Raw genomic sequence first — 56148 nt, forward strand, 5'->3', positions numbered from 1 at the left:
ATCGGCATAGGCGGTGCTGTCACCATTCACGAAGATCGTGGCATTCTGACCCGCAGTCAAACGCGCGCGCAAGGGTGAGAGCGCGTTCAGGGAAGGGACCATGGTGGGGATGTTTCTGGAGGTGATGCCGAGCGATACGCCGATCACGCCGGCACCTCTTCCGTTCCGGTCATATATATGCATATGTTGCGTTTGAGCGGTGTCATAGTTCGTTCTCCTGGTCTGGCCCTAGGATAACTCTGCCGAAAGGCAGGGGGACAAAACGCAGGAAACGGGACGGCGAAAAGCAGTAAAATTATACGTCACGAATTTTTCTTCGATTTCTTTTAAAATATATAGATAGAATATTTTTCTTTTGATTTACGTATATCGGATTTTTATCCGCATAAAGGTTTGAATGTTATTTTTTCTAACCACAATTAAGCATTGTTGTTCTTATACTGAAATTGCCGGTCAAGCTATCCCTGCCGTTAGCAAGTGCACTTGTCATTTTCACGGGCTGTCCGTCCATGCCCGCAATTTAGGGCAATGGCAACTTGGGTGCTCTGGTCCTTCACAGGTGATGTCATGACATCCGCTCTGTTTGTCAGTCACACAGGAGAGAAGGGTGGCGCCGAGCTGTTTCTGACGGACCTCGTCAAGGCCGGACCGCATTCCTGGCGAGCGTGTTTTCTCAGTGGCGGTGGTGCTGCTGATGATCTGGCAGCGGCCGGGCGGCCTCCGGTCATGTTATCAGCTGGCGAAAAAATGCTGTCGATCCGCCGTGATTCATCGTTTGGCGCAATGCTGCGTGGCGCGGCCGATGTCGTCGCCGTTGCCTGGCAATTGAGCCAGCAGGCGAGACATTACGACGTGATCTGCGCCAATTCGCAGAAGGCGCTGTTCGTCTGCGCGCTTGCCGCGAAACTCAGCCGTCGTCCGCTTGTCTGGGTTTTGCACGATATAGTCACCGATCCCGCCTTCAGCTCCGCCAATCGCCATGCATCGCTGGCATTCGCACGCCTTTTCGCAAGGCTGGTGGCCGTTAATTCGCAGGAAACCGGCCGGGCTTTCGTTGAAGCCGGCGGGCAGGGAGACAAGGTCCGCATCGTTTATAACGGCTTCGACCCCGCAAAGGCTGTGGCCCACGATCCCGACAGAGCTGCGCGGTTGCGTGCGGAATTGGGCCTTGGTCCTGAACCGCTTGTCGGATTGTTCGGCCGGCTGAGCGAATGGAAGGGGCAGCACGTCTTTCTGGACGCGATCGCGGCGATGGATGGCGTTCAGGCCGTCATCGTTGGCGGAGCGCTATTCGGGCAGGACGCCTATGAGACGCGTATCCGCGAGCAGGCATCCCGTCTCGGTCTGGATGGTCGTGTCCGCTTCCTCGGTTTCCGGTCGGATGTGCCGGAGCTGATGGCATCGATGGATGCCGTTGCCCACACCTCTGTTGTCGCCGAACCGTTCGGGCGGGTGGTGGTCGAGGCCATGATGTGCGGGCGGCCGGTTGTCGCCACACGCGGTGGTGGGGTTACCGAAATCATTCGGGACGGCGAAACGGGTCTTCTGGTGCCGCCGGGCGACGCATCGGCGCTTGCGGCAGCACTCGGCTGCATTCTGTCGCAGCCGGCTCTGGCGGAAAGGCTGGCACAGCAGGGCCGCGAGGATGTGAGCCGGCGTTTTTCGCTGGAAGAGACCTGCCGGTCCGTTTCCGCTTTGCTGTCGGAAGCAGTGTGAGGGGCCCCTTGGTGATCAATTCGGGCAGAAAGTGCAGGCAAGCGGAAGGGTCAGGATGCGTATTCTCGTAAACATGCCGAGCCAGTATGGCGGCAAACCTTCCGGCGTCGCCCGCGTGACCTTCAGCCTGCTGGAGCGGCTGCTGGATCAGACGCGGGACGACTACATCCTGCGTTCTCCCTGGACGCGGGCACAGCTGCCCGAAAACCTGCGCGAAAGCCGCCTTCAGCTGATTGAGACGCCGCGGCCGCGTATTATGGTGTTTGATGTGCTGCGTCAGGCCATGACGTTGCCGGCACTTTGCCGCAAGCTCGGCATCGATGTGCTGTTCAATGCAGATCCCTTCGGAAGTCCCAGCGGCGGCAAACGGCGCGTCACACTGGTTCACGATCTTTATTTCAAGACCATCCCCGAACAGATCGGCTGGCGGGCGACGTTGACGACGGATTTGATCTTTCGACTGATGATGGCTGGCTCGAACCGGATCACCTGCGTATCGGAAGCGACGCGAAAGGATCTGGCGCAGTTTTATCCGTCGGCTGCCGGAAAAAGTCTGACTATCCATTCTGACAGCACCTTGAATGTCGATCCAGCGAGTTTGAACGGCCCGCCGCCGGTTGCTGCGCCCTACATACTGGCGGTCGGAAACGCGACGTCGAATAAAAACTTTGCGCTTCTGGGCAAGGCTTTTGCCGTGATTGGCAAGGTTAGGCCGGATTTGCACGTCGTGCATGTTGGCCGCGACGATGCCGAGGAAATCGGCAGCGTGCTAGATGATCCGGAGCTGAAGGCGCGGTTGATCCGGCTTTCCGGCATAGACGACCATCAACTGGCAGACCTTTACCGCCACGCCACCTGCCTTTGCGTGCCTTCCACATATGAAGGGTTCTGCCTGCCGGTGCTGGAGGCGCAGCAACTGGGGTGTCCGGTCGTCTGCTCCAACCGTTCCGCAACGCCGGAGATCGCCGGGAAGGGCGCACTCACCTTCGATCCCGCGGACTCTGACAGCCTTGTCGCGGCACTTGAGCGGATTTTTCAGGAGCCGGATCTGGCAGGCGATCTTCGCCAGGCGGGTTATGAAAACCGCAAGCTGTATTCATGGCAGAAGGCGGCGGAAAGCTATGTGCAGGTTTTCCATGAACAGACCTGACGTCTAGAAGTCAGGTCCCCACGGCGAAATCTTGCGGCTCATGCCCTTGTGCCGCTGCGCAGCTCCGAATAGAGAGCTTCGTATGCCCCGATTACCCGTTCGGGCGCGACGCCCTGCGAAATGCGCGCTTTGGTTTCCGGTGTTTCCGCGAGAATGGCGGGGTTGCGCATCGCGTCAGTCATGCGGGCGGCAAGCTCAGTGGCGTTGCCCGGCGTGAAGAGGCGTTCCGGCCGGTCCCGACCGATCTGTTCGGCGACACCGGCGAGGTTGGCGCCGAGAACCGGCACACCGCGTAAAATAGCTTCAGCGACCGTGCGCCCGAAAGCCTCTGGCCAGAGGGGCGGAACGATCAGACAATCTATACCGGCGAAGAAACTATCGGCGTCCACATAGCCGGGAAATTCGACCGGGAGGTTGGCGGTTTTTTGCTCGTAGGCTTCGATGCCGCCCGGTGCGCGGCCCGCCATGACCAGTCGCCAGCCCTGCGGCGGCAGGAGCGGCAGCGACTCGATCAGGAGATCTGCGCCCTTGGGCGCCTCGATGCGGCCCAGATAGCCGAAAACAAGCGGGTCCCCAGGCGCGCGTGGAATGCGCTGTGTCTGTGAAGCTGGCGGCGCGATGGCGTTCCAGATGACCGTGCGGCGGTTTTCCGGTACATGGGTGAAAAAGCCGGCCTGCACATGGCGCTCGACAATATCGTGGCCGACACCGGCGACAGCATCGACGGCGCATTGGCAACGCCGGTGCAGGTAGGAGAAGGCGCGGCATTTTTTGCTGGTGCCGTCGCAGATGTGCCCGTCGTGAAACAGGGAGCCGTTGGTGCACATGCTGGTAAAATCGTGCAGGGAATGGACGAGCGGAATGCCGCGCTTGCGGATCATCGGCCAGATCAGTGGTGTCAGCTCCGACAGCGAATGGGTGTTGACGACATCAGGCCGGAAATCATCGATGACGCGGGCAAGCCGGCGCACGAGACCCGGATCCAGCTGCACGGCGATCTTGTAGTATTTTCGCTTCCATCCGGATTGCTGTTCCCAGTCCCCGATAAAAAACGGCGTGGTATGTCCGAGGCGGTAAACGGCGAAATCGTCGCGCAGCTCCACGGCCTGTTGTTTGCGGGAAATGGCCGCCACCGCCACCGTGTGTCCCTTCTCCGCCAGCCCGCGCGCCAGGTCTTCCACGAATATCTCCGCGCCGCCGACCCGGTCCGGAGAAAACAGCGACGTTATTTGCAGTATCCGCATGCCCAAATTCTCGCGTCTTTGTGTGGTTTTGTAATCGTTACAACTATTGCGCATCAGCGAAATGAAGGCTGCTGCCCATCCGGACTGATTCTAGGCAGGCATTGCGGGATCGGTTAGAGATAGTCCGCGCCGCCGCGAACGGTCCCGTCCAACCCCTGGTGGGTTCAGGCAAAGCGTGACGACGGGCGCAAGGAATACGGCGTAAGCCATTGCGAAGCCGGGGATCTGCAGCGAAAAATCGAGCGTCGAATGCAATGCGACGAGCAGCAGCCCGGCAAGGCCGAGATGGGAGGCGTAACGGTAGTTTTTGCGTTTGCGCGCCCCGCGAATAAAGATGGCGAGTTGGACGAGCACGAAAAAAGCCGCATAGAATGGAAATGCGAGGCCGAGCGTCAGCAGGCCCTCGGCATAGACATTGTGGGCGTGGGTGACGATGGCGTCCACCCCGCATTGCGCCGCATGATAGGGCGCATAGGTTTCCGTAAAGCTTGCAAGGCCGGTTCCCCAAGGCCAGCTGTCAGAAATGGCACGCGCGATGCCCGGCATGTAGCAGAAGCGCATGTCGTCTTCCAACCGTGTTTCCATGCGAAGCGCCACGCGATTGGCGAAGAGCAGGAACAGGCCAAGCGTAACGGCGAGCACGATCGCCGCGCGGCGCTTCGTGCCGCGCCGCTTGCGACGCAGGGCAGCCGCGTTGCGGCCTGTTTTGATGGGTGAGTTGAAGACGGTCAGAAGAATGAGGAAACTCAGTGCCGCAAAGCTCGATGCTATGCCCGCGCGCGATCCGGTCAGCATCAAGGCGATGAAGCAAAAGGCAGTGAGCACGCCGATGAAGGCGGCCTTGCGGATAAGGCGTTTCTGGCCGACCGGCACCGTCAGTCGATTTGCCACAAGTGCCCTGACCATTCCCCAATCTGGAGCCGTCAGCCGTTTGTGCAGCATTACGACGAGGGTCAGGAGGATGAGACCGAAAAAGGTGGCGGCGGTATTGCGGTTGACGAAAAGGCCGGTCAGGCTGCCGAGATAGAAGCGCTTCTGAATGAAGCCGAGTGTTTCTGGAAAAAGCAGAAACTGCACGATTGACAACAGTGCCAGCCATCCGCCGGCAATTGCGAACCATCGCAGCGCTTTTGCCGCGCGCTCGTCCGTATCGAAAATGACGAGGCCGGCCATGAAGGCGCCGAAGGGCAGGGCGGCGCTTAACAGGCCGAGCCGATCATCCGCCGGGGTGAGCGAAACCGTGGCGTAGGGCGCGAGCTGCATAAACATGGCGGCGGTCGACCAGGCGGGATTGGGTGGAGCAATACCCGGCACAGATGATTGCAACCACATCTGGATGATGAGTGCCCCCAGCAAAAGGCAGGTCGCCACAAGCGCCACGCTTGCACCAGCCCGGGGCGACCCGAACAGCAGGATGGCGGGCACGAGCAACAAATAAATTGCAACGGTGACGACGATACGGCTCTCGATTTCAGTTGCGCCGCGATTGAGAAGCGCAAGCAGGAAGATAGCCCAGAAGATGACTATTGCGGCCGTCCGGAAATAGTCAGGAAACGCAACCGGTCGCGGTGGCGATGAGGATAGCGGTTCTGATTGGGCTTCGATGGACGACATTGGCTTTCGGCTTTGCAATAACTGTTGCTGCGACGATGTCTAAGGTAGAAAGACGATGCGGGCCGCTATGTCACGGAAGCGGCACGGTGCGTTTCATGTCGGCCTGCGGCTGCTGCGGACAGATCTTCCGCAGGGTCCAGCGCAGAATTTCCCCCTCCTTGCCGCAGACGATTGCCGTGTCCGCATTGCGGGCCGCATCGGCCTGAGGCAGCGTGTCTTTTGGAAATTGCTGCCACATCACGAAGCGCCCGCGTATCAGGTTGGCGTCTGCAGGCCCGTAAAGTTGGGAAAAATTCATCAGAACGGCTATTTCCATTGGCGAGGCGTTACGCAGTGAACGAACCATGGCAAGACGCAGCCACACATCGCCATTTGCAGGCAAACAGGAGAGCGCGTGACGAATATAGGTCTCGGCAAAGCCGAGACGCGCCGCACCGGCCTCCGACGTAGCATCTTGGCCATTTGCATCGAGATCTGCGAGAACGAGCCGTAACCCGGCCTTGACGATATCAGAGCGGCAGATTTTCTCCGCAACGACGGGGTGCAGCCCATCGACCGTCTTCGCCAGAAGATCGTGCGCCAGGCCGCTTTTGTCGTCGGCAATTCTTGCCAAGGCAACGACATCGGAAAACCGCCGGGTTTCGGAAAACGCCTGTGCGGCGACAGATAAAACAAACACGGAAAGGATGAGAACGGGCACGACCGCGAAGAATTTACGCAGGCCCGCCATTCCGTCCCGCCTAGTCATGGTAATATCGCGTGTAGCGCGCATGATAATATTCGCTTGAACCGTAAGCCCGGTACAGCTTCAGCTTTTCCGTGTCCACCTTGTTGAGGATGACACCGAGACACTTCTTGCGGATCTGGACTTCGTTTTCAATCGTATTGCGTACCGCCCTGCGGGCGGTTTTGCCCCATTCGGTGACGAAGACGAAACCGTCGATCCGGCCAGCCATCGCGCGGGCATCCACCACCGGCCCGAGAGGCGGCAGGTCGACGATGATGTAGTCGAAGAGGCTACCCGCTTCGGCCAGCAATTTGTACATTTGCGCCGATGTCAGCAGCTCGGAGGAGTGCGGTACGCGCTGCTTGACGACCGTTGGCAGGAAAGCGAGCCGCGTCTTTTCGTCGTGCAGCAGCACATCGCGCATATTGCGGCCTTCCAGCAGCACTTCGAGCAGGCCTTCTGCAGCATGACGCCCCAAAGCGCGCGTGGCGCCCGGGTTGCGAATATCCGCATCCAGCAGGAGAACCCTTGCTCCCTGTCCGGCCAGAAGCTGAGCCAGATTGATGGAGATCGTCGATTTGCCCTCGCTCGGCAACGCCGATACGACACCCACCACCCGCGCGCCGGTTTTCGGGGGAATGCCGAGATCTATCGCAAGCCGTGTGCTGCGCAGCGTTTCGGCGAAGGACGATAGCGGGTGATCGACAGTGTAGCGGGCAACACTGGACGGGCGTGTGGCGGTAGGCGGCCCCTCCTGTCCCTTTGGCAACACATCCGTGCCCGGCTTGTTCTGGACGAGCGGGGTGTTGCCCAGAAATTCCAGCCCGAGAACGTCGCGAACCTGTTCTCCGGTGCGGAAGAAACGGTCGCGGAACTCGCGAAACATGGCGATGCCGCCGCCGGCCGCGGCGCCCATGATCATGAACAGCGCCAAAAGCAGCGGTTTATTCGGTTTGCTCGGAATGTTGGGCGGAACTGCCCTCGAAATCACGCGTGCTTCCGTTACGGGGAAGGATTGCTGCTGCATCGCTTCCTGATAACGCTGCAGGAAGGTCTGATACATGTTCTTGTAAGTTTCCGCCTCCCGCTGCAATTCGCGAAGCTGAACCTGGGTCTGGCTGGCCGAGTTGCTGACGCTGGTGGCCTTGGCAACGCTCTCCGCAAGTGATTTCTCTCTTGCTTCCGAAACCTCCAGATCGCTCTTGTAACTTTGCGCAATACGGCTGATTTCCTGGAACATCAGCCGGCGGTATTCCTGCATTTCGTTGCGCAGACGCACCGCCTGAACATGGTTGCTGCCAAGCCTGCGGGTGATTTCCGTTTCGATCTTCGAGGATTCGAGATATTTCTTGCGCAGATCGTTTGCAACCGAGCTCTCGAGAATGTCGGTGACGACGGCGTCGACATCGTCTGTGGCAAGGATATGTTCGATGCGTTGTACCCGCGCTCGCGACCTGGCCGTTTCCGACTGCGCCAGAATAAGCGCGCTGTTGGATTCGGCCAGTTGCTGATCGGAAAGCAGGCCGTTATTGCCAGTCTCGATCAAACCGTGTTCGGCGCGAAATTTCTGTACGGCAAGGTCGGTGTCGAGTGCCCTCTGGCGCAACTCGGCAATGCGGTCGGACAGCCAGTCGCTGGCCCGCTTCGTCGCCTCGTATTTGGAGTTCAGCTTGTCCACGAGATAGGCCGACGCCACGGCGTTGACGATCTTCGCGGCGAGAACCGGTGATGTCGAGTTGTAGGTCAGTTCCAGCGCGTAGGTACGGCCGATACGCTTGACGCTGAGACCGTCCAGCAGCCGGTCCGACAGCGCCCGCTTCAGCGTGCCGTCGTCGATGACGGCCTCTTTTGCCGGCGAGAACCATTGCGAAACGTTGACGAGCGAACGGATGGTGCCGAATATCGAACTCAGAAGCGAGGCGCGGTTTGCCCTGAATTCCTGATTTTCCGTCAGGTTCAAACTTTCGACGACAGCAATCCCGATGGTTTCCGATTGCAGGACCTCGACCTGGCTGAGAATGGAAGCCTCGTCCTCCACGACGCCGCCGATCGTCGAAAGCTGCTCGACGACCTGGCTGTTGTTGCGGTCGATCAAAAGGGTAGCCGAAGCTGAATAGATCGGAACGGCTGTCGCGGCATAAGCGAGACCGATTGTCCCGGCAATGGCTACTGCGGCGAGGACGACGCGCCACTGTCGGCGGACCGTGGCAAGAACGGCGTCTATATCGATAAAGTCGGCTGTAAATCCGCTTTTGTCGATATCGGCCATAGTCAGGGGATCGTGCCTTTGCAACAACTGTCAGCCTCGCTCTTTTTGGCGGGCGTGGCACCCGCCAAGTCTCGGTTGCATGATAGGACAGGCGGCCGCCATTCCCGCAGGCAGGGCGGCAAAACCGGGTTCAAACGGGACTTGTGCTGACTGGCGTGCTGGTGCTGCCGGTTGAAAGGGGCGCGGCAAAGAAGTTGTTGGTTGTGGTGGTTCCGCCGCTGCCGGTGGTGCCACCGCTGCCGCCACCGCCAACCGGTGCGGCTCCGCCGCCGGCCTGTGCCGTGCCGGCTGGTGAGCCCGCTGTTCCCGAGCCGCCGATGCTGTTGCCGCTTGCAGGTGAAGCGCCGGCGCCACCGATCGGTGAGGCGGCAGCTGCAGCTGCCGCAGGCGCTGCCGGACCGGCCGCCGTTCCCTGAATATTTTCGCTAAAGGCGATCAGAAGATCGGAGGGCACGCCGGCACCCTTGGTCTGCAACTGGATTGCGGCGGCAAGTATCGTGTTGCCCCTCTGCATCGCCGTGGAATAGGCAAGCGCCAGACCTTCGCCGACAACTTCGGAGAAGTCCTTGTTGCCGACCTTCTGGGCCAGTGCGACGATGGTGGGCAACTGGCTGGAGTCGCTCAGGATCAGGCCAGAAACCTGTTCGGAGAACTGCGCCGCGCTGGTGGAAACGGCGATGATCGGAAAGCCGTTCGTCACCTTTCCCGTCATGTCGGCGTTTGCCGCATCGGTGCTGGAAGCGATGCCGGCCAGATCCTTGACCGTTGCCTGCGTCGGAGATTGCTTGAACAGTTCCGCGGCAGCAAGGGCAACCGTGTCCGGATTGGCGCTGTTAACGCGGGCCAGAAATGCGGCATTGGTTTCGTCAGCGGCCTTCACGGGTGCGGTTGTCGCAGTCTGTACCGGCGGCGTCTGCTGCCCGGCAGCTGGCGGTACTGGTTCCACGTTTTGGGCGTTGGCGACTGCGGAAAAAAGACCGAGGCTGGTGATCAATACCGCACCAGTGAGCGTCGAGCCATTACGAAGGCGGGACATCACAACTCTCCAAATTTTTAAAAAATACGATTTTAAGTAAGCTGAAATGCTGGATATGGTTATCCAACATCTAAAATTTTCTTTTTAAATCGCACAGCCCTAGCTAACGATCAAGTGCTAAAATAAACTTGTGAACGGAACTTCGGGGTATACTTAACAGCAGACACGAGGACTTTTCCCTTGTCGTCAGGACACGGCGACTTTTCGCCGGGGTGTTATCAGCCGGTCACGAAGCCAGATATTTGCGGGCGTTTCGACAAGGACGTGAAATGCGTGGGCGATGGCGATGGTGCTGGCGACGACGACGAGATAGACGACATTTTTCCACTCCTGCGGCCAGGTGATGCCGCCGGAAGCAACCAGGAATGCCCGAAAGATGAACGGGTGGAGCAGGTAAAGCGCGTAGGAGGAATCGCCCAGTTTCGCCAGCGGCTGCGCAAAACGGGGCAGGGAGATGCCCCTGGTCAGGGTTGCCGCGGCCATCAGGAAAATCGCGCCACCGCCAAAAACGAGCAGCCGGGTATAGGAATAACAGCCCGGATTGCACTGGAATTCGAACCTTTTCAGATCGATAAGCGTCCAGATCGCCACGCCGCAAAGGGCCACCGCAATCCCCAGCAAGGGCGGCAGGCGCACGCCGCGCAGGAAAAGCACGGCAAGCAACATTCCCGCCACGAACTCCAGAATGATGGGCTGAAACCAGAAACTGAACGGCAAGGCGAGATTGAAGTTGGAGCCGATGAGCACTGCGGCGAGCAGCACAGCCGCTGTTGTCAGCACGGCGCGTTCCAGCGGCAGGAAGATGAAAACCGCGAATACGACATAAAAAAACATCTCGTAATTCAGCGTCCAGCCCAGATCGATGATTGGAAACGGATAGGCGTCACCATAACCCATGCTGTCATAGGGAATGAAGAGGTAGGAGGTGAGGACGGCCTGCAAGGACGGGAAGGCCTTGGCGCTGAGAAGAACGGCGACCGCGGCCATGGCGAGCCGCATGGTCAATACGAACCAGTAAAGAGGAAGGATGCGGAGAAGACGGCGCACAAGAAAGGCCGAGCGCCCTCCCTCTGCTGCGAAATACGGCCGGGAGGCATAAACGATGACAAAGCCGGAAATGACGAAAAACAGATCGACGCCCGCACCCAGCCTCAGGAGATGGAGGTTGACGAGCGAAAACTCCCAGTTCACCTGCGCATGCAGCGCGACAATCATGATTGCCGCCAGGGCACGCATCATTTGAAGAATATCGAGACGCTGCGCCACGGAAACAGGCGCTTTTTCAATTTTTTGCATCGTCATCATCTATAAAAAGAAAAAATTTATACAGTAATATTTTGCGCTCGCAGCAGCGAGCAAAAGTGGTCTATTTCAGAAGGCTATCACGCAATAGGCTGACACGATATACAAAATTTGTCGGCCGGAAATTTTCGCCCGCACCCCGTTCAGAAAACCTCCAGCACCGTAAGCTGGTCGCTGATGGAAAGCCGGTATTGCCCACCTTCTCTTGCGATCACCCGCTGGCTTACGGAACCGTCATCGCCGAACCGGTGCGCGATGACTTGGCTATGCGGGCCGGTTACCGAAAAGGCCGTTGCACGTTCGGCTGGCGGATTTTCGATCCGCGCCGGCCATTGCCAGCCGCGTATGCCAAGCCACACCGGGGCGAGCAGCGCGCCGTCTGGTCTTGTCAGGCGCAGGGAAAGCCTTTCGGAATCATCGTTGAGGAAAGCGAGGCTGCGTTCCGCTTTCTCTGTTTGCCGACTTGCCTTGCAAAGCGCAAGAAGGGCACGAACGGCCCCGTAAGCAGGGGTCCGGCTCAGATCGTGGCGCAGCAGGCCAAAGGACGATTCCGGATTTGTCTCGTCTTCGGCAAAGCTGGAGACCATTTCATAGATGTAAGCCCGGCGGATGCCGCTGATGAAGGACCACAGGAGCGTGCGCGGCATATAGCGCGCCTTGATGCCTTCGGTGACGGGAAAATGGAAGGTTTTCGGTTGCAGTGAGGTGTGGTACCCGATCTCGGTGGCGAGCACCGGCCGGCCGGCTGCTATATGCGCCGAGGCGGCGACGGATTTGGAGAGCGCCCCCGGCCCGGTCGTTTCGGGATGTTCCATTCCGGCGTAGGGGTGAATATTGCCGAAGTCGCATACGTTCTGCAGGTTTAGCGCCAGCTCCGTATTCGCCTGGATATAGCTTGGCGCGACAAGCGGCACGTTGCTCACGGCAGGAGTTGAGCGGATCGTTGCAAAAAGTGCAGCCTGATGCTCTGCCGAAATGCGCGGCGCATTGGCCGGGTCTTTCGTCAGCGTCGGTTCATTGCTGCCTTCGAAAACTTCGATGCCGCCGTCGCACCAGTCGTAGAAATCGGCAATCCTGTTCAGTGGCGTTGAGACGTAGGGGTTGAGATTGTCGTAACAGATGATCGTGAGGCGAACGTTGGCCGCCACAATCCTGCGCAGGCGCTGGAAAGCCGGGCTGTTGCGGCTGTCCCTTGCGGTAATCAGTCCCTCGTCACGCAGGTGGCCCACACCAAGGGCTTCCAGTTCAGGCAGGATGCGCTCGAAGCTTTCCGGATAAATGCCGTTCGTGCGGGCGAAATGGCCACACACGCCCACGCTGTCCACAAAGGCTTCTGTTCCGGCGGAAAAAACGGATTGAGTCTGCGCGAAAGCGGGGCGCAGGCCCGTGGCGGCAGCCAGTGCGAAAGGTGCAGCTGAAAGCAAGCCGCGCCGTGTCAGGTGGCCCATGGTGATCGGCTGTTTTCCGTTCATCTGCGTCTCCTGGTCATTCCGGCGAGATATAAAAGCAGCCGCGATCATATCGGCGGCGCCTCTCACTATGTCAGATTGTCCTGGAAGTTTTTGGCATCTTCATTCGCCATCAAATCCATGTTTCTGAAATGAAATAAATATATAAATTAATGATATTATATGCGGACGAAACAGAATTCACCGCTTCCGCCCGTACGTTTTTTCATATGAGAATGAGCCTAACACGGGACAGGTTCTTTTCGCAACACGGCATGACTTTCGTCGCGCCGCGAAAAAAAGCACTTGAAATGCCGTCAGTTCCCGTGCTTTTTGAAAGTGGATTTTTGGTTATTCATATTTTCAAGCGTTAAATCTGCTCTGCCTTCTGTGCTTTTTGCGCATGTCTCATTGGTCCCGGAGTATCCGGGAACATGGGCGAGGCCAAGCGGAAGTCATAAATTTTCGATAAGGAAATAGAGCGTATCCGTATGCGAATTCTCCATCTCAGCAGCCTTTATCCGCCGCATATCGTTGGCGGGTGCGAACGCTCGGTCGAACATCTTGCCGAGGAACTCGTCTCCATGGGACATGAGGTCGGTGCCGCCTGCATAGAGCGGCAGGCCGAACCCAAAACGGTGCGCAATGGCGTCAGCGTCTACCGCATGTTCCACAATAACGATTTCTGGCTCGAGGACTGGCCGCAATATACGCCGCAGCAAAGGCGTATGCAGAAGATCAAGCAGCAATGGAATTTCAACGTCGAGAAGCAGTTCGAAGCCGTTCTTGACGATTTCAAGCCGGATGTTCTCAATACGCACTCGCTGCTGGATGTGACGACGCTGGTGTGGCGGGCGGCGCACAAGCGCAACATTCCAATCGTCCACACGATCTGCGAATATGATCTTCTGTGCGGTAACGCCGCCATGTTCAAGGGCGGCAAGCCCTGCGAACACATCCATCTCGGCTGTCAGGTGGTGAATATCACCAAGAAATTCACGCAGCGCTACATCGGCGCGGTGGCAAGCGTTGGCACGGAGATCCTTAAAACCCATGTCGATCACGGGCTTTTCCATCACCTGCCGGAAAGCATGCGCCGTGTGATCTTTTATTCCTGCACGGTTCCGGACGGCGACCCGGTCGCACGCAGGCAGATCGACCGAACCGGCAAGCCGATGACCTTCGGCTATATCGGCCGCATCAACACGGAAAAGGGTGTCGGCAACATGGTCGATGCCTTCAGGGAAATCGGCCACGGTAACTGGCGCTGTCTGGTTGCCGGCCACGCGATGGACGATTCCATCGAACGCTTCAAGGCCCAGGCCGGCGACCTGCCGATCGAGTTCGTCGGCTGGGCAAAGCCGAAGGAATTCTTCGAAGAGATCGATGTGCTCATCGTTCCCTCCTTCTGGGCAGAACCTTCGCCGCGCACCATCTACGAGGCCTACGCGATGGGGGTGCCGGTCATCGGCGCGGCCTCGGGCGGCATTCCGGAACTGATCGGCGAGACCAACCACGACTGGCTGTTCGAACCAGGCAACGCCACGGACCTTGCCGCACGCATTCGCCGGGTGTTGACGCTTTCGCGCGAGCAATTGCCGACGGAGGCCGATTTCGGAAATATCGTCGAGGAATCCACCTCGCGCCGGGTGGGTGAGAACTATGTGAAGCTCTACGAAGACGTGCTGGCGAAAAGCAGGGAAAGCCGAACCTTACGCGCATCTTAGACCGGCAACGGACCAGGTCCGTTGCAAGCGTTTCTTCCAAGGAAAGAGCACATGGTAGAAAGCAATATCGGCAAAGTCCGTTTCCCCAAGCTGGACTTCGATCGTTTTCTGGCCGCTGCGGTGGTCGGGCTGTCACGACCGGCTTTGCAGGCGGCAGGTTGATGGCGGAGCCAAGTTCGATAGGCAGCGCCGCGATAACAGGCGTTTTCTGGTCCATCGTCCAGAACTGGGGTGGAAAGCTTTTTACCTCCATTCTTTTCATCGTTCTTGCTCGGTTCCTCAGCCCCACCGACTACGGCATGGTCGCCACGGCGGGCCTGGTTCTGATGCTCATCCAGATGCTGTCCGAGTTCGGTTTCGCAGATGCGATCGTGCAGAAGCGCAATCTGGAGCCAAGCGACGTCAATCTGCCATTTTATGTGTCGGTTGCGCTGGCAACGGTGTTTGTCATCGTTGTTTGTCTGCTGTCGCCCAGACTGGAAAGCTGGTTCGAGGTGGAAGGGCTGGCACCGATCATCGTGGCAATCTGCATATTGCTGCCGCTGAACACCGCCTCGCTTTTTCAGGAAGTCAATTATCGGCGTGCGCTCGCGTTCAAGCCGCTGGCAATAAGAACCTTCATTTCGAATATTATCGGCGGTGGCGTTGCAATTGCTTTCGCCATCATGGGCCTCGGCGTCTGGAGCCTCGTCGTTCAGACTTATGTTGCAACGATTGTGACGCTGATCTGGCTCTGGCGCAAACCGCACTGGCTTCCGGGCACCACGCTCAAGCCCGACACTTTTTTCGAATTGCTTCGCTTCGGCTCGTCGGCTCTCGGTCTGCGCATCGTGGATTTCGGAGCCACGCGGCTGATCGACGTCATGATCCTGGGGCGTTACGGGGTTGCCCTCTTTGGGCTCTACACAGTCGGCAGCAGGCTATATCAGCTTCTCATGCAACTGCTTCAGGCGGCGCTATATGATGTTTCGTTGACGGTGCTGTCCCGCATATCGCACGAGCGGGAGCGCATGGCGGAACTCTACAAACAATCCATCACCATATCGTCGATCTTTTCGACACCGATCTTCGTGCTCTCGGCTGCGTTGGCGCCAGAGATCTGCAACGTCCTGTTCGGCGCGCAATGGCAGGGTGCCGACGCGGTTGCGCGGCCGCTGCTGCTACTGGGTGCATTGCAATGCGTCCAGTTTCAAAACGGCCCGTTTCTGTCCGCACGCGGCAGGCCGGACAAGGTGCTGATTGCCGGGACGGTCAAGGCAATCTCTACCATCCTGTTGATATTGCTTGTCCCGACGGAAAACATCCGGGAAATTGTCATCGTGTTTGTCTTCGGGCAGCTCACTTCGACGCCTTTCACATTTTATTTTGTCGCCCGGGAACTCGGCATCAAGCTGTGGAGAATTTTCCTTCTGCTTTTGCCAAGCTTCGGTTCCAGCGGTCTCTGCTTCCTGCTCGTTCAGTGGATGCGACCTGAAGTTCAAATGCTGGGTGCGGGCGACCTCGTATCCGGCATCCTGCTTGGTGGTATGTTCGGCGTCGCATATCTGTTGCTTTTGGCTCTGACCGCGAGAAGCGAGGCCCGGTCCGCCATCGCCCTCATCATGAGCAAAATCGGTTCTCGAAAGGAAAGAAAATGCGCAAGCTCGTGAAAAAAATACTCCCTGCACCACTGCGTCGGAAGCTGGTGCAATATAACGAGCGGCGCAATCTGGATAATGCGGTCCAGCAACTCTTCAACGATCTGCAAGAGCTGAAGCGCAGCATCAAGCCTATCAATGTCGGAGATCGGCTGAACCGGCTTTTGATCGTGGCTGGTGATCCCATCACCCTGTTCGGTTCCGCCGGCGATGATGCGATGATCACGGCGACCGTGCAGAATGCCCGTGCGAGCAATCCCGATGTCGAGATAGACATCCTCGTTGACGGAACGAATTTTGGCGACTCTGCTTTGCAGAGAGGCTTTGTTACCGTCGATATCTTTGGAAAGCCTGACTTCATCCAGGCCCTTGCCCAGCAATTTTCGGTGCGGAAGTACGATTGCATCGTCGTTGTCGGCGCCGACGTGATGGATGGCTATTATCATCCGCTGGTCAGCGCAAAACTTCTGGCAAGCGCTGATCTGGCCGCCGCCGCCGGGATCAAAAACGTTATCCTCGGTTTCAGTTTTAATGAAACGCCGCACCCCGCTTTGGCGAAGTTCTACAGCTCCCTTCATCCGGGGGTGTCGCTCAATGTGCGTGACGTTGTTTCCCTCGAGCGTCTGAACGCCTTTGCCACGGCGAAGGCGGCACTGGTTTCCGATTCTGCATTTAGTCTTGTCCCATCGGAACCCGATGAAGATACGATCTCGTGGATCGCGCGAAAGCGCGCCGAGGGATACAGGGTCATGGGCTTCAACCTACATCCCATGCTGTTCAAGAATGCGGATAGCGCGCAGATCGCGGCGATCATCAGGCGCGGGGCCGAAGCACTGGAGTTCGTTGCCGATGCAAGACCGGTCTGCTGGCTGGTCATTCCGCATGACTACCGGAAAGACGTGGGCGATCAGGCCTGCCTCAAGGCCATTACCGAGCTTGCCCCATCTTCACAGACGGACAGGGTTCGATATCTGGATGGCAGATGGCCAGCCCCGGTTCTAAAGGGCGTTGCCGGTAAACTCGATGGCCTCGTCAGCGGACGCATGCATCTTGCGATCGCTGCGCTGGGCAAGGGCGTTCCTGTCATATGCATTGCGTATCAGGGCAAGTTCGAAGGGCTGTACCAGCATTTTGGTCTCTCCGCGGCCGAACTGCTTTCGCCCGCCAAGTTCCATACGGACGATGGCATCAAGAATGCCTTGATCAATTTCGTGGATCAGGCCGATGAGATTCGCGAAAAAGTCGGGAAAAAGCTGCCTGAAATTCTGGACCTTTCCAAAAGGAATTTTCAGGTGTTCGAGACCTTCGCCAAGCAGCCTTGAGTCATTTTCATGAGAGTCGCTTTTGTTTCCGTATTCCCTGCCGTTCCCGCCAACGAGGGTGCGCGGAACAGGATTCTCCAGCTGACACGCGCCGTGCGTAGCCTCGGACATGAAGTGCATTTCGTCTATGTCGATACTCCGATGATAGCTGATTTCGATCCTGCGGCCCATGAGGTCGAGTTTGGGGCCGGACATATGCACGTCGTGTCCAGGGAAACATGCGGGTTTGCAGCACGGCTCATCGACGACTTCAGGTTCGAGATTGGGTTGACCGCATTTCGAACCCGTCGGAAAATTCAACGGCTCCTTGGCCGCGACAGCGGTTTCTACAATTACCTCGACGAGTTCTATTATCCGGAAATAGGCCGGCAGGTCCTGGATCTTCAGCGTCGACTCGGGATTAACGCCGTTATCGTCGAATATGCTTTTCATTCGAGAGCTTTTCTTGGGCTGCCGGATGATGTGCTTCGCATTCTCGACACGCACGATTCCTTCGCCGATCGTCACAAGGCGTTCGTGAACACGGCCAACAAATTTGGGTACTGGTTCTCGGTGCCGCCGGACGTGGAGTGCAAGGCATTCCGCCGCGCCGATGTCGTTGTCGCCATACAGGAGGAAGAGGAACGTTCGTTCAAGCAGCGGCTGGCAGGAGAGCCGCCGGTGGTTGAAACGGTGAGCCATATTCTGGATCTCGGCCAGAGAGTGGAAGACTTCACTTCCGCTGATTTTCTGTTTCTCGGTTCAGGCAACGACGCAAACGTCATTTCTCTCAATAGTTTCCTTCACAGTGTCCTGCCTTTGGTCAGGGCGGCCCGTCCGGACATCCGCCTGGTGCTGGCAGGCAGCATATGTGGCAAGGTCGAAGACATGGAGGGGGTTCTCAAGCTTGGCCGGGTGGAGAACTTGAAGGATGCGTTCACGCGCGCGCCACTTTCCATCAATCCCATCACGCTTGGCACGGGCATCAATATCAAACTGCTTGATGCTCTGGCTGCGGGTGTCCCGACGATCAGCACCCAGACGGGTGTGAGGGGGCTTTCAGAACGATATCGTGGTGGCGTGGTTGTCGTTGAAGATGGAGATCATCAGGCCTTTGCCAATGCCATTGTGCGGCTCTCTTCCAGCCGGGACCAGCGGCAGGAATTGGGAAACAATGCGTTTCTTGACGCTGTCGAATGGAACCGCCGGCAAATGACGGTGCTCGGCAATATTCTGAAGGGCAAATAATTGCGATTGCGATGCTTCTGGCTGGCACAACCTGATCCAACCATGGCCCGCCATCAGGCAATAAGTCGCGGCCCCGCATCCGTCAGCTTTAAAATGGTAAGCCTGCCCGTCGTAAAAGCGCCGGTGTCGATGCCAATCCGTTGCGGACCTGTCTGTGGTTCCGGCGCCGGCGTATGGCCGTGGATGATGAGAAGGTCCAGTCCCGCCCCTTCCGACAGGAAGGGTTCCCTGATCCACAACATGTCCTCATCGGTCTGCGCCTCAAGCGGCACTCCGGGTTTCAGGCCGGCATGAACGAAAAAATAGGGTCCCATGCGGACGCAGATCGGCAGGCTGACTAGAAGTTGCCGATGGGCCTGCGGGATCGCGCCAATCAGCGCATCCCTGAACGGCCGAAGCCGCAGACGGCCGTTGTCCATGAAGTAGCTGATATCGATCCCGTAGGACAGAAGCGTCTGGCGGCCGCCGAAATCCAGCCAATGCATGTTGTCCTGCGGGTTTTCAAGAAAATCGCTGAAGAGCTGCTCGTGATTGCCGCAAAGCGAGATGCGGCGCAGGGGCGCTGGCGGGGGTTGCAGCAGATGCTGGAGAACACCGCAGGAATCCCGGCCACGATCGACATAGTCGCCCAGAAGAATAACCAGAGCGGGGGATGGATTGCTTGCGAGATCGGCAAGGATTTTCTGTTCCGCCTGCAAAAGCAGATCGAGGCTGCCATGGACGTCGCCAATGGCATAGATCGGAAAAGACGGAGATTTGTCGCCGAGGTCTATTCTGCGCCGCCTCCGGTCGTCGCGGGGGGCTGGCTGTTTACGACCGCGAATCCAGTTGAGCACTTTAGGCATAGATGCCGATACTGTCTCTCTTGCACGAGGTCAAGAGCGTTGAAAGCCAATGCCACAAGGCCCGTAAATCCTGGGTCGATGCAACGGCTGCGGCATCCGCCAAAGCCCTGTCGGACAAAGCTATCCGGAGCAGGGAATGGCGAAAGCCGTTATCGATTTTCGCAAGGCGTTCCGCGGCAATTGAAGAGGAACGGAGCGCCCCCTTCGTGTTCGAAAATGACTATCCTGTGCGCGATAGACCTAGAGTTTCAGCCAGACACGCGGGTTGTCGTGTGACTGGATCTTGATCCATTTCAGGTCAACCGCTTTCCAAGGTTTGACGACGTTGGTGCGGTTGTCCAGCACCAGATCGCCCTGGCTGGTGCTGACGACCAGAACGGCGTGGCCTATGCCAGTGGGGGTGCGGGCGGTGGCAATGCGCAGAGCGCCCGAGGGCCAGCCGGCGCGCAGAAGGCGTTGCCGCTTGGTCACTGCGTAGTCGTCACAGTCACCGCTTGCGGGGTTCAGATTCCATTCGTCCTGTCCGTCCGCTTCGCTTGTATAGATTATCGATGTGTTGATCTCGGCGTTGATGCGCTGGAGTTCCGTGCGCTTCTGCTTGGTCAGTTCGACCTTGTCGCGATCGCCAATCCGGACACATTGGTCGGCGGCGTCGTCGCAAAATTTTGCGAAGGCGATGGGTGCAATTGTCGGGCGGCTTGTCGTCATGAACAGGCCGGGGCGCGATGCGGTCGGGTTCTGCGCCAGGCCGGCAAGCGGGGCGGCCGATGCCATTGTCGCGATGCTTGCCGCCACGCTGACGGCAACTGCCAAAGTCTTTGCCAGACGGATTTGTCTCTTCGCCATGTCTCTGCCTCTGCCCGGTTGTTGTCTCTTGTGCATGGCAACATAGCGACCCTTCGTTGCGGGCCGTTTAAGTCGATAGATTGCTTTTTAGCGAAATCGAATTTTATTAAAGCGAGATAGAACAGCGGGGAAACGGGTGCGTTTGCGCTTACTTGCAGCGGGTGCGGCCCTCGGCATCTATGATGCATGTCTGCTGTGGCACAGCGTTTCGGTACTCACGCCGCGTATCGGTTGAGTTGCTGCGACTTGCCGGCGGCCGGTCGTAATTGCGGTAGACCTCGAAATTGCGCCCGCCGATCGTTCCCTGCGCACCGCCACGGCCATCCGGCGTGACTTCGAAATTCTGATATTGCTGGGCAGAAGCGGAAGCGGGCAGGCCCATCAGCACGGCAAAGGCGCCAGCCGCCAGGCCCTTCCATAACGTTGCCGTTTGGTGCCTGCGCAAGATCATGGCCGTTTCCTTCCCTCGACAGAACGACAGATACGCATTCTGCTTTCCCAATCGTTCGTCGCGTTGACTATATCACTGATCTCGCATTGAGGGTGAAAACGAATATAGCGTTCTTCGGCAGGCGAATCGCTTCGGTGCCGCTGCGGCGCATCACTAGATAGTGGCCAGGCGACTATCTCGCCGCCCGATTGTCCGGAACGCAAAAAAGACGTTTTTAGAGCTGAAAAATTAAGCTCTTCTCCGCTGCATTTATGGGCTTCACAATCCTGTAACAACGGACCTAATATACAAGTGCAGATGCCGAATCGATCAGGAGAAGCCCTTGACGATTGCAGTTTCACCACAGGCCCTGCCGGCGCTCGTTCTGAACGCAGACTACAGGCCACTGAGTTATTATCCCTTATCGCTATGGTCCTGGCAGGACGCGATCAAGGCCGTCTTTCTAGACCGTGTGAACATCATTGCAGAATATGATCACGCGGTGTCGTCACCCAGCTTTTCCATGCGGTTGCCGAGCGTCGTCAGCCTCAAGACCTATGTGCAGCCCACCCGCAACCCCGCCTTCACACGCTTCAACGTGTTCCTTCGGGACAAGTTCGAATGCCAGTATTGCGGCACCCGGGACGACCTGACCTTCGATCACGTGATTCCCCGCGCCCATGGCGGCGAAACCACGTGGCACAATGTCGTGGCGGCGTGCTCTCCCTGCAATCTTAGAAAAGGCAGCAAGCTTCCCAAGCAGGCGGGCATGTTCCCGGCGCAGAAGCCCTTCCAGCCAACGGTTCAGGACTTGCACAATAACGGGCGGCTGTTCCCGCCCAACTACCTGCACGAAAGCTGGATGGACTATCTTTACTGGGATACCGAGCTGCAGCCCTGATGCTTTGAGGACTGCAACGCGGCTTTTCCGTTTAACGGCTTTTCCGGCTCGCGCCAAAAAAGGCAACGGCCGCAAGCGCAACGCTTGCAATGACATTCCAACCGGCGAACGAAAGGCCGAGCACCCGAAGTGCAGCGTCGTTGCAGGAGGGTGCCTTGATGGCATTCAGATTGCCAAGCAGGTCACCGGCATTGGTAGTGATGGATGGCGCACCCGTGGCGCAGGTGATAGGCCCTGCCCAGAAGCCCCATTCCACACCAGCGTGATAAACACCAAGCCCGGCGCCGATCAGCATCGCCACGCCAATGAGGGCGAGAAGCAGCCGCGTGATCTGAACCGGCAGCTTGAAGATGCTGGTCGCTATGGCCAGAATACCCAACGGAATGGCGTAATAATAGGGATCGCGCTGCAAAAGGCACAATGCGCACGGCGTATAACCGCCAATATGCTGGAAACCGAGGGCGGAGCCGACAGTAAAGATCATTCCCGCCGTTACGCCAAGAGCGGCGAGCGTGCGGCTGTTGTCGGCGGTTGTTGCAGTGGACATAATGTTTTCCCCAAACTTCACGAAGAAGCAGATATCCCGAACGGGCTTTCAAAAAGGCGGGCGTGATGGCGAAATTAAGTCGCCGGTTCAACGGTGTATTCCCGGATTCGTCTAATCCAGTCCTTTGCTTCTGGCAAATGAAAGCCCGGTAATATTCGGGGGGCGAATGAGCAAAGTTTCGTGAGTGTCTTGATGGCCGTCACGCAATCGACCGGTCTTTTTGGAAGACCGGAATAAAACGAAGAAAATCAATGCGGTTTTGGAAATGGTACCCCAAGCCGGGATCGAACCAGCACTCCTTGCGGAACCGCATTTTGAGTGCGGCGCGTCTACCAATTCCGCCATTGGGGCAACGGTGGTAATGCCACGGCGTCTATCACGGTCAATGCCATGCGTGCAACCCCAAAGCTGATTTTTCCTGTCCAATGACGTGCGTTTGCAGGCGTCATTTCAAAGCTTTGGGCGGGCCGGAAATAAAGGGGGGGAGTGATGTTTGTCCGTCCCGTATCGGTACACCGACGGTTGTGGCGTTAAAGCAATATTAGATACCACTAATAAATTAGAATATACACAATTGCTAATTGAATTATGATGTTTGCGTGGAGTTTCCACGCGGGGCGGGAGAAGCCAGAACTCATAGGAGGAAATTATGAGGGCGCTTTCTCGCAATTTGTTACTGTCTGCCTGTCTGATTTTACCGGTCAACGCCCATGCGCTGGATATCGGGATTGGTGGTGAGAACGGGGTGAATGCCAGTGTGGGCGGCAATGGCAGCGGTGGGCTCGGTGTCGATGCTTCCGTTGGTGGCAGCAATGGCGTCAATGCCAGCGCTGATGTGGGCGGCAGAAGCAGTGGCGGACTGGGCGCGGATGTCAACGCGTCGGTGGGTGGCAGCAGCGGGGTCAATGCGGACGTCAACGCATCCGTCGGCGGCTCGAGCGGTGTCAGTGCGGGCGCCAATGCTTCGGTTGGCGGCTCCAGCGGCATCAATGCCAATGTTGGTGCGAATGTGGGCGGATCGAGCGGTCTTGGCCTTGGTGTCGGGCTTGGCATCGGCGGCTCCAGCTCGCCAGGCAATCCGGGGAACCCCGGTAATCCGGGCAATCCTGGAAACCCCGGGAACACGGGGCCGGTATCGCCCGGTGGCATGCGCAATGCCATACAGGCCTATAACGACATGTCGCGAAACGAGCAGATCAAGCTTGCCCGTCGTTGTGTCGATATTCTCGGTGGCGGATATGACGCGGCACTGACGCAATTGTGCAAGATGATCCGGACGGCCTCGCGCTGACGTAGCGTCAGCCCCGTGGATAGTCCGATACCAAACCGAAGGATGCTGCGGCATCCTTCGGGATTAACTGTTCTTGCGCCCGAAGAAGAGGATTTTCTGGCGCAGGCTGCGGGCGAGGTTGCGGGTGTTGCGATACATGTCCACCTGCGTGGAAACCTGTCGCACGTCACGGTCGCTGTTCTGCGCAAGCCCGACGACAAGAGTGCCCATTTCCTGCCGTTCCTGCCAGAAGCGGCTCATGATCGGATGATCGGGTACTGCGCAGCTGTCGCTGCGCAGAATATTGGCGTCGTCCAGCTGCCAGTCGGTCAGTTTCTGCACCAAAAGTTTGCCGGGTGAAAACCGCGAATAGGATTCGTCAAAGGCGGTCTTCCACGTATAGGCCTCGCCAGCCGTCATAAAGACGATCATGGAGGCGATGGCGCTGCCATTGAGATCGATGGTGTGAATGCGCACCGCATCCGCTTCGGCCAGATTTGTGATTGCCTCGCGGGCGAAGGCGGCGCGATAGCGGTCGTTGACCAGCGCGCTGCGTTTGCGGCCTTTCCAGCCACTTGCTTCCAGCGCCAGGAATTCCTCCATGCGGTAGCGTATGTCCTTCGGTTGCCGGGTAACGGTGTAGGAAAGGGCCCCGAGTTTTTCGAGCTGTCGCCACTGCCTGCGCATTTCCCGCAAATGATGCGGCGCAAGTGAATTGCGCAGATAGGTTTCGCCGTCCAGAAGGCTCTCCAGCATCGGCCGCTGATAGTTACCAGTCGTCGTCACCGGCAGGTTGCGGCTGATTGCTATGGCCTTGAACATCCGGGCAAAAGGTCCTTCAAGCCGTACATCCGGCAGTACCAGAACATTCGGCAGGCGCATTTCCCGGTCGGAAAGCGCATCGAAAAGATTGTCGAGCGTCTCTGCGGCACCTTCGGTATCGACAAGCGGCGTGCCGAGAGGGCCGAAGGGGTTGGCCCAGCCACGGATGATGGAGGGACCGATGGAAAACCCCGGCTTTTCCACGGTGAAGGGCATCAGAAAGCGCATGCGGCTTCTAGCGCCGTTCTCGTCGCGAATAAGGGCGAAGCGCACGGACTTGTCATCGATACGCGGCATGGCGGGCGCAAGGAGCCGCCCTGTGAAGAAGACATTTGCCTCCATGACGCGGTTGGACAGGAAGTCGAGTTCTTCCTGCATGTCGTAACCGAGCCGGCCAGGATAGATGCAGAATTCGCGGCCGTCGCGTCCCACGCGCCGGCTGCTGTCGGCCACGGGGCGGTCACGCTCCGTAGACGCCATCAGCGCAGCGATGCGCGGGTCCTGAAAATCCGGATTCTTTGGGTCGCTGGACATGCTTATCGTTACACCGCCTTCCCAGTGTCTTGACCCGCCCGGGGATCGTTGAAGGCAAAAAGGACGATCCCGAGTGTGCGGCGAATGGCAATATGCAATAGCACAGCTTCTATGCACATTGCTATCGCGACAGCTGCCGCAGCGCCTGTCAGACCATAGACCGGAATCAACACCATGTTGAGCATAATGTTACAACCGAAGATAATAATATAAAGAGCTACGCACAATTTTTGTTTGCCGGCCATATTCAGCAGCGTTTCTCCCGGGCCGATCAGTGCTTTTGCGAGGAAGCCGGCAAAGAGGAAGAACATCAGCTCGTAACCCTGTACGAAGCCGGGACCGAACAGCGACAACAGGAAAGGCCCTGCCAGAAGCACGAGACAGCCAACGGCAAGCGATGGCCAGAAGGCCCAGCGCGCCGCCTGGCTGGCGAACCCGGCCAGCCCCTGCCTGTCATTGGCCGCAATGAGCGCGGCCAGACGTGGGGCCGCAGCCGCCTGCACGGAGAAAAACACGAATTGCATCAGCACGATCGTTTTTGCCGCGGCAAAATAGATGCCGACCTGATCCGGCGGCAGATATAGACCGACGATTACCACATCTGAATTGGTCATCAAAAAACCGATGCCGTCGATCAGGAACATCGGAAAGGCAAACCGTATCCACGGACGGAAATGCACCCTGCGGGCAACGCTGCGGAAATGCCGGTTGAGCCGGCGGTTCATGAACACGAAGTGGAAAAGCGTAGTGACATAGGTGGCCAAAAGGGCCACAAGCATCGCTGTCGTCGCGGTTTTTTCCGCGCCGAGACGGATCGCCACCAGCATGAACAGCAGGATCAGCACCGGGCGGATAATATAGGTGGGGCTGAGGGCTGAAACCGCCCAGCCGTTGGCACGCGCGGTTCCGTTCAGCACATCGCCAAGCGCCACCATCGGGAGGGTGAAAAGCGCCAGCGAAACCGGAATGAGGTAGTAGGCGGAGATGCGCTCGCCGAAGAAATACAGGAAGACGAAACCGAAAAACGCAAGCGCGCTTGCCGAAAGCATGGCGAAGAGGCGCGCCGTAGAGGTCAGACCCATGATCTTGTCATGGGCATCCTCCAGGCGGTAGCCGGGCAAAAAGCGGATGACGGTGGTGTGAAAGCCGAGACAGGAGAGGTTGCCGAACAGGATGACCAGAACCCAGACAAAAGCGAACAGGCCATATTCGAATTCGCCCATCAGGCGGGCAAGGATGATCTGTGAGATGAAAGCGATACCGGCGCTGATGATGCGCACTGCAAAGGCGACGAGCGCCATGCGCTGGGCCCGGGAGACATCGTCTCTACCGGAAACGACGATGGCAATTTTTGCCCCCAGCGGCGCCAGTTTAGCGCGCAGGCCTGCGGGTAAAGCTTTTTCCGCCGTGTTGAGGATAGCCATAATCCACACGCCATCATTTCCAGTTGAGTAGGCAACTGGATTATAAGCACCTTATCATTAACGAAGGGTTTGGGAGACAGGCACCTGTGTGCCGATATTGGCCACCGGCCTCGGTTTGCGGATTCCGTTGAAGAGAAAAAGGGCAAGCGGATTACGGCGTATCGCCTGATGCAGCAGATAGGCCGTTATCGTGGTGGCAACGACGATGATGGCGAATTCTACGATCGGCGGCAGCGAGATCAGGATGAAGAGGGTGCCGAAGGCATAAATCAGCGGGTGGTGAACCAGGTAGATGGTGAAGGAAGCGTCGGTCATTCTCCTGGCAAGCCGGCTTGGCCGGTCGAAAAAGCGGCGGGCGATGTCGATCAGCAGCCGACTTGCCGCCACGGCGGCGATTGTGGAGACGAGTACCAGCAGGGCCGAGTTCGAAAAAGGATATTCCAGCCGCAGCGTAACCGCTGCCGCGATCGCGGCAAACGCGATGACGCCCGTGAGGATGCCCGTCTGGCGGAAGCGGTGAAAAAGAGCTCGGTCGCGATGAAGCAAAGCCCCGATAAGGAAAAACGGTACGTAACGCGCGTAAGGGTCGGAGGCCCGTTCATAGAGAACGAGAAGGCTGTTCCCATTTTTGCCCGCAAGCAGGCCCGAACCGTAAACCGTCAGCTCCCATAAAACAGGGAAGGCGCAGAGCGTTGCGAAAAACGCGGCTGGATATTGACCCCGCATCCTGCCGAACCATTCTCTTGCATAGGTGAGGGGCGGGCGCCCCGCCAGAAACAGCAGGCCGGCAAGCAGGACCGAATAGGCGAGAAGGGCGGGTAGGAACCATAGATGCATGATCCATTGCTCACCCGGCAGCAGTAAATCCGGCAGGTTCGCGAGCAGCCGTTCGGCGGGAATATCACCTTTGACTATACCTGCCAGTTTCAGCAGGAAAAGCTGCGATGGCCCAAGCAAAAGCACGGCCACGATGAAGGGAACGCCAAGGCGAAGGAAACGCTGTTTGAGCCATGGCATCTTGCCCTTCCTACCGATGACCATGGTGGAAAAATAGCCGGCCACCAGAAAAAACGAAGGCATGCGGAAGGTGACGAGCGCTGCCCCAAGCTCGGTCAGGACTGGGCTGGTCTCGAAATCCTTGATGTCCCAGGGCAAAGCGTAGCTGTAGAGCAGGGAGGCGTGATAGGGAATGCCGAGCAGCATGAGGAGTGCCCGCAACGGGTCCCAATAATGCTCATAGTCTGACTTGCCCGGTTGCATTTTCCCCTCGCGTGACAAACGCGATCCCGCCTGATCCGTAACGATCGACACGACTATTGGTGGAAAACGCTAACAAACCCTTCATGCACCCGAAGGCGTGGGCGGGGCCTTTTTCTTGGGCATGAGATCAAGCACCAGTGCGCAGCCCAGAATGATGATGCCGGCACCGAACAGCTGGGGAAGCGACAGGGGTTCGTCGAGCACCAGGGCGCCAACAAGCACCGCCACAACGGTGACGGCAAATTCCACGCTGATCGCCTTCGTTGCGCCGATCGAGGAGACCAGCTTGAAATAGGTGATGTAGGTCAGGCCGCTCATGACGACCGCCTGTATCAGAAGATAACCGTAATCGACGAGATCGGGCGTTCCGGGCAAGGGCACCGCGAAAAGAAGTGGCAGGGTCATCAGGCCGCCTGTCAGGAAGGAACCGATGGTGATTTCCCAGGATCCAACCCCCTTGAGGTGCAGGCTCGCAAAATTGCTGCCATATGCGGCACAGATGCAGGCGGCGACAGCGGCAGCACAGCCAATTATAAAGCCGGATGTGACGGGAACAGCGGGAAAACCAACGAGCAGGACGATGCCGGCAAAGCCGATGACGAGACCGGCAATACCCTGCCGCGTCAGGCGTTCCAGACCCCAAATCTGCGAGATGAGCATTGAAAAAAGCGGAATGGTCGCCACCAATATGGCTGCCATCGCAGTGCCGATCTGAGGCGTCGCGTAGGACAGGCCGATCAGTTGCCCGGCGACCGTCGTTGCGCCGACGATTGCGAAAGCGCGCCAGCTTGCGGAGAATGCCAGCTTCCGGCGTGCCGCCCGCGCAATGAGAAAGAGGGCTACAGCGGTTATGAGCGAGCGAAGCGTGACTGCGCCAATCCAGCCAAAGGCTGCGACGACATGTAGAAGCAGCAGGAAAGACACGCCCCACGTAATCGCGAGAAAAATATAGGCGGCAAGATCGCGAGGGGCCATGAAAGCAGTTTCCGCAAGATGATCCGGCTCCCATATGGAAAGTGCCGATACCAGTCAACACCCCGACCAGCAGCAATGATCCTGCACAAACAAAATCGCCCGTAACGCAGGTTACGGGCGATCGATTTCTGGCATAAAGCCCTGGCTTTTACGCCTGTTCGTAAACGCCGTGGCAGTGCTTGTATTTCTTGCCCGAGCCGCAGGGGCACATTTCGTTGCGGCCGATACGGCCCCAGGTGGCGGGGTTGTTCGGGTCGCGGTCCTCAGCCGGTACGAAAGCGACCGGCACGCCCTGCGCCATCTCGTCTTCCCCGGTTACGGGGTCGAGGTGATGCGCGGTCATTTCCGGCAGCTCCGGCTGCTGCGGTTCCTGCTGCACCAGTTCCACCCGCATCAGCTGGGCGGTGACGGCTTCACGCAGGTTGGTAAGCAGCGACTGGAACAGCTCGAAGGCTTCCGCCTTGTACTCCTGCAACGGATCGCGCTGGGCGTAACCGCGGAAACCGACGACGGAACGAAGGTGATCGAGGTTGACGATGTGTTCGCGCCACAGATGGTCGATTGTCTGAAGCACGACCGAGCGCTCGACATAGGTCATGATCTCTGGGCCGAAACGTTCCGCACGTTCAGCAGCGTATTTGTCCGCGGCCTCGGTAACGCGCTGAAGAATGTCGTCCTCGGCGATGCCTTCTTCCTTCGCCCATTCCTCCACCGGCAGGTCGAGGTTCAGGAACTGGGCGATACCGGCCTTGAGACCGGCGATATCCCACTGTTCCGCATAGGCATTTTCAGGAATATGCTTGGTGACGAGCGCTTCGATCACTTCGTGGCGCATGTCGGCTGCTGTTTCACCGATATTGTCGGATTCCATCAGCTCGAGGCGCTGCTCGAAGATGACCTTGCGCTGATCGTTCAGCACGTCGTCATATTTCAGCAGGTTCTTGCGGGTCTCGAAGTTACGAGCTTCGACCTTCTTCTGGGCGCGTTCCAGCGCCTTGTTGATCCACGGATGGACGATGGCCTCGCCGTCCTTCAGGCCGAGCTTCTGCAGCATGCTGTCCATGCGCTCGGAACCGAAGATGCGCATCAGGTCGTCCTGAAGCGACAGATAGAACTTGGAGCGGCCGGGGTCGCCCTGGCGTCCGGAACGGCCACGCAGCTGGTTGTCGATACGGCGGCTTTCGTGGCGCTCGGTCGCGATGACGTAGAGACCGCCGGCGGCAAGCGCCTTTTCCTTGAGAACCTTGATCTCGGCGCGGATGGCCGCTTCCTTCGCATCACGCTCGGGACCCGGCTCCATGCCTTCCAGCTCGCGCTCCAGACGCATCTCGACGTTGCCGCCGAGCTGGATGTCCGTACCACGACCGGCCATGTTGGTGGCGATGGTGACCGCACCGGGAACACCGGCCTGTGAAACGATATAGGCTTCCTGCTCGTGGTAACGGGCGTTCAAAACCTGGAAATCGGTAAAGCCGGACTGGCGCAGCATGTGGGCCAGAAGCTCGGACTTTTCGATGGAGGTCGTGCCGACGAGAACCGGCTGGCCACGATCATGCGCCGCCTTGATCTCGGCGATGATGGCGAGGAACTTCTCTTCGCCGGTACGATAAACCTCGTCGTCCTCGTCGATGCGCTGGATCGGCAGGTTGGTCGGCACCTCGATGACGTCGAGGCCGTAGATGTTGCCGAACTCTTCCGCTTCCGTCGATGCCGTACCGGTCATGCCGGCAAGCTTTGCATACATGCGGAAGTAGTTCTGGAAGGTGACGGAAGACAGCGTCTGGTTTTCCGGCTGGATCTGCACCTTTTCCTTGGCTTCCAGCGCCTGGTGCTGGCCTTCGGAATAACGGCGGCCCGGCATCATGCGGCCGGTGAATTCGTCGATGATGACGATCTCGTCGTTGCGGACGATGTAGTCCTTGTCGCGGGTGAAGAGCTTGTGGGCCTTCAGCGCATTGTTGATGTGGTGAACGATGGCGACGTTTTCGATGTCGTAAAGCGATTCGCCCTTGAGCAGGCCCGCCTGCCGCAGCAGGTTTTCGAGCTTCTCGGTGCCGTCTTCGGAGAAGTTGGCCGACCGCTGCTTTTCATCGATTTCGTAATCTTCCGGCGACAGAAGCGGAATGAAAGCGTCGATGGTGTTGTAGAGATCGGAGCGGTCGTCCAGCGGGCCGGAGATGATCAGCGGCGTGCGCGCCTCATCGACCAGAATGCTGTCCACTTCGTCGACGATCGCGTAGTTGTGGCCGCGCTGCACCATCTGGGCGCGATCATATTTCATGTTGTCGCGCAGATAATCGAAGCCAAGCTCGTTATTCGTGGCATAGGTGATGTCGCAGCCATAGGCCTCGCGGCGCTGGTCGTCATCGAGCCCGTGCACGATCACACCGGTCGTCAGACCGAGGAAACGGTAGAGCTTGCTCATCGTGGCCGCGTCGCGCTGGGCGAGGTAGTCGTTGACGGTAACGACATGCACGCCCTTGCCGGCCAGCGCATTGAGGTAGACCGCAAGGGTCGCCACCAGCGTCTTGCCTTCACCGGTCTTCATTTCAGCGATGGCGCCCTGGTGCAGGATCATGGCACCGGTCAGCTGCACATCAAAGGGTCGCATGTGCAAAACACGGCGCGACGCCTCGCGGGCGACGGCAAAAGCCGGGATCAGCAGATCGTCCAGCGATTTGCCGTCCGCAAGCTGCTGGCGGAACTCCGCCGTCTTTGCCGCCAGCGCGTCGTCGGAAAGAGCCTTGGTGGCTTCCTCCAGCGCATTGATGGCTGCGATCTTGCTTTTATAGGAGCGGACGCGGCGTTCATTTGCCGAACCGAACAATTTGCGGGCTATTCCGCCGAGGCTGACCATCTTACTGGCCCTTTCTGAAATTCCGTTTTCGCAGGCGGTTTTTTCCATCACGCCGATTTCGGCAACAAATGACGGACTTCGCCCTTCAACGTATCTGGACGCGAGGTTGCGTGACAGATAAGAGGGGGGGCAAATGATGTCAACGGTTCTGCCCGTTACAGAATGGCCACAATCCGGTGTTTGGAAGTTTTTTCAGAGCCGGAAACCATGTCTGGAGCCGGCATTGTCCCCGAAAGGTTCAAAATGTTGCGCTATAATAAAATTGCGGCTGCGGTGATTGTGGCCACGCTCGGCCTCCAGTTCCCTGCCTTTGCACAGGAAGACAAGGTTGTCGCCAAGGTCGGCGATCTGGAAATCCACCAGTCCGAACTCGACCTCGCCATGGGTAATCTCGATCCGCAGCTCGCGCAGCTTCCCGACGAGCAGAAAAAGGTCGCAGCCCTTTCCGGCGCGATCGACGTCAAGCTCCTCGTGAAGAATGCCAGCGCCGAAGGTCTGGAAAAGACCGAAGACTTCAAGAAGCGCATGGAATTCATTCAGGACCGTGAGCTGCACAACGCCTATTTCCGCAAGCATGTGGTTGACGCCGTCACCAATGAAGAGGTGAAGGCGCGCTACGACAAGGAAGTCGCAGCCTTGCCGAAGGAAGAAGAAATCAAGGCAGCCCATATTCTGGTTGCAAGCGAAGACGAAGCCAAGGACGTCATCAAGCAGCTTGATGCGGGCAAGGATTTCGCAGCACTTGCCAAGGAAAAGTCGACCGACTCCAACAAGGATGACGGCGGCGACCTCGGCTGGTTCGGCAAGGGCCGCATGGTTCCGGAATTCGAAGAGGCCGCTTTCGGTCTCGAAAAAGGCGCCTACACCAAGACGCCTGTCAAGACGCAGTTCGGCTTCCACGTCATCAAGCTGGAAGACAAGCGCATCGCACCGCCGCCGGCTTTCGAGCAGGTCGAGCCGCAGGTTCGTCAGCTTGTCATGCGTGACAAGTACGTTGCCCTCATCGAGAAGGCAAAGGCTGACCAGAAGATCGAAATCATGGATGAGACGCTGAAGAAGGGCTACGACGAAGCCACGAAGGAACAGCAGGCACAGCCGCAGCAGTAATAAAACCATGTTACGGGGCGGCCACAGGCCGCCCCGCTTCATCTCAGGCACTTTCAAACCTTCCCCGTTTCCAGAATCTCAGGCGCTTTCCCATGTCCGTTGCCGTTTCCCCGCTCGCTCCGAAATCCTATCCCGACATGCCCGCGCTGCGTGGTGTTCGCATGGCGACGGCTGCGGCCGGCATCAAGTACAAGAACCGGACCGATGTTCTGTTGATGGTGTTCGACAAGCCGGCAAGCGTGGCCGGCGTTTTCACAAAATCGAAATGCCCCTCGGCCCCCGTTGATTTCTGCCGCGCCAATCTCGGCGGCGGCGTGGCGCGTGCCGTGGTGGTCAATTCCGGTAACGCAAATGCCTTTACCGGCGTCAAAGGCAAGGCAGCGACCGAGTTGACGGCGAAATCCGCAGCCGCTGCCGTCGGCTGCTCTGAAAATGAAGTGTTTCTGGCATCGACCGGCGTAATCGGCGAGCCGCTTGATGCTACCAAGTTCGCCGGGGTTCTGGGCGACATGCAGGGCATGGCCGAAGCCGATTTCTGGCAGGAAGCCGCCAAGGCAATCATGACGACCGACACTTATCCCAAGGTCGCGACCCGCACCGCTGAAATCGGCGGTGTCGTGGTCACCATCAACGGTATCGCCAAGGGCGCCGGCATGATCGCTCCCGATATGGCGACGATGCTTTCCTTCGTGGTGACGGATGCCGATATTGATCCGGCCGCGCTGCAATCGCTGCTTTCCGCCGGTGTCGGCCCGACCTTCAATTCCGTGACTGTTGACAGCGACACCTCCACCTCCGATACGCTGATGTTGTTTGCGACGGGTGCGGCGGCTGAGGACGGCCAGGTCAAGGTGGCACGCGCCGATGACGAGCGGCTTTCCTCCTTCCGCGCCGCCTTGAACGATCTCCTGAAAGATCTGGCCCTGCAGGTGGTTCGCGATGGCGAAGGCGCACGCAAGATGGTCGAAGTGACCGTTACCGGTGCGGAAAACGATGTCGCTGCCAAGAAGATCGCCCTTTCGATTGCCAACTCACCGCTGGTGAAGACCGCGGTTGCCGGCGAAGATGCCAATTGGGGTCGCGTCGTCATGGCTGTGGGCAAATCCGGTGAAATGGCCGACCGTGATCGCCTTGCCATCTGGTTCGGCGGCGTGCGCGTTGCCGTCAATGGCGAACGCGATCCGGATTATTCGGAAGCGGAGACCACCGCCGTGATGCGGCTGGAGGACATTCCGGTGAAGGTTGACATCGGTCTCGGTGAGGGCAAGGCCACCGTATGGACGTGCGACCTTACCAAGGAATATGTTGCGATCAACGGCGACTACCGGAGCTGACCGTTGGAGCCGAAGAGAATGCAGGACAATAAAATCGTCAATCTGCCGCTGGTTCGCCGTCTGGAAGCAGTCAGCTTCCGGGCCTGGCCGGCCTCGTCGGTGATTTATGACGGTAGCTGGCAAATCCGCCTGACGGGGTCGCATCCATCCAAACGCATCAATTGCGTTGTGCCGCTCGATCCTTCCGATTATGGAAACTGCGCGGTGCGGCTGGAAAAGGCGCGCAAGCGCTTCGAGGATTTCGGCCGTCCGCTGGTGGTGCGCGAAACGACGCTGATGCCGCCGCAGCTCAAGGATTTTCTGGTAAAGGACGGCTGGTCCATGGTTGAGGAGGTCAGGGTCATGACGGCCGATCTCGCTGGCATGGAACTGCCGGAAACGCTGGTCAGCCTGCCGAGCCACGATATTGGCCGTTTTGTTGAGGCGAGCATCAAGGTCAGCGATGGCGACCCGACCCTGCGCCCGGCGATCGCTGAAATCCTCAGTTCGATCAAGCCGACCCTTGGCCTGTTCATCAACGAAGAAGCAGGGGGCAGCGCACTCGCCACCGTTATCTGCGTGCAGGATAACGACCTTGCCGGCATTCTTTCCCTTGATGTCGAGAAGTCGCAGCGGAAAAAGGGCCTCGGCACGCAGCTGCTGGCGTCAGCACTGCGCTGGGCCCGCATCAGCGGTGCCAAAAGCGCCTGGTTGCAGGTCGTCTCCACAAATGCGCCCGCGATTGCGCTTTATGAAAAATTCGGCTTCACCGAGGCCTATTCCTATCGCTACTGGCGCAAGGCTGGTGAAGAATGAGCGAAGCGGGCAAAAAAATCCTGCTGGTTGCCGCCTGCGCCCTTCTCGATCAGGACGGCCGTATTCTTCTGGCGCAACGACCTGAGGGCAAGTCGCTTGCCGGCCTGTGGGAATTTCCAGGCGGCAAGGTGGAACAAGGCGAAACACCGGAGGAGACCCTTGTCCGCGAGCTGGACGAGGAGCTGGGTATCAAGACCAAGATTGCCTGCCTTGCGCCGCTGACGTTCGCCAGCCATACCTACGAGACTTTTCACCTGCTGATGCCGCTCTATGTGTGCCGTCGTTATGAAGGCATGGCCCATGGGCGCGAAGGACAGGCAATTAAATGGGTAAAGCCGCAGGCTCTGCGTGATTATCCGATGCCGCCGGCCGACGAGCCGCTCATCCCCTTCCTTCAGGATTTGCTTTAAAGCGAACTACTGGCGGGTTTCATCCGCCTCAGCCTGTTGAAAACATCCCGCAACTCCCCTTTGCCGTGCCAAAACGAGGCTGTGTTAACAGATCGTTCAGCACCCTCTGGCAGATTGTTAAGCTAAAGAAGCGGTAAACTGCGCGTATGAGGTTGGCTATGAACGAGGATTTCTGGAAGACGGTGGAAGGTCGTCAGTCTTACTCCAACAAATCCCGTCGCACCGGCGTTCTTAATGTCGCGCTGCTTTTCGGGACGGCTGTGATCGCCCTTTCCCTGATCGTCACCCCCATGCTTGCCGGAAAATCATCAACGCGCGTCGCGCAGTTCTCCGACAATTACGACGTGATAAGCACCGGCTCCATCAAGAAGACCGATGCTGGCAAGACCTATTCCATCCGCCGCAGCATAACCCAGCCGATGCCGGAGATGCCCTGTGTCGTGACGGGCTATAGCAACGAGAGCGGTTGCTGATCGTTTACCATCATCGGTAACGGATTCCTCACGCCCGTGGCATAGTATAAATTCGATTTTAGTAAGATATAGTGCCGGTTAGCGTAAGCACCGGATGGCGGATGGAGAATATCCCGTGCTGCATTGTTTTATTCGTTTCTTTAAAGACGAAAACGGCGCGACCGCAGTCGAATACGGCCTGATCGTCGGCATTATTTCCGCCGCCATCATCGGTGGCGGAACCACCATCGGCAGCAACATCAATGCGGTATTCCAGTTCCTCGCCGATACTTTTGCCAACATCTGAGGCCTGCGCTACGCCTATCAGGAAAGCTTGACTTCGGTCGTCTTCAAGGCATCGGCAAGGCGCATTTTGGCGGAACCGGGTTTCAGCGGTTTCTGCTGGCTCTCGTGCGGTGCCCAGCCTGAGACATAGATGATGGAAAATGTGGCTCTGATCCGCCCGTCCGGATCGGAATAACGTTCGGCGTAAAGCTCCGCTGCCCGCAGGAAAAAAGCGCGGTTGAGCGGTTTTCTGCTGCGGCTTGCCAGCGGATTGGCCATGCCCATGGCGCGCAGATCGCGCATCAGCGGAAAAATCGAGTCGTAACGCACCGTATAAGTTTCCGCGTCGGTAACGGGAAGCGCAAAACCGGCACGTTGCAACAGTGCGCCAACATCGCGCACATCGGCAAAGGGAATGACGCGCGGGCTGGCGCCGCCGGTCAACTCGGCTTCTGCCGTCAACAGCACGTCGCGCAGTTCCTGCAATGTGCCGCTGCCGGGAATGGCTCCGAGAAACAGCCCGTCCGGCTTTAACGCCCGCCTTATCTGGATCAACGCACCGGGTGTGTCGTTGGTGAGGTGGAGGGCAAGCGGGGAAACAATGAGATTGGCGGAGGCTTCTTCGAGCGGCAGATGCTCCATGGAGGCCACCTGCGGCAGATTCCCATCCGTCGCAAAGGAGGTGTCCGTCTCGATACGACGGATAGCATCCACCTTGCCCGTCTCGGTCAAGCGCCGGGCGGTGATGCCCGTCCCGCCGTGCAGTTCGATTGCGGTCTCGAAACGGCGCTCGACGATGGCGAGCCTGTCGGCAAACTCGTCGGCGGCCATGTCGAGAAGAAACAGGGCCTTGTCGTCACGCCGGTTCCACGCCCGGCGGCGATTTTGTTCGATCAGGGCCTGGTCAAAGAGAATATCCATCGTCGTGCCTGCTCGGCCTGTAGCGCCTTTGGGATCGGCGGGCCGCATCGTTGCTGTCATGCCGCTTCGGGCATTGTTTTTCCGGTCAGAGGCCGAAACATATCTCTCTCGCAAAGGCACCCGTTCGGCGCTAAAGTCAACCTCATGGGCGCTGGTGAAGATTTGTTTTCGGGATTGCTGTCGAAGTCCGCGACGGTGTCGATGGCGGCACGCAGCGTGTTGCACTCGGCCTTCCGCATGGTCTATCCGCCCACTTGCGCAGGCTGTTCCCGCATGACCGGCGGCGAGGGTGCCCTGTGTGCGGATTGCTGGCGGGATGTGGCCTTTATCGATCGGCCTTTTTGCGAGGTTCTGGGTATCCCCTTCTCCCGGGATCACGGCCCCGGCGTGGTGAGCGCACAAGCCATCGCCGACCCACCGCCTTTCAACCGTCTTCGTGCTGTTGCCAGCCATGAGGGAACCGCGCGTAAACTCGTGCACCGGCTGAAATATCAGGACCGGACCGATCTTGCGCGTTTCATGGCGCTGTGGATGCTGCGGGCAAGCGACGGAATGATTGATAGCTGCGACTGTATCGTGCCGGTTCCGCTGCATCGCCACCGCTTCTGGCGTCGCCGTTTCAACCAGTCCGCTGAGCTCGCACGGCATCTGGCCAAGGCCGCCGGCAAACCGCTACTTGCCGGCACGCTGTTGCGCGTGAAGCCGACCGAGCGGCAGGTGGGGCTTTCCGCGCTTGCCCGGCAGGACAATGTGCGGGGTGCTTTTGCAATAGCGCCCGGCCGAAAAACCGATGTTTACGGCAAGCGAGTGGTGCTGGTGGATGATGTTTATACCACTGGCGCGACGGTGGGCGCGGCAAGCCGCGTCTTGCGGAAGGCGGGTGCCACCGATGTGACCGTTTTGACCTTTGCAATGGCCATTTCCGGCCCTATATGAAGCCTGAATGAAACGAGGATATTGTGCGTTTCAGCACACGTTTGCGAGGCTTCGAAATACATGGCACCGGTAACGATCTATACACGGGATTTTTGTGGTTATTGCGCGCGCGCCAAGGCGTTGCTGGACAGCAAGGGCGTCGATTATGCCGAATATAACGCGACGACGACGCCGGAATACCGGCAGGAAATGATCGAGAAATCCGGCAGAACCACCTTCCCGCAAATTTTCATCAACGGCCAGCATATCGGCGGTTGCGACGATCTGCATGCACTCGAGCGTGCTGGCAAACTCGACGTTATGCTTGCCGCTTAATCGGCTCGATTTTCGATACGGAGGACGTGATGATTTTTAAGGCTGCCGCCATTCAGATGCGCTCGGGTGTCGATACGGTGAAAAACGCCGCCGATATGGAGCGCCTTGTACGTGTTGCTGCGGCTGCGGGCGCTGTCTATGTTCAGACGCCGGAAATGACCGGCGCTCTCCAGAAGGACAGGCAGGCGCTTCGCGCCCAGCTACGTGACGACGATGGCGATATCATCGTTGCGACCGCCGCCCGGCTGGCACGCGAACTCGGCATCCATGTCCATGTCGGTTCGACAGCGATTGCCCGCCCGGATGGCAAGATTGCCAATCGCGGTTTTCTGTTTGCGCCTGACGGTTCGCGTATCTGCAGCTATGACAAGATCCATATGTTCGATGTCGATCTCGACAATGGCGAAAGCTGGCGCGAAAGTGCGGCTTATGAACCCGGCGCTGTCGCTCGCGTTGCCGAACTGCCACTGGGGAAATTCGGCTTTGCGATCTGCTACGATGTGCGCTTCCCGCAGCTTTTCCGGGCGGAGGCACTCGCCGGCGCCGAGGTTCTGACAGTTCCGGCCGCCTTCACCCGCCAGACGGGTGAAGCCCACTGGGAAATTCTGCTGCGTGCCCGCGCCATTGAAAACGGCGCTTTCGTCATTGCCGCCGCACAGGCCGGCCTGCATGAGGACGGGCGGGTCACGTTCGGCCATTCCATCATCATCGACCCCTGGGGCAAGGTGCTGGCAATGGCCGGTGGCGCCGGGGAAGAGATCATTTTCGCCGAAATCGACACGTCTCTCGTGGCTGCCGCGCGCGGGAAAATCCCCAATCTGCGCAATGCCCGCGAGTTCGGACTGGACACGGTTATTCCTGCTGGAGGTGAGGCGGCGTGATCCGTTATGCGCTGGCCTGTGAAAAAGGCCATGAGTTCGAAGGCTGGTTTTCCGGGAGCGACGATTTCGACAATCAGTTGCAGCGCGGCTTCCTGTCGTGCCCGATGTGCAATTCCCCGCAGGTCTCCAAACTTCTGATGGCGCCTTCGGTCTCTACTGCCCGCAAAAAAGACGAACGCCAGACGCTTGCCATGGACACGGCCAAAAAAGAGGCTATCGCAAAAATCCGCGAGGCGGTCGCCAATATCCGCGCGAATGCGGAAGATGTCGGCGATAAATTTCCCGAAGAAGCCCGCAAGATCCACTATGGCGAGGCCGACGAACGCGGCATCATCGGCCACGCGTCTGCCCAGGACGCGAAGGCCCTGATTGACGAGGGCATCGAGATTGCACCGTTGCCGGTGCTGCCCGATGATGTGAATTGAGTTTGCTTACGATTTTGATGACGTCCACCACTTAGGGCGACGTCATCCGTCGTTCATGACCGGAGAGTTGGGTGCGCTGGCTTCACGCGGGTCTTTTCGCCAGCATCATGTAGTTGACTTCCATATCCGGCGAGAGGTTCCAGCGGTCCTGCAATACGTTGTAGAAGACGCCGGTACGGTGGACGATATCCATGCCGCTGGCCACCAGCGGCCGTTCAAGCTCATCCGGGCGAACCAGCTTCTCATATTGGTGGGTGCCGCGCGGCAGCCAGCGCAATACGTTTTCGGCGGCAAAGATCGCGAGCGCGCGGGCTTTCAGCGTGCGGTTGATGGTGGCGGCGAACATTAGCCCGCCGGGGCGCACCATTTTCGCGCAGGTGGTGACGAAGAGATCGACATTGGCCACATGCTCGACCACTTCCATGTTGAGGACGACGTCGAAGGTTTCGCCCGCCTCCAGCAACTGTTCGGCGGTCACGGCGCGGTAGTCGACGCTGACACCGCTTTCACGGGCGTGGGTGGAGGCGATGCCGATATTCTTTTCTGAAGGGTCGGCGCCCACCACGTCCGCGCCCATGCGCGCCACGGGTTCGGAAAGCAGGCCGCCGCCGCAGCCGATATCCAGCACACGCAGCCCTTCAAGCGGGCGGTGCGCCTTCGGATCGCGGCCGAAATTATCGCAGATGCGGTTGCGGATATATTCAAGCCGCACCGGGTTGAATTTGTGCAGCGGCCGGAACTTGCCCGTCGGGCTCCACCATTCCGCAGCCATCGCGGAGAAGCGATCCACCTCGCTCTGGTCGACAGTCGTCTGTGCGGTTTCGCTCATGGTTCTGCTCCATATTGCTGTTGCATTGAAGTCGGATGATTGACCCCCGAAGTCAAGACCGGCGGCACATTCCGTTGGCAAATTCCCGGGTGCTTCATTGCCGCAGGTGGAACTGAAACGGGCTGCGATTTGTTTCATGCTGCGTTCATGGAACACGGCGTATTTTCCAGTCATGGCAGTATGTGGAACGCATGCTCGTGCATCGAAATCGATGGACGCCGACAAGGGCAAAGCGGGCTTTTGCTTGAGGAGAAGTAAGTGAAGAAAAAACTGTTTGGCGCAATTGCGCTGGTGGCCATGCTCGCCGCGCCGGCACTTGCCGAAGCCGCGACTCGCGGCTTTGCCACCGCGAATGTGAATATGCGCTCCGGTCCGAGCACAGCCTATCCGGCCGTCGTCGTGATCCCGGTCGGCGCACCATTGACGGTACATGGCTGCCTGTCCGATACGCCGTGGTGCGACGTCTCTTTCGTCAGCGGTCGTGGTTGGGTCGCCGGTCGTTACATCCAGACGACGTTCAGGCAGAACCGGGTCTACGTTGAGCCGCGTTATTACCGCGATCTCGGCGTTCCTGTGATCACCTTCGAAGCCGGTCGTTACTGGGACCGTTATTATCGTGACCGTGACTTCTACCGCGAGCGTGACCGCTGGCGTCGTCCGCCGCCATCCGGCGGTTACTGGAATGCTGCGCCTCCGCCGCCGCGCGGTGACTGGGAACGCCCGCGTCCACGCGACGAATGGCGTGATGGCCGCCAGGATGAATGGCGCGATCCGCGTCAGGGCGGTGGACCGAATGACGGCCGCTGGGAGCGCCGTTACGGCGACTGGAACCAGGGTGACAGAAACCGGGGCGACGGAAACCAGGACAGGCCACGTCGAGATGGTGACCGTCCGCGGTTCGAGGAAGAAAATCGCGACCGCAATCGCGATCGCCAGCCAAATCAGGACGAAGGCCAGCGTCGTCCAGAGCGCCGCCAGTGGGATGATCCACGCCGGGCGCCCGCCTCGGAAAACTTTCAGGGCGGTTGCCGGGTCGGTGATCCCGGTTGCGATCCGCGATAAACAGACAAAGCCCGGCGAGATTTCGTCGGGCTTTTCATTTACCGGTTCAGATTATCACGAGAGCATTTTTATTTCGCGGTTGCGGCCTTGCGTGCACGGGCCTTGGGTTTTGCGGGGGCTTCTGCCTCCGGCTCCGCAGCAGCGGTCTTCGGCGCTGCTTTCTTGCGCTGGGCAGGCTTGGTCGCCTCCGATGTCTTCAGCAGCGAAAATTCATGCTTTGCCTGTTCCCAATGGTCCGCGTCACGGCCATGGGGATGGCCTTCCTTTTCCCAAAGTGTATAGGCCCGTTTGCTGATCCACTCTTGTTCCGAAACCTGCATGCTCGTCTCCCGTTGCTGTTGACAACGCCTTTGACAAGGCGACATTCCGCTTGGTCCGGCACACGCTCGACAGGAATCAATGCCGGCATTTCAAACTCCATTACATGCCATGATTTTCCGGGCGTCAAGCAAACATGCTGCATTGCGAAAGCGGATTTCAGGCATTTTACGCGGGTGAAAGCGGTTTGAGCGAAAGACGTTCCTGAAAGACAAGATCAACGTTGCGTGATCGCGCCCGGGCCGCCAAGATGGGCTGGTGAACGGTAGCGGAGGAGGCGACCTTGGAAGTTGCAACGGAAGCGGAGACGCAGGTCGTCATCGAGAGACGGGGAGGGGCCGGCATCATCCACCTGAACCGTCCGAAAGCCATCAACAGCCTGACGCTGCCGATGGTTCGTGCCATGCTTCAGGCGCTTCAACGTTTCGAGGATGACCCTGACGTTTCCTGCGTGGTGCTGACAGGAGAAGGCGACAGGGGGCTCTGTGCGGGGGGTGATGTTCGCATCATCCACGATCTCGGCAAAGCGGGCGATCCGCAGGTGCTGGATTTCTGGCGCGAAGAGTTTCCGCTGAATTATCGCATTGCCCGCTTTGGTAAACCTTACGTCGTGTTGATGGACGGCATCGTCATGGGTGGCGGCGTCGGAATTTCCGCCCATGGCAGCCACCGCATCGTCACCGAGCGGACGAAGCTTGCCATGCCGGAAACCGGTATCGGCTATTTCCCTGACGTCGGCGGTTCCTGGCTTTTGCCCAGAGCGCCGGGCGAATGCGGCACGTGGCTGGGGCTGACAGGCAATGCGGTCACTGCTGCCGACGCGATCTATGCCGGTTTTGCCGATTGTTTCGTCCCTTCTGCGCGCCTTACAGATTTGGTGGAGAATCTATCAAAAGCGCTCGATCCTGATGGTGTCGAGGCGGTAATCGGAACTTATGCCGTCGAAGCTGGTGAGGGCATCCTCTCGGCACACCGTGAGATCATCGACGCGGCATTTCGTTTCGACACGGTAGAGGAGATTTTCGCAGCACTTTCGGAGCGTGACGATACGTTTTCGCGCGAGACTCTGGAAATTCTCAAAAAACGCTCCCCTACCAGTCTCAAACTAACCCTGAAACTGCTGCGTCTGGGGCGGGAAAGCGCCAGCCTCATCGAATGCCTTGAACGGGAATTTGCCGCTGGCACAGAGATATTGCGGGGTCATGATTTTTATGAGGGCGTGCGTGCGGCCCTGGTCGACAAGGACCGCAATCCGCGCTGGCGACCGGCACAGCTGGAAGAGGTGCGTGAAGAAGACGTTCTGCCATATTTTACCAAACATTCCGGTAATCTCTTTCCGGAGCACCGCCTTTAGATTGCGCAACGCAAAAGAAATCCGGCTTGCAGACATATATGAAATCATCGCCTTTTGAATTGCTGTTGCTTGGGTGAAATTTCTAATCCCTTGCGGCTTAACGCACGGCTGTTGCTCGCGGGCGTTGCCGCCCCCCGTTATGTTGACGACCATTCGATTTTCCGGGGGTATTCATGAAACGTCTTCTCATTATCGGCACTGCCATTGCCGCTCTTTTTGCAGGTGCGGCGCAGGCGCAGTCTCCGACCACCATTCTCAACGCCTCCTACGATGTTGCCCGTGAGGTTTTCGCAGCCGAGAACGAGGCTTTCATCAAGCTGCATCCGGGTATCACGGTTGATCAGTCGCACGCCGGCACCTCCAAGCAGGCGCGTGCCATCGTTGAGGGTCTGGAAGCTGATGTCGTCACCTTCAACCAGGTAACGGATGTCGATTTTCTGGTGAAGCAGGGTTTCGTTTCCGCCGATTGGCAGAAGGATTTCGCGAACGACGCCTCGCCGTTCTATTCCTTCCCGTCCTTCCTCGTGCGTGCCGGCAATCCCAAGCATATCAAGGACTGGGACGATCTTGCCCGTGACGACGTTAAGGTGGTTTTCCCCAATCCGAAGACCTCGGGTAACGCCCGTTACACCTATCTCGCCGCCACGGCCTACGCCAAGGAGAAGTTCAACGGCGACGAGAAGAAGGTTCAGGAATTCGTCAAGAAAATCTTCGACAACACCCCTGTTTTCGACACCGGAGGCCGCGCCGCCACCACCACCTTCGTGGAACGTGAAATCGGCGACGTGCTGATCACCTTCGAAGCCGAGACCCGCGGCATTGCCAAGCAATATGGCGCCGACAAGGTTGAAGGCGTGGTGCCTTCCGTCAGCCTGCTCGCCGAATTCCCGGTCGCCGTGGTGGACAAGGTGGTCGACAAGCGCGGCTCGCGCGATCTTGCGAAGAGCTACCTCGATTTCCTCTACACCGAAGAGGGCCAGCGCATTGCTGCCGAATTCGGCCATCGCGTTCACAACGAAAAGGTTGTCGGCGAATTCAAGGACAAGTTCCCGGCCATTCGCCTCGTCAACGTCAATGACGTCTTCGGCGGCTGGAATAAAATCCAGAAAGAGCATTTTGCGTCCGGCGCAACGCTTGATACGCTCTACGGCAGCCGTTAATCACGACGATATGCAACAGGTAAAAGACCCGGCGGGAAACTGCCGGGTCGCTTTATGATGAAATGGGGGCGGGGTTTGAAGCGGAATGTTCTGCCGGGGCTTAAATTGTCCCTCGGCGTTACCCTCACTTACGTCGCCATCATCGTGCTTCTGCCGCTCTCGGCGCTGGTGTTCAAGGCGGCGAGCCTCGGGCCAGCCGAATACTGGGCTATTATCTCGTCGCCGCGTGCTGTTGCGAGCTACCGGGTCACCGTGCTCTGCGCGCTGGCTGCCACGCTGTTCAACGTCGTTTTCGGACTTGCACTCGCCTGGGTGCTGACGCGTTACCGTTTCCCCGGCTGGCGCCTTGTCGATGCCATTGTCGATCTCCCTTTTGCGCTTCCCACCGCCGTTGCCGGCATTGCGCTGACGACGCTGTTTGCGGGTAACGGCTGGTTCGGCTCGGTGCTTGCGCAATTCGGCATCAAGGTTGCCTATACGCCGCTCGGCATCATGGTGGCGATGGCCTTTACGAGTCTACCATTCATCGTGCGCACCGTGCAGCCGGTGCTCGAAGACCTCGATCCGGCATTGGAGGAGGCGGCGCAGTCGCTCGGCGGTTCCGATCTCGAAATCTTCCGCAAGGTCATCCTGCCGCTTCTGACGCCGGCTCTGCTGGCCGGTCTCTCGCTCTCTTTCGCGCGCAGCCTCGGTGAGTTCGGCGCCATCATCTTCATTGCTGGCAACCAGCCGTTTTCAACCGAAATTACGGCACTGCTGATATTCATCCGGCTGGAGGAATATGATTATCAGGCCGCCGCCGCCATCGCCTCCGTGCTGCTCATCGCGGCCTTCGTAATGCTGGCGGTGACCAATTACCTGCAGGCGCGTGCGCTTCGTTATACGGTGAGGAGCTGAGACATGAGCGCCATTTCCTCGCATCGCAAGCCACCGCGCGTCGGTGACGCGCCCTGGGTTCGCCGCAGCCTGATCGCTTTTGTGCTCGTCATCGGCGCGTTCCTGGTTGTCGCTCCCCTGACCATCATCGGGGTCGAGGCTTTTTCGCAGGGGTGGAAGGTTTACTCAGCCACCATCACCCACCCCGATACGCGCCACGCCATCATGCTGACGGTGCTGACGGCGCTGATTGCCGTGCCGATTAACACGGCCTTCGGCGTCGCGGCCGCATGGGCGATCACCAAATTCGATTTTCCCGGCCGGCGCTTCCTGCTGGTGCTGATCGAGATACCCTTCTCCATCTCGCCGATCGTCGCCGGTGTCGCCTATCTCTTCGTTTACGGGCTGCAGGGGCTGTTTGGGCCGTTCCTCGATGCGCACAATATCAAGATACTCTTTGCACTACCCGGCATCGTCATCGCGTCGATGTTCGTCACGGCACCCTTTGTGGCGCGCGAGCTGATCCCATTGATGCAGGCGCAGGGCCGTGATCTCGAGGAGGCAGCGACCTCGCTTGGCGCATCCGGCTGGCGCACCTTCTTTTCGGTGACGCTACCGAATATCAAATGGGCGCTGCTCTACGGCGTCGTTCTGTGCAACGCCCGCGTCATGGGCGAATTCGGCGCGGTTTCGGTCGTATCAGGCAATATTCGCGGCCAGACCAACACGCTGCCGCTGCATATCGAGCTTCTCTACCATGACTACCAGACGGCCGGCGCCTTCGCGTCAGCCTCCATCCTCGCTTTGCTCGCCGTCGTCACCATCATCGCCAAGGTAGCGCTGGAAGGGCGTGGTGCGGGGCGCGGGGCCAAGAAGACCAGCGGCGGTGCCGCCATCGCCACGGAGACCTGATTCCCATGAAAATCCGCCTCGAAAATGTGGTGAAGACCTTCGACACGTTCCGCGCGGTGCGCGATGTCTCGCTCGATATTGAAAGTGGCGAGCTTCTGGCGCTGCTCGGCCCTTCCGGCTCCGGAAAAACCACGATTTTGCGCATGGTCGCGGGTCTCGAATATAGCGATGGCGGCCGCATCTTTTTTGGAGACGAAGACGCCACCAATATTCCGGTGCGCGATCGCGGCGTCGGTTTCGTGTTCCAGCACTACGCACTTTTTCCGCATATGACGCTGCATGAAAACATCGCGTTCGGCATGAAGGTGTCGAAGGTGAAGCGCGACAAAGCGGCGATCGATGCGCGGGTCAAGGAACTGTTGAACCTGGTCAAGCTCGACGGTCTGGGCGACCGTTTCCCGGCGCAGATTTCCGGTGGGCAGCGGCAGCGTGTGGCGCTGGCCCGTGCGCTTTCGGTCGATCCCAAAGTGCTTCTACTGGATGAGCCCTTCGGTGCGCTGGATGCCAATGTGCGCCGCGACCTGCGCCGCTGGCTGCGTGAAATTCACGATGCACTGGGCATTACAACGATTTTCGTGACGCATGATCAGGAAGAGGCACTTGATCTCGCTGACCGCGTCGTCATCCTCAATCAGGGCGAGATCGTGCAACAGGGCACGCCGAAGGAAGTCTGCCGCCAGCCGAACAGCGCCTTCGTCATGCGCTTTCTCGGCGATGCCAACCGTGTGTCCGGCGTGGCGCGCGGCGGCAAGGTCTATGTCGGTGACAACGAACTGCCCTTCTCCTACGGTCAGGCGGATGGCGCTGTCGAGATCTATGCCCGTCCCTCCGATCTGGAATGGGAAGATCTGCACGAGGGCATTCCAGCCTCGGTTTCGCGGGTTCTCGACCGGGCAGGCGAGCGGCGGGTGATCGCCAGTACCGATGGCGGCGATCTCCTGGAATTCGACGTGCCGCCGGAAAACGATGTCGCGGCAGGCGATCGCGGTTCCGTCATCATTCGCCGTGCGAAGATTTTCCCGGCGGCTTGAGGGACGCTCTCGCCAGCCTCATATCAGCAGTTCGAAAGAGGCCTCGGCCGCCAGCCTGCCATTGACCATCAGGTCAACCTTGTGAACACCCGCATAGTGCTTGCGGGTGGTGAAATCACGCATGGCTCGGCTTATCGAGAGCGCGCATGTTTCGCCCGGCTGCAACTCGATTTCTTTCCACTTGAAGACTTTCGCGGAGGCGTCACTGTTTTTTTTCACGTAATGCACGGCATAATCGATCACCAGCTTCTGCGGGCTTTCTGCCGTCGAGGTGAAAGAAGCTGAAATCCGCACCGGATTACCAAGAGCGACCTTTTCAGGAGAAACCTGAAACGCGGAAAGTGCGATCTGAGCCTCCTTATGGGCGCCGAAATGGGCGAGTGCGGCAGCGTCGCCCTTCTTGACCAGAGTGCGCAAGGCCTGCCGCACGATCCAGCGTGTATGCGGGTTTTCCCTCGGCCATGTGTCGATGAGCGCCAGCACGAAAGCGGGATTGTCCTTGGTGATGTCGTTCAGATGATTGGCGACGGATTTGCGCACGTAAAGCGCCTCGTCGGCTTTCATGGCATCGAGGATACCGGTGACCGGTGAGGGATCATCGATCAGGGCTTTGAGCTGGAACGACCATGGCAGGCGCGGCCTGCAGCCTTCGCTCGCCAGCCTTCGCACATGCTCGTTGTCATGTCGCGACCATGTTTCCATCACTGCAAGTGTTCGGGCTAGATCCCTTTGCAGGAAATGGCGGATGGCAAATTCCGAGGAGCCGAAACGGGTGAAATATTGCAGCGCCTGCATGGAAAGATCGAAATCGTCGAGACCGTAAAGAGCCACATACTCCGGCAACGAAATGGATGCGAAACCGTTGCCTATCCCGGGTGCTGCGGCTGTCAGAATTTCGATGTTGCGGGCATAGTCGCCGGGAAGCGTGGCGTGCAGGCTGGTCGCCACCTGCCGCATGCGCTGCATGATGCCCAGCGCTTCGAGATTTGTCGTGGCAAGCGCCATGAAGGCGGGAACATCGAAAGGCGCATGAACGGCTTTGGTCTCATCGGCGATGTGTCGCAGTTTTTCGTAGTTGAAGATTTCTTTCAACGCAGGTGCCGCTGTCTCGCTCATATGACCTCTCAAAGTTCACTTTTTGTTCTTTTAGGGGATGATGAGGATGGAGGCAAGGGAAGGTGGTGCTACCGAAGAAAAGACATAGCAAATCTTGCTTCTTCACAGATCGACGAAGGCCTTTCACTCCGTCATTCCGGGCTTGATCCGGCATCCGGCCACTGCGCGCCTGCGCGGTGAATAGTCTTTTGCGGTCAATGACTTGATCGCGCTGGACCCCGGATCTAGTCCGGGGTGACGATGCGTGGAGATTCCGGGGTCGCCAAATTCAAGTTCAGGGCGGATATTGTCACCCGCCCCGAGTTTGCATCCAAAGCTTCAGCTCATCTGGCTGACGAATTTCGTCTCCAGATAGGCCTGAACCGCCTCCGAACCGCCTTCCGTGCCATAACCGGAATCCTTGATTCCGCCGAAGGGGACTTCGGGAAGCGCAAGGCCGTTGTGGTTGATGGTCAGCATGCCCGCCTCGACCTGGTGGCCGAGCGCATGCGCAGTCTTGACCGAGCTGGTAAAGGCGTAGGATGCAAGGCCGAAAGGCAGGCGGTTCGCTTCGTTGATGGCGTCGTCGAATGTCGAGAAGCGGTTGATGATGGCGACTGGACCGAAGGGCTCGTCGTTCATGATCTTGGCTGTCACGGGCACGTTGGCGAGCACCGTGGGCTCGAAGAAGTTGCCCTTGTTGCCGATTCGGCGGCCACCGGTCTTCAGTTCCGCGCCATGGGAAACGGCGTCGTTGATCAGACCTTCCAGCGCTGGGATGCGGCGCTCATTGGCGAGCGGCCCCATGACGACACCTTCTTCCAGGCCGTTGCCGACCTTGATCGCCTTCGTGGCTTCCACGAAACCTTCAAGGAAGCGATCCGCCACACCGTCCTGTACGAGGAAGCGGGTGGGAGCGACGCAGACCTGACCGGCATTGCGGAACTTGGCAAGCGAGGTCACCTCGATCGCTTTTTCGATATCGGCATCGTCAAAGATCATCACTGGCGCATGACCACCGAGTTCCATCGTGGCGCGCTTCATGTGCTTGCCGGCAAGGGCTGCCAGATGTTTGCCGATCGGCGTGGAGCCGGTGAAGGAAATCTTGCGGATGACCGGATGCGGGATCAGATATTCCGAAATCTCGGATGGCACGCCGTAAACGAGACCGATGACACCTGCCGGCACGCCCGCATCCACAAACGCTCGGATCAGTTCCGCCGGCGATGCCGGTGTTTCTTCCGGGGCCTTGACGATGATGGAGCAGCCCGTGGCAAGGGCAGCCGACAGCTTGCGGACGATCTGGTTGATCGGGAAGTTCCATGGCGTAAACGCCGCGACGGGACCAACCGGCAGCTTGATGGCAAGCTGGGAAACGCCAGTTGCGCGTGCCGGGATGACCTGGCCGTAGGTGCGACGTGCTTCTTCGGCGAACCAGTCGATCGTATCGGCGGCGCCCATGATCTCGGTTGCCGATTGCGACAGCGGCTTGCCCTGCTCGCGGGTCATTATATAGGCGATCTTGTCCTTGCGCTCACGCAGTATGTCGGCTGCCCTGCGCATGATCTTGGAACGCTCGAAAGGCGAGGTGTCGCGCCAGACCTTGAAGCCACGCTCGGCGGCGGCAAGTGCCAGATCGAGGTCCGCCTTTTCCGCATGGGCGATCGCGCCGATGATTTCGTCGGTCGCAGGGTCGGATACGGCGATCGTCTTGCCGGAAACGGCGTCTCGCCATTCGCCATCAATGAGAAGTTTGATGTCGGGATAGGTGTGCATAGGGACTACCTTCATGATGCGGCCGATACGGCAGGGTGCCGTCCGGCCCGGAGACGTGAACAGAGTTTTCCTGACCGGACTATGTCCGGTATCGCCGCTTTCGCTGCGCGGAACGGGCGTCTGGGCATTTCCGGCAAGCGGGAGCTGAAACGCCGGAAATGGAAATGACAGCTCTTATATTAAGTTGCGTACGGTATGTTTCAACCGTTCGCTCTGGCAATCGCCATGATTTTTCTGTGATGCGGAACTTGTCTCTCGGCTTCCTGTCTGACAGGCAGGCGGATGCCGAACGCGCGTTGGTCTTGTCCGGCGCGCGCGAATCATGTGTTGCTGTTTGTGAGCAAGCACGCATATGCCACAATTCGGCCTTTGTCGCACCAGACGGATTGATGGGAAGACATAGCTTGTAGTGTTGCTTGCGTCATAACAGGGCGTGAAGTGTAAAAAAGTACAATAAGACGGAAAAATTATCCAAACGGTTTACTCAAAACCTAGAGAAAATACGGATAAAATCTCACTAAGGATATAACATTCATTCCTGATATATATTGCGAGCGTCGGTTCCCTTGACCCTCAGAGGTTGGCGAAAACCCCTCGACCTGAACGCTAGATGGAGAAAGAGTATGAGTTTCGCCCGGGTACTTCTCAGTGCGTTTCTGTCGCTCATGTGGCTTTCCTGTGCCGAGGCCGGGACGATCGCCAAGCCGCAAGGCAAGCCGATATTGACCATCTCCGGAAACATCACCAACACCAATGCCGATGGCGCTGCGGTATTCGACCGCGACATGCTGGAGGGATTGGGCATGGTGACGGTGGAGACCACGACGCCCTGGCACGATGGCCGTGTTCGTTTTGACGGCGTGTCACTGGCAAAGTTGATGGATCTCGTCGGCGCAAAAGGCACCAGCGTAACGGCAGTTGCACTCAACGATTATGTGAGCACCATACCGGTTGAGGATTTTAAGAAATTTAACGTTATCCTCGCGATCAAGCTGGATGGCAACTACATGACAGTCCGCGAAAAGGGTCCGCTGTTTGTCATCTATCCCTATGATAGCGACCCGGAATTGCAGAAGCAGACCTATTATTCGCGGTCCGCATGGCAAGTTGCCAAATTGATAGTGGAATAAAGGTGCCGTTTGCGAAAACTTGTGGCGGTGATCATCTGTTGCTTCGTCCTGGCAACGGGCTATATCGCTTTCGTCATTGCCGAGCGTCAGACCGCTCTGCAGAAATTTGCCCGCTATAACGACTCGTGGGCGGTCAGTCAGACCGTGGCGGAATATCTCCGCCTTCAGAACAAACTGGCCGTTTTTGCGCTCAGTCCCGGTGTCATAGACCGGGACGAATTGCAGCTGCGCATGGACATCATGCTAAGCCGCCTGGAGCTGTTGAAGCAGGGTAACCTCGGCGCTTTCATCAATGAAAAACAGCAATGGCGGGATCTCGTAACCCGCCTTGACGCGGTTCTGGCCCGCCTGGAACAGCAGATGAACACCCTGGAGCCAAGGGATGTTCCGGATCTGCTCTCCGAGATGAGCTCGCTCGATGCGCCGATGACGACGCTGGCTTCGTCGTCGGTCGCCTATGACGTCAATCTGATCGATACGGCCCATGAGGACGTGCGCAAGCTGCATATCGTCTACACCGCGCTTGCGGGCGGATTGATCCTGTGCGGCATCGCGCTGGTGATATTGCTGCTTCGCCAGAACGATCTGTTGAACCGCGCGCAGAAAAGCATGCGCGGGCTGACGGACGACCTGCGCGCCGCCACGCTTGAATTGCAGGCCAAGAATGTCCGGCTGGAGCATGATGCCTATCATGATGCGCTGACGGGCCTGCCGAACCGCTCGCTGTTCCGGCAGGAACTGATCGAGCGGTTGCGCCGCTCCTTCGGTGGCAATGGAACGACGGCCATTCTTCTGCTTGATCTAGACGGGTTCAAGGACGTCAACGACACGCTTGGCCACGATTCGGGCGACGCCCTGCTTCAGGCCGTGGCACAGCGCCTTTCGGGGATCGGCGGTGATTACGACATGGTTTGCCGCCTAGGCGGCGATGAATTCGCTGTCGTGTCCGATGATCTCAATGAGGATACGGCGCGCCGTCTCGCCTCCAAGCTTATCGAGCAGATCAGCCGGACCTACCAGCTCGGCGAGCAGGAGGTGAAAATCGGCACCTGCATCGGCATCGCCATATCGCATGGTACCGTCGATGCGGATGAATTGTTCAAGCGCGCGGATCTGGCGCTTTATGAAGCCAAGGCCATCGGCCCTGGCCGGGCGAGTGTTTTCAAGGTCCGCATGCAGAAGCAGCTGACCGAAAAGAAATCCTTCGAGGCCGATCTGCAGACGGCGCTGCAGAACGACGAGATGGAGGTCTATTACCAGCCGCAGGTGGCGACGCAGACCCGCAAGCTTTGTGGCTTCGAGGCACTTTTGCGCTGGAAACATCCGGTGCGCGGCGATGTTCCGCCCAGCGTGTTCATCCCCGTTGCGGAAAGAACCGGCCTTATCCATTCGCTCGGAAAATGGGTGATGGAGACCGCCTGCCGCGAGGCGATGCGATGGGATGAGGACATGAAGGTGGCGGTCAATCTCTCGCCGGTTCAGTTCCACAGTACCAACCTCATTCAGAACGTGATGGGTGCGCTTGATAAAAGCGGGCTGGAGCCGAGCCGGCTCGAGCTTGAGATCACCGAATCGATCCTGCTGAACAAGAGCGACCAGACGATCAACACGCTGACGCGGCTGAAGGCCGTCGGCATCCAGATCGCCATGGACGATTTCGGCACTGGTTACTCCTCGCTTGCGAATTTGCGCGGCGTGCCGTTCGACAAGATCAAGATCGACCGGTCATTCCTGCGCGATATTACCAGCGACCGCGACGCGCTGGCGATCGTCGAATTCGTGGTCGGCGTTGGGCGCAGCCTCCGAATGACCACCATCGCCGAAGGCATCGAGACGGAGGAGCAATATGAGCTGGTCAAACGTCTGGGATGCGATCTGGTACAGGGCTATCTGATCAGCAGGCCGTTGCCGGCCAAGGAACTGGTGGCCTGGAGTTCCGTTTGAACGGGTTTGCTTTCGAACAGGGCAAGCCATGTTAAATTTCAGGGGATACATCGCTGCCAGCGAAAACCAATACCGGTTGTCGCACCGATACTGTAGAGCATTCGCGGTCTATGCGGGATCGTTCTGTTGACGAGACCGTGTTTTGAGAAAGGGCTTGGAAAACATGGAAATTCTGGACGTGCATGGAGTAGCCCTGCCTCTTTCTTCCGATGAGGTATCGCCCGTCATATGGCAGGCGCTGACCGACGGCAGCTATGAGGCGAAAGAGGCCCGCAGCGTCCTGAAAGCCATCAAGCCCGGCGACCGCGTATTGGAGCTGGGGTCCGGCATCGGCATCATAACCTCGATCATTGCCGGTATTAAGGATGTTTCCGTTTGGGCATTCGAGGCCAATCCGTCCACAGCGGCACTGGCGGAACGGGTGATCAAGGCAAATTGCCGTGGCAATGTCGTGTTTTCCCAAGGGCTTCTCACGGCTGACGAGCCGCGTACCTATCCCTTCTATGTCCGCAAGGATCTCTGGATGTCGTCCATGGACGAAAATCAGGGTCCTTATGAAAGGCGCATCGAAATCTCGTCCGAGAATATCGATGCGTTTGTCACCAGCCGGGGCATCACTGCGCTCGTGATGGATATCGAGGGCGCGGAACGCGATCTGCTCGGCAATGCCGAGCTTGCTGGCGTGGAACGGATATTCGTCGAGCTGCACGATCACCTTTATGGCCTCGAAGGTGTTCGCGACATCATGCAGGCACTGACCGCCAAGGGTTACGCCTATGATCCGCGCGGTTCACGCGGCCCTTGCGTGTTGTTTTCCAAGGACGACAGCCCGAGGGAATACGATTCCGACGTGGATTGAGAGTTCGAGCAACTTAGCGAGTTTCGTTTCCGGCGGTGTGCAGGCGCGGCCGCGCTCGCGCGCCGTTGACTGCAATTTAAAACGCAACTTACCCGGTTGGTTATTTCAATCCGTTTGCGTCTTCTGTCGCAACTTTTCGGTCGCGGTGCCGTTTAGCGCCGGTACCGGGGCGTAAGACAGCGGGCGGCACGGCCATTATTGCCAGATCAGCAATTCATTCAGAATTATTGTTGCAATTGTTGCGGGTGTTTTCCTGCGTCATCATCCCTCCATCAAACCGGCGCACAACATAGATCGCACCGGAAGATGCCAACGCAACCGAAGGAGAAACGATCATGGGCTTTGTTAAGACGACAGATGGAACAGACATCTTCTACAAGGACTGGGGCCCGAAGGATGCTCAGCCCATCGTGTTTCACCACGGCTGGCCACTCAGCTCCGACGACTGGGATGGACAGATGCTGTTTCTTCTCTCGAAAGGATATCGTGTCGTCGCCCATGATCGCCGTGGTCACGGCCGCTCCGCGCAGGTGTCCGAAGGTCACGACATGGACCATTATGCCGCAGACGCCTTTGCCGTTGCAGAAGCGCTGGACCTGAAAAATGCCGTGCATATCGGCCATTCCACCGGCGGTGGCGAAGTGGCACGTTATGTTGCCAGACACGGTGAACCCGCAGGCCGCGTTGCCAAGGCCGTTCTGGTTTCCGCCGTGCCGCCGCTGATGCTCAAGACCGAGGCCAACCCCGAGGGCCTGCCGATGGAGGTTTTTGACGGCTTCCGTTCAGCACTTGCCGCAAACCGCGCGCAGTTCTTCCGCGATGTGCCCTCTGGCCCGTTCTACGGCTTCAACCGTGATGGAGCGACCGGTCAGGAAGGCGTGATCCAGAACTGGTGGCGGCAGGGTATGATGGGCAGTGCCAAGGCGCATTACGATGGCATCAAGGCGTTCTCGGAAACCGACCAGACCGAAGACCTGAAGGCCATCAGCGTGCCCACACTCGTGCTGCACGGTGAAGATGACCAGATCGTGCCGATTGCGGACTCTGCGCTGAAATCGGTGAAGCTCCTGAAAAACGGTACGCTGAAGACCTATCCCGGCTTCTCGCACGGCATGCTGACCATCAATGCAGATGTGCTCAACGCCGATCTCTTGGCCTTCATCAAGGCCTGATCCTTTTGCAAAACGGAATGCGGCTGGATACCCGGCCGCATTTTGTCGTCTTGCGTCAAGCCAGGCGGGCCTGCCATTCGCTGCGATAGGCGGGAAGCCCTGCAATGGCATCGGGAGCGAAATGACGCTCGCGGCCGGCAAGTGGTTTGATACCGGTGAGGAGTGCTGCCCCGGTACTGGTGCCTGTGGAACCGCTGACGGCGATGACCTCAGTTTCGGCAAAACCTGCCAGCGCCTTGAGATAAAGCGCATTGCTGGCGAATGGCCCCTCGACCAGTATCGGGCCTTTCCGCCCGATGAGCGATAGACTGAACTCCGTCATCAGGGCGAGATAAAGCGCCGCTGCCGCGTGCCGTTCAGCAACCGTGGCATTGTCGTCGGCAATCCAGCGCGCTGTTTTGCCGGGGAAGGGGCCGGAACCGCTGACGACGCTGGGCAACAGCATCATGCCTCTTGTGAGCACGCCGCCGAGAGCGGCTTCGGTTTCTTCGTCCGGAGCAGGCCCGAATTGTTGCGTCAGCATTTCATATTCCCTGCCGCCCATGAAGCGGGAGGAGGGAACGTGACGCCCGAGGGCATCGACATTCAAAAGCGTATCACGGGCGGGATCCAGCGCCTCCGCCGTACCGCCGATGGCGAAATTCACCACCCAGGTGCCGGTGGAGACGACCGAAAAATCACCCTGCCGCCGCAGCAGATGCGGCAGGAGCGAGGCGTTGGAATCATGGATGCCGCAATAGACCGGTATATTGGCCGAAAGCCCGGTTTCATTCGCCACCGATTTGCGGACTGGCCCGAGTACATCGAAGGCGGAGCGCACCGGCGCCATCAATTGCGCAATGCCCAAGCGCTCGACCAGCGATGAAAACGCCTTCAGCCGCGGATTCCACAAGTCCGTATGGCAACCGAGCGAAGTCGTCTCGGTGGCCTGAACGCCGGTCAGCCGCCCCGCCCAATATTGCGCATAGGTGACGATGCTGCGCACCCCAGCGAATTCCTGCGGAAAGGCGGTTTTCTGGAAATGGATTTGTGCGCCAAGGTTCAATCCGGCTGGAAGCGAGGGCGAGCCGGTTTCAGCAAAATCTGGCCTGATGCGGAGATAGGCTTCCGCAACGCTTGCGGGGTAGCTGTGCTCGTAATCCAGCACAGGCATGGCAAGATCGCCGTTTTCGTCAAGAAGTGCGGCAGACGCGCCATGGGTCGTGATGGAAATAGCGTCGAAACCCGGCTCTTCCGCGAACCGCCGCAGAGAGGTGAGAATGAAGCTCCAGAGCATCTCCACATCGTAATGCGGATAAATGCCGTCGCGAAGGACGGGGTTGGAACGTCTGTCACCGGTTATCTCTTCGCCACTTCCGGTGTCGATGACAACGACCTTGGCATTGGTCTTGCCTATATCGATGACCGCGACGCGGCGTGGCTTTGTCATGTCATTCATGGCAGGTGGAACACCGTCACAAGGTCAGTCGCGACAGGCGAATTATCGGGATTGCTTTCCATGATGTCAGCCATATGCGCCCACCATTTCTTCATCACGGGATGCTCGGGCAATGCTGCCATGCCATGGTTCTTCCGGCGGGTCAGCACGCCGAACAGGATGTCGGTTTCCGGGTCGAGGTGGATGGAATAGTCGCTCACA

53 protein-coding genes and 1 tRNA gene (2 of these 54 cut by a window edge) are annotated in these 56148 nt (G+C 58.5%); 29 read left to right on the plus strand and 25 right to left on the minus strand.

From position 1 onward, the window contains the following. Window positions 1-147: the start of an SGNH/GDSL hydrolase family protein gene (locus CRO62_RS09560; RefSeq protein WP_097100449.1), read on the minus strand. Its footprint begins 1191 nt before the window's first position; the window shows 147 of its 1338 coding nt (coding positions 1-147); it begins with the start codon at window positions 145-147; the stop codon falls past the left edge of the window. A gap of 420 nt (window positions 148-567) precedes the next feature. Here CRO62_RS09560 and CRO62_RS09565 point away from each other — a divergent pair, with 420 nt between their 5' ends. Continuing rightward, window positions 568-1716: a glycosyltransferase family 4 protein gene (locus CRO62_RS09565; RefSeq protein ID WP_097100450.1), complete on the plus strand. Its 1149-nt coding sequence runs from the start codon at window positions 568-570 to the stop codon at window positions 1714-1716. Between the two features lie 55 nt (window positions 1717-1771). Continuing rightward, window positions 1772-2866 carry a glycosyltransferase family 4 protein gene (locus CRO62_RS09570; protein WP_097099984.1) on the plus strand — a complete coding sequence of 365 codons (1095 nt, stop codon included), beginning with the start codon at window positions 1772-1774 and terminating at the stop codon, window positions 2864-2866. 38 nt (window positions 2867-2904) lie between these two features. Here CRO62_RS09570 and CRO62_RS09575 read toward each other — a convergent pair whose 3' ends face one another. The 7 genes from CRO62_RS09575 to CRO62_RS09605 all read right to left on the minus strand — a co-directional run bounded on the left by CRO62_RS09575 (window position 2905) and on the right by CRO62_RS09605 (window position 12530). Continuing rightward, window positions 2905-4110, minus strand: coding sequence for a glycosyltransferase family 4 protein (locus tag CRO62_RS09575; protein WP_097099985.1), 1206 nt, complete (start codon window positions 4108-4110; stop codon window positions 2905-2907). A 90-nt stretch (window positions 4111-4200) separates the two neighbouring features. Further along, entirely contained in the window at window positions 4201-5724 is a 1524-nt protein-coding gene (locus CRO62_RS09580) for an O-antigen ligase family protein (RefSeq protein WP_097099986.1), read from the minus strand. A 70-nt stretch (window positions 5725-5794) separates the two neighbouring features. Further along, on the minus strand, window positions 5795-6454 hold the full coding sequence (locus tag CRO62_RS09585) for a hypothetical protein (RefSeq protein ID WP_097099987.1): 660 nt from the start codon (window positions 6452-6454) through the stop codon (window positions 5795-5797). Window positions 6455-6464: 10 nt separating this feature from the next. Further along, complete coding sequence (locus tag CRO62_RS09590) at window positions 6465-8720, minus strand: polysaccharide biosynthesis tyrosine autokinase (RefSeq protein ID WP_097099988.1); 2256 nt, start codon at window positions 8718-8720, stop codon at window positions 6465-6467. Between the two features lie 130 nt (window positions 8721-8850). Further along, window positions 8851-9756, minus strand: a complete 906-nt coding sequence (locus CRO62_RS09595; RefSeq protein ID WP_097099989.1) for a hypothetical protein — start codon at window positions 9754-9756, stop codon at window positions 8851-8853. 186 nt (window positions 9757-9942) lie between these two features. Beyond that, on the minus strand, window positions 9943-11061 hold the full coding sequence (locus CRO62_RS09600; protein WP_097099990.1) for an acyltransferase family protein: 1119 nt from the start codon (window positions 11059-11061) through the stop codon (window positions 9943-9945). Between the two features lie 140 nt (window positions 11062-11201). After that, window positions 11202-12530, minus strand: a complete 1329-nt coding sequence (locus CRO62_RS09605) for a hypothetical protein (protein ID WP_097100451.1) — start codon at window positions 12528-12530, stop codon at window positions 11202-11204. A gap of 467 nt (window positions 12531-12997) precedes the next feature. Between CRO62_RS09605 and CRO62_RS09615 the strand changes: the two genes are divergently transcribed. The 4 genes from CRO62_RS09615 (at window position 12998) to CRO62_RS09630 (ending at window position 18419) form a co-directional block, all read left to right on the plus strand. Continuing rightward, the gene (locus tag CRO62_RS09615) at window positions 12998-14233 is read left to right on the plus strand and encodes a glycosyltransferase family 4 protein (RefSeq protein WP_097099992.1); all 1236 of its coding nucleotides are present in this window, start codon (window positions 12998-13000) and stop codon (window positions 14231-14233) included. Between the two features lie 161 nt (window positions 14234-14394). Continuing rightward, complete coding sequence (locus tag CRO62_RS09620) at window positions 14395-15882, plus strand: lipopolysaccharide biosynthesis protein (protein ID WP_097099993.1); 1488 nt, start codon at window positions 14395-14397, stop codon at window positions 15880-15882. Beyond that, entirely contained in the window at window positions 15867-17192 is a 1326-nt protein-coding gene (locus tag CRO62_RS09625) for a polysaccharide pyruvyl transferase family protein (protein ID WP_097099994.1), read from the plus strand. Before CRO62_RS09620 ends, CRO62_RS09625 begins: the two co-directional genes overlap by 16 nt. Window positions 17193-17201: 9 nt before the next feature. After that, complete coding sequence (locus CRO62_RS09630) at window positions 17202-18419, plus strand: glycosyltransferase family 4 protein (protein WP_097099995.1); 1218 nt, start codon at window positions 17202-17204, stop codon at window positions 18417-18419. 53 nt (window positions 18420-18472) lie between these two features. Here CRO62_RS09630 and CRO62_RS09635 read toward each other — a convergent pair whose 3' ends face one another. From CRO62_RS09635 to CRO62_RS09645, 3 genes are all read right to left on the minus strand, one after another. Next, window positions 18473-19264 (minus strand): metallophosphoesterase family protein, encoded by a 792-nt coding sequence (locus CRO62_RS09635; protein ID WP_097099996.1) that lies wholly within the window; start codon window positions 19262-19264, stop codon window positions 18473-18475. Between the two features lie 240 nt (window positions 19265-19504). Next, the gene (locus CRO62_RS09640) at window positions 19505-20110 is read right to left on the minus strand and encodes a transglutaminase-like cysteine peptidase (protein ID WP_097099997.1); all 606 of its coding nucleotides are present in this window, start codon (window positions 20108-20110) and stop codon (window positions 19505-19507) included. A gap of 148 nt (window positions 20111-20258) precedes the next feature. Next, window positions 20259-20561, minus strand: a complete 303-nt coding sequence (locus CRO62_RS09645; protein ID WP_097099998.1) for a hypothetical protein — start codon at window positions 20559-20561, stop codon at window positions 20259-20261. Between the two features lie 322 nt (window positions 20562-20883). Between CRO62_RS09645 and CRO62_RS09650 the strand changes: the two genes are divergently transcribed. After that, on the plus strand, window positions 20884-21441 hold the full coding sequence (locus CRO62_RS09650; RefSeq protein WP_003511248.1) for an HNH endonuclease: 558 nt from the start codon (window positions 20884-20886) through the stop codon (window positions 21439-21441). Window positions 21442-21472: 31 nt separating this feature from the next. Here the strand turns inward: CRO62_RS09650 and CRO62_RS09655 are convergent, their stop codons facing one another. Then, window positions 21473-21988 carry a disulfide bond formation protein B gene (locus CRO62_RS09655; protein WP_097099999.1) on the minus strand — a complete coding sequence of 172 codons (516 nt, stop codon included), beginning with the start codon at window positions 21986-21988 and terminating at the stop codon, window positions 21473-21475. 266 nt (window positions 21989-22254) lie between these two features. Next, a tRNA-Leu gene (locus CRO62_RS09660) sits at window positions 22255-22339 on the minus strand. Window positions 22340-22637: 298 nt separating this feature from the next. Here CRO62_RS09660 and uppQ point away from each other — a divergent pair. Then, window positions 22638-23279, plus strand: coding sequence for a polysaccharide biosynthesis GNAT family N-acetyltransferase UppQ (gene uppQ, locus CRO62_RS09665; RefSeq protein ID WP_003511246.1), 642 nt, complete (start codon window positions 22638-22640; stop codon window positions 23277-23279). A 63-nt stretch (window positions 23280-23342) separates the two neighbouring features. On the opposite strand, the gene CRO62_RS09670 is transcribed toward uppQ, so the two are convergent. From CRO62_RS09670 to secA, 5 genes are all read right to left on the minus strand, one after another. After that, on the minus strand, window positions 23343-24614 hold the full coding sequence (locus CRO62_RS09670; RefSeq protein WP_097100000.1) for a GNAT family N-acetyltransferase: 1272 nt from the start codon (window positions 24612-24614) through the stop codon (window positions 23343-23345). 8 nt (window positions 24615-24622) lie between these two features. Continuing rightward, on the minus strand, window positions 24623-26038 hold the full coding sequence (gene uppV / locus CRO62_RS09675) for a Wzx-type polysaccharide biosynthesis protein UppV (RefSeq protein WP_097100001.1): 1416 nt from the start codon (window positions 26036-26038) through the stop codon (window positions 24623-24625). A 57-nt stretch (window positions 26039-26095) separates the two neighbouring features. Beyond that, window positions 26096-27298 carry an acyltransferase family protein gene (locus tag CRO62_RS09680; RefSeq protein ID WP_097100002.1) on the minus strand — a complete coding sequence of 401 codons (1203 nt, stop codon included), beginning with the start codon at window positions 27296-27298 and terminating at the stop codon, window positions 26096-26098. Window positions 27299-27379: 81 nt separating this feature from the next. Then, a complete protein-coding gene (locus CRO62_RS09685; RefSeq protein ID WP_097100003.1) occupies window positions 27380-28273 on the minus strand; it encodes a DMT family transporter in 894 nt (297 codons plus the stop codon). A gap of 148 nt (window positions 28274-28421) precedes the next feature. Next, entirely contained in the window at window positions 28422-31130 is a 2709-nt protein-coding gene (gene secA / locus CRO62_RS09690) for a preprotein translocase subunit SecA (RefSeq protein ID WP_038495808.1), read from the minus strand. A 243-nt stretch (window positions 31131-31373) separates the two neighbouring features. Between secA and CRO62_RS09695 the strand changes: the two genes are divergently transcribed. From CRO62_RS09695 to CRO62_RS09720, 6 genes are all read left to right on the plus strand, one after another. Continuing rightward, on the plus strand, window positions 31374-32237 hold the full coding sequence (locus CRO62_RS09695; protein ID WP_013761725.1) for a peptidylprolyl isomerase: 864 nt from the start codon (window positions 31374-31376) through the stop codon (window positions 32235-32237). 92 nt (window positions 32238-32329) lie between these two features. Next, on the plus strand, window positions 32330-33571 hold the full coding sequence (gene argJ / locus CRO62_RS09700) for a bifunctional glutamate N-acetyltransferase/amino-acid acetyltransferase ArgJ (protein ID WP_097100004.1): 1242 nt from the start codon (window positions 32330-32332) through the stop codon (window positions 33569-33571). Window positions 33572-33589: 18 nt separating this feature from the next. Then, on the plus strand, window positions 33590-34366 hold the full coding sequence (locus CRO62_RS09705; RefSeq protein ID WP_097100005.1) for a GNAT family N-acetyltransferase: 777 nt from the start codon (window positions 33590-33592) through the stop codon (window positions 34364-34366). Then, complete coding sequence (gene mutT / locus CRO62_RS09710) at window positions 34363-34776, plus strand: 8-oxo-dGTP diphosphatase MutT (protein ID WP_003511235.1); 414 nt, start codon at window positions 34363-34365, stop codon at window positions 34774-34776. Before CRO62_RS09705 ends, mutT begins: the two co-directional genes overlap by 4 nt. Before the next feature lie 158 nt (window positions 34777-34934). Next, on the plus strand, window positions 34935-35249 hold the full coding sequence (locus CRO62_RS09715; RefSeq protein ID WP_097100006.1) for a hypothetical protein: 315 nt from the start codon (window positions 34935-34937) through the stop codon (window positions 35247-35249). A gap of 94 nt (window positions 35250-35343) precedes the next feature. Continuing rightward, window positions 35344-35535, plus strand: coding sequence for a Flp family type IVb pilin (locus CRO62_RS09720; protein ID WP_154962410.1), 192 nt, complete (start codon window positions 35344-35346; stop codon window positions 35533-35535). A gap of 17 nt (window positions 35536-35552) precedes the next feature. Here CRO62_RS09720 and CRO62_RS09725 read toward each other — a convergent pair whose 3' ends face one another. Next, a complete protein-coding gene (locus CRO62_RS09725) occupies window positions 35553-36434 on the minus strand; it encodes a methyltransferase domain-containing protein (RefSeq protein WP_003511231.1) in 882 nt (293 codons plus the stop codon). A gap of 144 nt (window positions 36435-36578) precedes the next feature. On the opposite strand from CRO62_RS09725, the gene CRO62_RS09730 reads away from it, so the two are divergent. From CRO62_RS09730 to CRO62_RS09745, 4 genes are read left to right on the plus strand one after another with little or no spacing between them, the layout of a single operon-like run. Further along, complete coding sequence (locus tag CRO62_RS09730) at window positions 36579-37370, plus strand: ComF family protein (RefSeq protein WP_097100008.1); 792 nt, start codon at window positions 36579-36581, stop codon at window positions 37368-37370. Between the two features lie 60 nt (window positions 37371-37430). Beyond that, the gene (grxC, locus tag CRO62_RS09735) at window positions 37431-37685 is read left to right on the plus strand and encodes a glutaredoxin 3 (RefSeq protein WP_097100009.1); all 255 of its coding nucleotides are present in this window, start codon (window positions 37431-37433) and stop codon (window positions 37683-37685) included. 29 nt (window positions 37686-37714) lie between these two features. Continuing rightward, window positions 37715-38566 carry a carbon-nitrogen hydrolase family protein gene (locus CRO62_RS09740; RefSeq protein ID WP_003511228.1) on the plus strand — a complete coding sequence of 284 codons (852 nt, stop codon included), beginning with the start codon at window positions 37715-37717 and terminating at the stop codon, window positions 38564-38566. After that, window positions 38563-38991 (plus strand): DUF1178 family protein, encoded by a 429-nt coding sequence (locus CRO62_RS09745; protein WP_097100010.1) that lies wholly within the window; start codon window positions 38563-38565, stop codon window positions 38989-38991. Before CRO62_RS09740 ends, CRO62_RS09745 begins: the two co-directional genes overlap by 4 nt. A gap of 82 nt (window positions 38992-39073) precedes the next feature. Here CRO62_RS09745 and ubiG read toward each other — a convergent pair whose 3' ends face one another. Further along, window positions 39074-39820, minus strand: a complete 747-nt coding sequence (ubiG, locus tag CRO62_RS09750) for a bifunctional 2-polyprenyl-6-hydroxyphenol methylase/3-demethylubiquinol 3-O-methyltransferase UbiG (protein ID WP_026330704.1) — start codon at window positions 39818-39820, stop codon at window positions 39074-39076. A 39-nt stretch (window positions 39821-39859) separates the two neighbouring features. On the opposite strand from ubiG, the gene CRO62_RS27035 reads away from it, so the two are divergent. Together CRO62_RS27035 and CRO62_RS09755 are read left to right on the plus strand one after the other, a co-directional pair. Beyond that, window positions 39860-40078, plus strand: coding sequence for a hypothetical protein (locus CRO62_RS27035; protein WP_143539384.1), 219 nt, complete (start codon window positions 39860-39862; stop codon window positions 40076-40078). Continuing rightward, on the plus strand, window positions 40079-40882 hold the full coding sequence (locus CRO62_RS09755; RefSeq protein WP_097100011.1) for an SH3 domain-containing protein: 804 nt from the start codon (window positions 40079-40081) through the stop codon (window positions 40880-40882). It abuts the gene before it with no gap. Window positions 40883-40950: 68 nt separating this feature from the next. Here the strand turns inward: CRO62_RS09755 and CRO62_RS09760 are convergent, their stop codons facing one another. Further along, window positions 40951-41202: a DUF2934 domain-containing protein gene (locus tag CRO62_RS09760; RefSeq protein ID WP_003511224.1), complete on the minus strand. Its 252-nt coding sequence runs from the start codon at window positions 41200-41202 to the stop codon at window positions 40951-40953. Between the two features lie 281 nt (window positions 41203-41483). On the opposite strand from CRO62_RS09760, the gene CRO62_RS09765 reads away from it, so the two are divergent. From CRO62_RS09765 to CRO62_RS09785, 5 genes are all read left to right on the plus strand, one after another. Further along, window positions 41484-42554: an enoyl-CoA hydratase/isomerase family protein gene (locus CRO62_RS09765; RefSeq protein WP_097100012.1), complete on the plus strand. Its 1071-nt coding sequence runs from the start codon at window positions 41484-41486 to the stop codon at window positions 42552-42554. Window positions 42555-42727: 173 nt separating this feature from the next. Beyond that, window positions 42728-43714: a thiosulfate ABC transporter substrate-binding protein CysP gene (cysP, locus tag CRO62_RS09770; RefSeq protein ID WP_065659633.1), complete on the plus strand. Its 987-nt coding sequence runs from the start codon at window positions 42728-42730 to the stop codon at window positions 43712-43714. Window positions 43715-43768: 54 nt separating this feature from the next. Then, on the plus strand, window positions 43769-44611 hold the full coding sequence (cysT, locus tag CRO62_RS09775) for a sulfate ABC transporter permease subunit CysT (protein ID WP_013761717.1): 843 nt from the start codon (window positions 43769-43771) through the stop codon (window positions 44609-44611). Window positions 44612-44614: 3 nt separating this feature from the next. After that, window positions 44615-45502, plus strand: a complete 888-nt coding sequence (gene cysW / locus CRO62_RS09780; RefSeq protein WP_003511217.1) for a sulfate ABC transporter permease subunit CysW — start codon at window positions 44615-44617, stop codon at window positions 45500-45502. Window positions 45503-45507: 5 nt separating this feature from the next. Further along, a complete protein-coding gene (locus CRO62_RS09785) occupies window positions 45508-46533 on the plus strand; it encodes a sulfate/molybdate ABC transporter ATP-binding protein (RefSeq protein WP_097100013.1) in 1026 nt (341 codons plus the stop codon). 18 nt (window positions 46534-46551) lie between these two features. Here CRO62_RS09785 and CRO62_RS09790 read toward each other — a convergent pair whose 3' ends face one another. Then, entirely contained in the window at window positions 46552-47649 is a 1098-nt protein-coding gene (locus CRO62_RS09790) for a DNA alkylation repair protein (RefSeq protein ID WP_097100014.1), read from the minus strand. A 318-nt stretch (window positions 47650-47967) separates the two neighbouring features. After that, window positions 47968-49404, minus strand: a complete 1437-nt coding sequence (locus tag CRO62_RS09795; protein WP_097100015.1) for an NAD-dependent succinate-semialdehyde dehydrogenase — start codon at window positions 49402-49404, stop codon at window positions 47968-47970. A gap of 623 nt (window positions 49405-50027) precedes the next feature. Between CRO62_RS09795 and CRO62_RS09800 the strand changes: the two genes are divergently transcribed. The 4 genes from CRO62_RS09800 (at window position 50028) to CRO62_RS09815 (ending at window position 54509) form a co-directional block, all read left to right on the plus strand. Continuing rightward, the gene (locus CRO62_RS09800; protein WP_003511212.1) at window positions 50028-50534 is read left to right on the plus strand and encodes a molybdopterin-dependent oxidoreductase; all 507 of its coding nucleotides are present in this window, start codon (window positions 50028-50030) and stop codon (window positions 50532-50534) included. 21 nt (window positions 50535-50555) lie between these two features. Next, window positions 50556-52478, plus strand: coding sequence for a putative bifunctional diguanylate cyclase/phosphodiesterase (locus CRO62_RS09805; protein ID WP_236742517.1), 1923 nt, complete (start codon window positions 50556-50558; stop codon window positions 52476-52478). 163 nt (window positions 52479-52641) lie between these two features. After that, entirely contained in the window at window positions 52642-53337 is a 696-nt protein-coding gene (locus CRO62_RS09810; RefSeq protein WP_097100452.1) for an FkbM family methyltransferase, read from the plus strand. A 335-nt stretch (window positions 53338-53672) separates the two neighbouring features. Continuing rightward, entirely contained in the window at window positions 53673-54509 is an 837-nt protein-coding gene (locus CRO62_RS09815) for an alpha/beta fold hydrolase (RefSeq protein WP_097100016.1), read from the plus strand. A gap of 55 nt (window positions 54510-54564) precedes the next feature. Here the strand turns inward: CRO62_RS09815 and CRO62_RS09820 are convergent, their stop codons facing one another. Together CRO62_RS09820 and rhaM are read right to left on the minus strand one after the other, a co-directional pair. Continuing rightward, entirely contained in the window at window positions 54565-55947 is a 1383-nt protein-coding gene (locus CRO62_RS09820) for an FGGY-family carbohydrate kinase (protein ID WP_097100017.1), read from the minus strand. Then, window positions 55944-56148, minus strand: partial view of an L-rhamnose mutarotase gene (gene rhaM / locus CRO62_RS09825; protein WP_097100018.1) — the 3' portion only. The gene runs 119 nt beyond the window's last position; only the last 205 of its 324 coding nucleotides appear in the window; its start codon lies beyond the right edge, outside the window; its stop codon occupies window positions 55944-55946. Before rhaM ends, CRO62_RS09820 begins: the two co-directional genes overlap by 4 nt.

The organism is Rhizobium sp. AN6A (assembly GCF_900215635.1).
Taxonomy (GTDB): domain Bacteria; phylum Pseudomonadota; class Alphaproteobacteria; order Rhizobiales; family Rhizobiaceae; genus Agrobacterium; species Agrobacterium tumefaciens.

Coding starts and splice junctions, on each gene's coding strand:
- secA (WP_038495808.1), bottom strand. CDS start 31,130: ATGGTCAGCCTCGGCGGAATAGCCCGCAAATTGTTCGGTTCGGCAAAT.
- CRO62_RS09705 (WP_097100005.1), top strand. CDS start 33,590: ATGCAGGACAATAAAATCGTCAATCTGCCGCTGGTTCGCCGTCTGGAA.
- CRO62_RS09680 (WP_097100002.1), bottom strand. CDS start 27,298: ATGCAACCGGGCAAGTCAGACTATGAGCATTATTGGGACCCGTTGCGG.
- cysW (WP_003511217.1), top strand. CDS start 44,615: ATGAGCGCCATTTCCTCGCATCGCAAGCCACCGCGCGTCGGTGACGCG.
- uppV (WP_097100001.1), bottom strand. CDS start 26,038: ATGGCTATCCTCAACACGGCGGAAAAAGCTTTACCCGCAGGCCTGCGC.
- CRO62_RS09730 (WP_097100008.1), top strand. CDS start 36,579: ATGGGCGCTGGTGAAGATTTGTTTTCGGGATTGCTGTCGAAGTCCGCG.
- CRO62_RS09565 (WP_097100450.1), top strand. CDS start 568: ATGACATCCGCTCTGTTTGTCAGTCACACAGGAGAGAAGGGTGGCGCC.
- cysP (WP_065659633.1), top strand. CDS start 42,728: ATGAAACGTCTTCTCATTATCGGCACTGCCATTGCCGCTCTTTTTGCA.
- CRO62_RS09795 (WP_097100015.1), bottom strand. CDS start 49,404: ATGCACACCTATCCCGACATCAAACTTCTCATTGATGGCGAATGGCGA.
- CRO62_RS09740 (WP_003511228.1), top strand. CDS start 37,715: ATGATTTTTAAGGCTGCCGCCATTCAGATGCGCTCGGGTGTCGATACG.
- CRO62_RS09815 (WP_097100016.1), top strand. CDS start 53,673: ATGGGCTTTGTTAAGACGACAGATGGAACAGACATCTTCTACAAGGAC.
- CRO62_RS09615 (WP_097099992.1), top strand. CDS start 12,998: ATGCGAATTCTCCATCTCAGCAGCCTTTATCCGCCGCATATCGTTGGC.
- CRO62_RS09725 (WP_003511231.1), bottom strand. CDS start 36,434: ATGGATATTCTCTTTGACCAGGCCCTGATCGAACAAAATCGCCGCCGG.
- grxC (WP_097100009.1), top strand. CDS start 37,431: ATGGCACCGGTAACGATCTATACACGGGATTTTTGTGGTTATTGCGCG.
- CRO62_RS09625 (WP_097099994.1), top strand. CDS start 15,867: ATGCGCAAGCTCGTGAAAAAAATACTCCCTGCACCACTGCGTCGGAAG.
- CRO62_RS09685 (WP_097100003.1), bottom strand. CDS start 28,273: ATGGCCCCTCGCGATCTTGCCGCCTATATTTTTCTCGCGATTACGTGG.
- CRO62_RS09635 (WP_097099996.1), bottom strand. CDS start 19,264: ATGCCTAAAGTGCTCAACTGGATTCGCGGTCGTAAACAGCCAGCCCCC.
- CRO62_RS09605 (WP_097100451.1), bottom strand. CDS start 12,530: ATGAACGGAAAACAGCCGATCACCATGGGCCACCTGACACGGCGCGGC.
- CRO62_RS09715 (WP_097100006.1), top strand. CDS start 34,935: ATGAACGAGGATTTCTGGAAGACGGTGGAAGGTCGTCAGTCTTACTCC.
- CRO62_RS09645 (WP_097099998.1), bottom strand. CDS start 20,561: ATGATCTTGCGCAGGCACCAAACGGCAACGTTATGGAAGGGCCTGGCG.
- uppQ (WP_003511246.1), top strand. CDS start 22,638: ATGAGGGCGCTTTCTCGCAATTTGTTACTGTCTGCCTGTCTGATTTTA.
- CRO62_RS09695 (WP_013761725.1), top strand. CDS start 31,374: ATGTTGCGCTATAATAAAATTGCGGCTGCGGTGATTGTGGCCACGCTC.
- CRO62_RS09820 (WP_097100017.1), bottom strand. CDS start 55,947: ATGAATGACATGACAAAGCCACGCCGCGTCGCGGTCATCGATATAGGC.
- CRO62_RS09790 (WP_097100014.1), bottom strand. CDS start 47,649: ATGAGCGAGACAGCGGCACCTGCGTTGAAAGAAATCTTCAACTACGAA.
- CRO62_RS09620 (WP_097099993.1), top strand. CDS start 14,395: ATGGCGGAGCCAAGTTCGATAGGCAGCGCCGCGATAACAGGCGTTTTC.
- CRO62_RS09585 (WP_097099987.1), bottom strand. CDS start 6,454: ATGGCGGGCCTGCGTAAATTCTTCGCGGTCGTGCCCGTTCTCATCCTT.
- CRO62_RS09580 (WP_097099986.1), bottom strand. CDS start 5,724: ATGTCGTCCATCGAAGCCCAATCAGAACCGCTATCCTCATCGCCACCG.
- CRO62_RS09670 (WP_097100000.1), bottom strand. CDS start 24,614: ATGTCCAGCGACCCAAAGAATCCGGATTTTCAGGACCCGCGCATCGCT.
- mutT (WP_003511235.1), top strand. CDS start 34,363: ATGAGCGAAGCGGGCAAAAAAATCCTGCTGGTTGCCGCCTGCGCCCTT.
- ubiG (WP_026330704.1), bottom strand. CDS start 39,820: ATGAGCGAAACCGCACAGACGACTGTCGACCAGAGCGAGGTGGATCGC.
- CRO62_RS09590 (WP_097099988.1), bottom strand. CDS start 8,720: ATGGCCGATATCGACAAAAGCGGATTTACAGCCGACTTTATCGATATA.
- CRO62_RS09785 (WP_097100013.1), top strand. CDS start 45,508: ATGAAAATCCGCCTCGAAAATGTGGTGAAGACCTTCGACACGTTCCGC.
- CRO62_RS09600 (WP_097099990.1), bottom strand. CDS start 11,061: ATGATGACGATGCAAAAAATTGAAAAAGCGCCTGTTTCCGTGGCGCAG.
- CRO62_RS09655 (WP_097099999.1), bottom strand. CDS start 21,988: ATGTCCACTGCAACAACCGCCGACAACAGCCGCACGCTCGCCGCTCTT.
- CRO62_RS09720 (WP_154962410.1), top strand. CDS start 35,344: ATGGCGGATGGAGAATATCCCGTGCTGCATTGTTTTATTCGTTTCTTT.
- CRO62_RS09595 (WP_097099989.1), bottom strand. CDS start 9,756: ATGTCCCGCCTTCGTAATGGCTCGACGCTCACTGGTGCGGTATTGATC.
- CRO62_RS09800 (WP_003511212.1), top strand. CDS start 50,028: ATGAGTTTCGCCCGGGTACTTCTCAGTGCGTTTCTGTCGCTCATGTGG.
- CRO62_RS09810 (WP_097100452.1), top strand. CDS start 52,642: ATGGAAATTCTGGACGTGCATGGAGTAGCCCTGCCTCTTTCTTCCGAT.
- cysT (WP_013761717.1), top strand. CDS start 43,769: ATGATGAAATGGGGGCGGGGTTTGAAGCGGAATGTTCTGCCGGGGCTT.
- CRO62_RS09640 (WP_097099997.1), bottom strand. CDS start 20,110: ATGGCGAAGAGACAAATCCGTCTGGCAAAGACTTTGGCAGTTGCCGTC.
- CRO62_RS09570 (WP_097099984.1), top strand. CDS start 1,772: ATGCGTATTCTCGTAAACATGCCGAGCCAGTATGGCGGCAAACCTTCC.
- CRO62_RS09760 (WP_003511224.1), bottom strand. CDS start 41,202: ATGCAGGTTTCGGAACAAGAGTGGATCAGCAAACGGGCCTATACACTT.
- argJ (WP_097100004.1), top strand. CDS start 32,330: ATGTCCGTTGCCGTTTCCCCGCTCGCTCCGAAATCCTATCCCGACATG.
- CRO62_RS09630 (WP_097099995.1), top strand. CDS start 17,202: ATGAGAGTCGCTTTTGTTTCCGTATTCCCTGCCGTTCCCGCCAACGAG.
- CRO62_RS09575 (WP_097099985.1), bottom strand. CDS start 4,110: ATGCGGATACTGCAAATAACGTCGCTGTTTTCTCCGGACCGGGTCGGC.